Origin of the sequence: Paenibacillus sp. FSL W8-0919, from assembly GCF_038003785.1 — a bacterium.
In the GTDB taxonomy this organism is placed as follows: Bacteria; Bacillota; Bacilli; order Paenibacillales; family Paenibacillaceae; genus Paenibacillus_AQ; species Paenibacillus_AQ lactis.
The window spans coordinates 922,740-980,410 of record NZ_JBBOPV010000001.1 but is presented as its reverse complement, the minus strand read 5'-3'; the positions used below and the strand labels follow the sequence as shown (position 1 = coordinate 980,410).

Here is a 57,671-nt window from a genome sequence, read left to right as displayed (position 1 = left end):
GGTGTATAACTTCATTCCGTTCATGGTGCTGCCGATCTATGTAGCGCTGGAGCAGATGGACAAGCGCCTCCTGGATGCAGCCAGCGATCTCGGCGCGTCCAAATGGAAGGCATTTCGGCATATTACGCTACCGCAGAGCAAATCCGGCATCATGACCGGATCGGTGCTGGTCTATGTATCGACCTCGGGGATGTTCGTCGTCACGGACATCCTGGGCGGAGCCAAGTCCTCCATGATCAGCAACATCATCCAGTCGCAGTTCCTTGGAGCCCGCAACTGGCCGTTCGGCGCCGCGTTGTCGGTCATTTTCGTGGCTACGTCCCTGGTGCTCATTCTGCTGTTTAACCGGGCGATGCAGGCCCGCCATCAACGTGTAGGGGAGGGGAGATAAGTGAAGAAGAAGCGCCAGCCTTTGCTTTCGATTCACGCCTTCCTGATGATGGCGTTTATCTATGTGCCGATCCTGATTATCATCATTTATTCCTTCAACGATACGCGGTTGAGCGGGAACTGGGAAGGCTTCACCTTCGACTGGTATATCTCGCTCTTCGACAACCGAAACGTGATGGAAGCCTTGATGAACAGTCTGACCGTGGCGGTGGTGTCCACGATCATCTCGACAATGCTGGGAACGGCGGCGGCCCTCGGGCTCCGAAATTTGAGACGCAGAGGCCGCAGCGGCATGAACGGTCTCCTGTACTTACCGGTTATCATTCCGGATATTATCATGGGCCTGTCGCTGCTCGTGCTGTTCAGTCAATTAAATATTCCGCTCGGCAAGATGACGGTGATGATCGCCCACATCACCTTCAGCATATCCTATGTCTATGTAGTGGTGAGCGCCCGGTTGTCGGGAATGGGCAAGCAATTGGACGAGGCGGCCCAGGATCTGGGCGCTACGCCTTGGCAGGCCTTCCGGCATGTGACGCTGCCGCAGATCGCACCGGGTATTATCTCCGGGGCCTTGATCGCGTTTACGCTGTCGCTTGACGATTTCATGGTCAGCTTCTTCGTCGCCGGACCAAGCTCGACTACGCTGCCAATCTACATCTATGCCCAGGTGAAGCGCGGAATTTCGCCTGAGATTAATGCGTTATGTACGATACTGATTCTGGTGAGCATCACGCTCATCCTGCTGGCTCAATATATTCTTAACCGCGGCAGCGGGGATAAGAAACACAAAACGCTGCCGATCTAAAGCAAATGTTCCATTTCTTTTTGGGAAGGATCCGATATATCCATCATGGATACGAAAGAGAGGAGATAGGGAATTGAAAAGATCAAGATGGACCCGCCTGCTTGCTGCAGGGCTGGTCGCCGTATTGTCCGCAAGCCTTCTGGCTGCGTGCGGATCAAGCAAGGAGACACTTCACATTTACAGCTGGGCTGACAACTTCGATCCTGAGGTACTGGAGGATTTCGAGAAGAAGTTTAACGTAAAGGTCACGTATGACAACTACGCGAACAATGAAGATCTGCTGGCGAAGATTAAGGCCGGCGGCAGCGGCTACGACCTGATTCAGCCGTCCGATTACATGGTCAAGACCATGATTGAAGGAGACCTGCTGGAGCCGCTCGACATGAACAATATCCCGAACTTCGTCAATATTTCGGAGACGTTTAAGAACCCTTCTTTTGACCCGGGGAACAAGTACTCCATCGTCTACACGTCCGGTGTGACGGGGATTGCTTACAACAAGAAGTACGTGAAGGATGAGATCAACAGCTGGGAAGATTTGTGGAATCCGGAATACAAGGGCAAAGTGCTGCTTCTGGACGACAACCGTGAAATGATCGGCATGGCGCTGAAGAAGCAAGGGAAATCCAACAGCACGACGGATGAAGCCGAGATTAACGCTGCGGCCCTGGACCTTAAGACGCTGCTGCCGAACGTCCTTGCCTTCGACACGGATAACATCAAGCAGAAGATGATTCAAGAGGAAGGCTGGATTGCAACGGTATGGTCCGGTGACGCTGCATTCATCGCGGAAGAAAATCCGGATGTGGCGTATGTGGTGCCGGAGGAGGGCGCAACGATCTTCTCGGATAACTATGCAATTCCGAAGGGCGCGAAGAACAAGGAGCTGGCGGAGAAATTTATCAATTTCATGCTGGAGCCTGAAGTCAGCGCGAAGAACTACGAATATATCGGATACAGCAATCCGAATACGAAAGCGATGGAATTCCACAGCGAGGACTATCGCAGCAACACCATGATCAACTTGACCGACGAGGAGCTGGGCCGCACGGAATGGCTCGATAACGTCGGAGAGGCTCTCCAGATTTATGATCGCTTGTGGACCGAGCTGAAGAGCGGACGATAGAGAATTGGTGCTTTAGCACCTTTTTTATAAGCCTTGCCCATAGGGGCAGGGCTTTTTTTATTGGAATGGGGATCATGACGGAGGAGCAGCGGTCTATGAGATATGCCAAAGATTTTGAATGTTATAGAACCAGCTGAAGTGGTAAGACACTATAAAGAGATACGGTTCGCAGATCGATCAGGTGAAGGAAGCAGCCCGTTCATAAGTTTTGGTCAAATATGGGGAAATAAGACTATAAGACTATATTCCTCATGTAGTTCCTATAGCATGGAATCAAAATTGTCATTCACTTGTTACCAAACGGTGGTCCGGATTTTTTATAATGAATGAGGGTAATAAACAACTATGGCAACTTAAATTGGAAAAGGTGGAACTAATATGAATTCCAAATTTCGCGTATGCGCAACAATTATTGCAACTGGCGTCCTGCTCGGAAGTCTTGGCTTGAACGGACAGGTCATCGATGCAAGCCCCTCGAAGCCCTCTGTTTCCGCCAGCCACAACGTAGCGAAGAAGAATGAAGTGACATTGAAATGGAACGGCAAGACCCTATCCCAGAAGGGAGTCCTTCTGCACGGAGTTACTTATATCCCTGCAACCGTACTCCGGGATGCGGCGGGAATGCCCCTGAAATATGATTCGAAAAACCGTACGTATACCCTGAACGCCGGCTATCATCAACTAAGTGCCGTTGTGTATGATTCGAAGGAAATCGGCTTGTTGGTCAACGGCCTCTATGCCGGAGAGCCTGGGGGTCAAATCCTCAACGGACGGCTCTATCTGCCGTTCAAGACGGTCAGCGAATACTTAGGGATCCAGGGACAATGGAGTCCGTCCTCGAAGACGCTCAGCTTGACGAAGAAGCAGAGCGATCTAACGATCAAATCGGAAACGTTGAAGAAGACGATCCAGGGCGTGGAAGCTGCTGTGAGTTATCCGGTTGTCAGCGGCTTAAGCAATGGCGAGGCCCAAACTCAAATCAACAGCGTATTGAAAAAGCATGCGGAAAGCGTGATCGCCCGCGCAGAGGAAAGCATCAAGGAGCTTCCTCCGGGTGAAGACAGCTTCCCTTATGCCTTCGAAGGCAATTTTGTGGTCCACTACAACAAGGACGGCTTGCTGAGTGTTACGGCGCATGATTATTCCTATCTCGGCGGCGCGCACGGCATGACCTTCAAGAACAGCTTCACGTTCTCCCTGAAGGATGGAAAGCTGCTGAAGCTTGGCGATTTCATCGACCTGAAGGGCAAGAAGAAGAAGCTCGACAACCGCGTCTTGAGCGAGTTGAAGAAGGGCGGGGGCTACCTTGGCGGATTCGAAGGAGTTCCGGAAGATGCGGAATTCTATCTGAAGGATAACGCCGTGGTCCTGTACTTCCAGCTGTATGAATACACGGCTTATGCCTACGGCTTCCCTGAATTTGAATTGAAGCTGAAGGAATGGAAATAAGGATGGGAACCGCAGGTTCTGAACCATGGGATAACTGAAGCCTAGTGGACGCGGGGCACGTGATCGTTTGATACACTGTGATGTAAAGATGCAACAATGTGCCGGAATACAAAAAGAAATCCCTTGGATCGCAGCCTGAGGTTAACTTCAGGCCTAGCGGCCAAGGGATTTTTGTATGCGTAGGGCATGGCGGAGGGGTCTGCATCACAGTTGGGTATAGCTAATCAGACGGATATGGGCATTCACAAGCTCATGAACCAATTACGAATCCATCCTGAAGGGATCCGATGGAATCTCATGTTGCTTGTTGAGGATCCCTCCGTCTGAAGCGGGAATGTCCAATTCCGTAACCAATTATACCGGCTCCCCAACCAACGGCCGCATGGACAAGCGGATAAACCGTCTCCTCCGAGTGACCGGTGTAGTGGACGAGCCCGTAAAGGGGGACGGCGTAGAGAAGGACGAATGGAATGAGAACGACGTAGAGCTTCAGCAAGTAGCCGACGACCATGAAGAACACGCCGACGAGCCAATAAGCCGAGAACCAGCGGGGGTAGTAAATCTGATTGGTATACCCCATCACAAAACCGGAGAACAGAAGCAGAAGGACAAGAACAATGGAGGCAACTCCATGAATTGCATGCGGATCGGCGCCGGAAACGGCACGCTCCAGGTTCAAGATCAGAAACGGAAGATGGACGAGCACGAGCATGAAAACAAAGGATATTTTTGAGCCGATCATAAGGACCTCCCTGTATGTAGGAATCAACAATACAATGATACCAGAAATAACCATGGAGGGCTGGGTTGGTCACTATGTTCTATGCTGACATAAAAAAGGCATGCACCTTTACGTGTGCATGCCTTTTGCATGTATTGCTTCTTATAGTCCTTGCGAAGGCGTCTTCTCCAACACTTGGTCGACGAGACCGTATTCTTTGGCTTCTTCAGCCGTCATGAAGTAGTCGCGGTCGGTATCCTTCTCGATCCGCTCCAGCGGTTGGCCGGTGCGCTCGGCAAGAATACGGTTCAGCTTGTCGCGCATCTTCAGAATGCGGCGTGCCCGGATTTCGATATCCGTTGCTTGACCTTGTGCGCCGCCAAGCGGCTGGTGAATCATGATTTCGCTGTTCGGCAGCGCGTAGCGCTTGCCCTTAGCGCCTGCATTCAGCAGGAATGCACCCATGGAGGCGGCCATACCGACACAGATGGTCGAGACGTCCGGCTTGATGAATTGCATCGTATCGAATATTGCCATGCCCGCGGTGATCGAACCGCCAGGGCTATTGATGTAAAGGTGAATATCCTTCTCCGGATCCTCTGCCGACAAGAACAGCATTTGGGCAATGATGGAATTGGCGACCACGTCATTGACGTCGGAGCCGAGGAAGATTATGCGGTCTTTCAGCAATCTGGAATAGATGTCGTATGCCCGCTCGCCGCGGTTGCTTTGTTCAACGACCATAGGTATAAAACTCACGTGAAAAACCTCCTCATTAAGTGCATCACTAATAAATACTGTTACCGTATTACCCACATGATAAACAATTTTAATCAAAAAGTCAAAGATAGTCAAACTATTGGGTAAAAAAAAGAGCCGTCATGGGCACTTTCGGGTAATTCATATATGAGAAAATTTAAAGATGGCGCGCCCGCGAGGAATCGAACCTCGATCTCAGGCTCCGGAGGCCTACGTCATATCCATTGGACCACGGGCGCATATAAAAAATCAGCAACGAAGATGATTATACCCTATCTAATAGAAAAACACAAGAGCGGATAAAACATTGTTTTGATATATAGAGAGGTTTCGATTTGGCCATAATGTATAAGAATGATGGTTGCAGAGAAATATACGTTCGGACACTTGCAACCTGCATCATTATTGGTTAGAATAGGGGTGGGACTTAAAAGGTTATCCCGGGACATTTTACGTCCAACCGATAGAAGAGCCGAGACGAAAGTTTGCAGGAGTGGAATGCATGCGTAACCTATTAGAAATACAAGAGCAGCTTCTGCCCGATTTGATGTACACCTTTAAACGAAGGTACACGATCCTCCATCAGATCAAGCTGTCCGGGCTGGTCGGCCGACGAACGCTGGCGTCATCCTTATCGATGACGGAACGGGTTCTGCGGGCTGAAACCGATCTTCTGAAAGCGCAGGGACTGATCGAGATTGAGACGCTCGGTATGCGGATCAGCCATGCAGGACTGTGTCTGCTCGAAGAACTGGAGCCGCTCATGAAGGATTTGTTCGGGCTGGTCGAGCTTGAGGAGAAGATCAAGAAGGCCTACGGACTCCGCAAGGTTGTCGTCATTCCCGGTGACAGTGAATCCTCTCCGGAAGTGAAGCGCGAGCTCGGACGTGCCGGAGCAAGAACACTGCTAAGCTTCGTCGAGAACGGCGATACGATCGCCGTCACGGGTGGATCCACGCTCGCCGAAGTCGCGGAGCAGATGTCACCGCTTGCGGCAGGGCCTCTGAAAGGCACATGGTTTGTGCCCGCACGCGGCGGTCTCGGAGAGAGCATGGAAATTCAGGCTAACACGATTGCTTCCAAGATGGCGAAGCGCGTGGGTGCCGAATATCGTCTGCTGCACGTGCCTGATCTCCTTAGCGAGGATGCCTATCAATCCCTAGTGCAGGATCAGCACATCCAGGAGATTGTGGATGTCATCCGACGTTCCCGGATCATTATCCACGGGATCGGCGACGCGATGGAAATGGCCAGAAGACGCAAGCTGGACGAGGACTCGATCCGCAGCCTCCAGCAGGATGGGGCGATTGCCGAATCCTTCGGATACTACTTCAGCGAGGAAGGCGCGGTTGTCCACAAGATGCTGACTCTCGGGCTCCGGCTGGAGGACATCATGCAGACGGAGACGATCATTGGCATTGCCGGCGGCCGAAGCAAAGGCAAAGCGATTCATGCCGTGCTGAAATTCGGGCACGAGGATATCCTCGTTACGGATGAGGCGGCTGCGCTGGAGGTAGAGAAGGAGATCGATGCAGCGGCATCGTAACCTTACGGTCCAGCAAGCATACAGGTGCAAGGCCTCGTTATTCTTTATCCCGTTGTCTTGATCGGCTTAACGGCCGGTCTTGAATATATTAATTTTACAAATATGGAGGGAACTACTCATGGTTAAAGTAGGTATTAACGGTTTTGGACGTATTGGACGCAACGTGTTCCGTGCTGCGCTGAACAACAGCGAAGTAGAAATCGTTGCAATCAACGATTTGACGGACGTAAGCACGCTGGCTCACCTTTTGAAATATGACACGACTCACGGAAGACTGAATGCAACCGTTGAAGCTAAAGAAGGCGCACTGGTTGTAAACGGCCGTGAGATCAAAGTATTTGCTGAGCGCAACCCTGAAGCATTGCCTTGGGCTGAGTACGGCGTAGAAATCGTTGTTGAGTCCACGGGTATCTTTACAGCGAAAGAGAAAGCTTCCGCTCACCTCAAAGGCGGCGCTAAGAAAGTTATTATCTCCGCTCCAGCTACGGACGAGGATATCACTATCGTTATGGGCGTTAACGAAGAGAAATACGATGCTGCTAACCACACCATCATTTCCAACGCTTCTTGCACAACCAACTGCTTGGCTCCATTCGCTAAAGTTCTCGACGAGAAGTTCGGCATCGTGAAAGGTATGATGACTACCGTTCACTCCTACACGAACGACCAGCAAGTGCTTGACCTTCCGCACAAAGACCTGCGTCGTGCTCGTGCAGCTGCTGAGAACATCATTCCTTCCACAACAGGTGCTGCTAAAGCGGTTAGCCTGGTTCTGCCGCAATTGAAAGGCAAGCTGAACGGTATGGCAATGCGCGTACCTACGAAGAACGTTTCCGTAACGGACCTCGTTGTTGAGCTGTCCAAGAACGTTACGCAAGAAGAAGTTAACGCAGCGCTGAAAGCAGCTGCTGAGGGTCCATTGAAAGGCATCCTGAACTACTCCGACGAGCCGCTCGTATCGAGCGACTACAATGGCGATCCTGCTTCTTCCACGATCGACGCGCTCTCCACAATGGTTGTTGGCGACAACATGGTTAAAGTTGTTTCCTGGTATGACAACGAGTGGGGCTATTCCAACCGTGTCGTTGACCTCGCTGCTTACATCGCAAGCAAAGGTCTGTAATTGATCCAGCCAACCAATCGAAGAGGAGTTCCGTTTACGGGCCTCCTCTTTGGTTCATGGTTTTAACCTGTTTTCATGCCAGAGTACTGGGAAGTAGCGAGAGAAGCCGGCTCTGGCGGGCGATTAGAGAGAGAAACGAGAGCAGCGGCATGCTGCCCGGCGAGGGAGAACATTTTGTTAGGAGGAACGTGGAGATGAACAAGAAAAGTGTACGTGACGTAGAAGTAAGCGGCAAACGGGTGTTTGTCCGCGTCGATTTCAATGTACCGCTCGAAGATGGTAAAATTACAGACGACACTCGGATTCGCGAAACTTTGCCGACGATTCAATATTTGGTGGAGCGGGGCGCCAAGGTCATCCTGGCGAGCCATTTGGGCCGTCCGAAAGGCGAGGTTGTCGAATCGCTGCGTCTGAATCCTGCGAGCGAGCGTCTGTCCGAGCTGCTGGGCAAGCCGGTAGCAAAAGCGGACGAAGCTGTAGGGGAAGCGGTAAAAGCGCAGGTCGAAAAGCTGCAAAACGGCGACGTGCTGGTGCTTGAAAATGTTCGTTTTTATCCAGGTGAAGAGAAGAATGATCCGGAGCTGGCGAAGCAGTTCGCAGAGCTTGCCGATCTGTTCGTGAACGACGCGTTTGGCGCAGCACACCGTGCGCATGCATCTACTGAAGGTATTGCTCATCATCTTCCAGCCGTATCCGGCCTCTTGATGGAGAAGGAGCTGTCCGTTCTCGGCAAAGCCCTCTCGAATCCGGATCGTCCGTTCACGGCGATTATCGGCGGCTCGAAGGTTAAGGACAAAATCGATGTCATCGACAACCTGCTGAACATTGCCGACAACGTGATCATCGGCGGTGGATTGACGTATACCTTCCTCAAGGCGCAAGGGCATGAAATCGGCCAATCTCTGCTTGATAAAGAGAAGCTGGATGCCGCGCTCGGATTCATCGAGAAAGCGAAGCAGCTCGGCAAGAATTTCTACCTGCCTGAAGATATCGTCGTTACCGACGAATTCAGCGCAAATGCCAACACCAAGATTGTCAATATCGATGGTATTCCGGCTGATTGGGAAGGCATTGACATCGGACCGAAGACTCGTGCCAAATATGCTGAAGTCATTAAAAACTCCAAGCTGGTTGTATGGAACGGACCTATGGGCGTATTCGAAATCGAACCATTCAGCCATGGTACCCGTGCAGTGGCACAGGCATGTGCAGAAACGGAAGCCTACACGGTGATCGGCGGCGGGGATTCCGCAGCAGCTGCTGAGAAATTCGGACTCGCTGACAAGATGGACCATATTTCCACCGGCGGCGGTGCGTCTCTTGAGTTCATGGAAGGCAAAGCACTTCCTGGTGTTGTGGCACTGAACGATAAATAAAGATATAGATCAATGATTTTGGATAGCTAATGTGGAAGAAGCTTGAACCCCGGCTCACCGGGGGGAATAAAGGAGTGAACTGTGTGAGAACACCTATCATAGCTGGCAACTGGAAAATGTTTAAGACGGTTCCGGAAGCAAAGGCTTTTTTCGAAGAGATTAAAGGCAAAGCGGAAGTAGAAGGCGTGGAAAGCGTGATCTGCGCACCGTTTACGAATCTTCCGGCTTTGGTGGAAGCAGCCAAAGGAACGAACATCAAGATCGGCGCGCAAAACCTCCATTTTGAAGATAACGGCGCATTTACAGGTGAAATCAGCGGTCTGATGCTGAAGGACCTGGGCGTTGATTATGTCATTATCGGACATTCCGAGCGCCGCCAATACTTTGCAGAAACCGATGAGATCGTGAACAAGAAGGTTCATGCGGCATTCCGTCACGGCTTGCTGCCGATCGTATGCGTAGGCGAGAAGCTGGAAGAGCGTGAAGCCGGCCAGACGAAAGATGTGTGCAAGGTGCAGACCGAAGCCGCATTTGCAGGTCTCCCTGCAGACCAAGCGGTTCATGTTGTCATTGCTTACGAGCCAATCTGGGCTATCGGGACAGGCAAATCTTCCACGGCTGAGGATGCTAACGAAGTGATCGCCTATATCCGCGAGCTGGTGAAGGGCTTGTACGGTGAAAGTGTTGCAGCTCAAGTACGGATTCAGTACGGCGGCAGCGTGAAGCCTGAAAATGTAGCGGAGTATATGGGACAAAGCGACATCGACGGCGCGCTCGTCGGCGGTGCAAGTCTTCAGCCGGCTTCCTACATCGCACTCGTTGAGGGGGCGAAGTAAGATGACAGCTCCAAGACCAGTAGCCCTGATCATCATGGACGGTTTCGGGCTTCGCAACACCGAAGTAGGCAATGCAGTCGCTCAAGCGAACAAGCCGAATTATGACCGGTACTTGAAGCAGTATCCGAACACAACGCTTACCGCTTGCGGCGAAGCGGTCGGTTTGCCGGAAGGCCAGATGGGGAACTCTGAGGTAGGCCACCTGAACATCGGCGCAGGCCGGATCGTGTATCAGGACCTGACCCGGATCTCGAAGTCGATTCGTGAAGGCGAGTTCTTCGAGAACGATACGCTGGTCGAGGCGGTTCGCGCGGCAAAAAACAGCGGCAAGAAGCTTCATCTGTACGGGCTTGTGTCGGATGGCGGGGTACATAGCCACATCGAGCATATGTTTGCGATGCTGGACCTTGCCAAAAAGGAAGGCATGCAGGACGTTTACATCCATGGCTTCATGGACGGACGGGATGTAGCGCCTGACAGCGGCAAGCAGTTCGTGAAGGATCTCATTGCCAAGATCCAGGAAGTGGGCGTTGGACAGATTGCAACATTGTCCGGACGCTATTACGCGATGGACCGCGACAAGCGTTGGGATCGCGTGGAGAAGGCTTACCGCGCCATGGTATACGGAGAAGGACCAAAGTACACCGATCCGCTCAAAGCGATTACCGAATCGTATGAGAAATCCGTATATGACGAATTCGTCGAGCCTACGGTTATCGTTGATGACCAAGGCCAGCCGATAAGCCTTGTGGAAAGCGGCGATTCGGTCGTCTTCCTGAACTTCCGCCCTGACCGCGCGATTCAATTGTCCCAGGTGTTCACGAATAAGGATTTCCGCGGATTCGACCGCGGTCCGGGATTCCCGCAGAACCTGCATTTCGTGTGCTTGACCCTGTTCAGCGAGACGGTGGAGGGCTTCGTTGCCTACAAGCCGAAGGATCTGGACAACACGCTTGGCGAAGTGCTGGTGCAGCATAACAAGAAGCAGCTGCGCATTGCGGAAACCGAGAAATATCCGCATGTGACGTTCTTCTTCAGCGGCGGACGCGATGTGGAGCTTCCAGGCGAAACGCGCATCCTCATCAACTCGCCGAAGGTAGCAACCTATGACCTCAAGCCGGAAATGAGCGCTTACGAGGTCGCAGATGCGTGCGTGAAGGAAATCGAAGCCGAGAAGCATGATGCGATTATCCTGAACTTCGCGAACCCGGACATGGTTGGCCACTCGGGCATGCTCGAGCCAACCAAGAAGGCGGTTGAAGTGACGGATGAGTGCGTCGGCAAAGTGGTTGAGGCCGTTCTGGCTAAAGGCGGGGTCGCCATCATTACGGCTGACCACGGCAATGCGGACATGGTATTCGACGAGAATGGACGCCCATTCACGGCTCATACCACCAACCCGGTACCGTTCATCGTTACCGATGAGAACGTGACGCTGCGCGAAGGCGGCATTCTGGCCGATATTGCTCCGACGATCCTCGACCTGATGGATCTGCCGAAGCCGGCTGAAATGACCGGAACTTCCATGATTGCGGCGCGTAAATAAAGACGGACAAAATCTTTACCATAAACGATACCAAAGAAAAAGGAGACTATACCCATGACTATTATTTCTGACGTATATGCTCGCGAAGTCCTTGACTCCCGCGGCAACCCGACTGTAGAGGTTGAAGTATACCTGGAATCCGGCGCGATCGGACGCGCGATCGTTCCATCCGGCGCTTCCACTGGCGTTCACGAGGCGGTTGAGCTTCGCGACGACGACAAATCCCGTTACCTGGGCAAAGGCGTTCTGAAAGCTGTTGAGAACGTGAACGAAATCATCGCCCCTGAAGTAATCGGTATGGACGCGCTTGACCAGCTCGGTATCGACAAGCTGATGATCGCTTTGGACGGAACGCCTAACAAAGGCAAGCTCGGCGCAAACGCGATCCTGGCTGTATCCATGGCTGTAGCACGCGCTGCTGCTGACGCATTGGATCTCCCGCTGTACGTATACCTCGGCGGATTCAACGCCAAACAGCTTCCAGTACCAATGATGAACATCGTGAACGGCGGTGCACATGCCGACAACAACGTAGACGTTCAAGAGTTCATGGTACTGCCTGTGGGCGCACCTAGCTTCAAAGAAGCGCTTCGCATGGGCGCTGAAATCTTCCACAACCTGAAGTCCGTTCTGAAAGGCAAAGGCCTGAACACGGCAGTTGGCGACGAAGGCGGTTTTGCTCCAAACTTCACGTCCAACGAAGATGCACTGTCCTCCATCATCGAAGCGATCGAAAAAGCCGGCTACACGCCAGGCAAAGACGTATTCCTGGGTATGGACGTTGCTTCCACGGAATTCTTCAAGGACGGCAAATACGTTCTGGAAGGCGAAGGCAAATCCTTCACGCCTGCGGAATTCGTTGACCTGCTCGCTTCTTGGGTAGACAAATACCCAATCATCACCATCGAAGACGGATGCTCCGAGGACGATTGGGAAGGTTGGAAGCTGCTCACTGAGAAGCTGGGCAACAAAATTCAGCTGGTTGGTGACGACCTGTTCGTTACGAACACTGAGCGTCTGGAGAGAGGTATCAAGGAAGGCATCGGTAACTCCATCCTGATCAAGGTTAACCAAATCGGTACATTGACTGAAACATTCGATGCAATCGAAATGGCAAAACGCGCAGGCTACACCGCTGTTGTCTCCCACCGTTCCGGTGAGTCCGAGGACAGCACGATCGCTGACATCGCTGTTGCTACCAACGCAGGTCAGATCAAGACGGGTGCACCTTCCCGTACGGACCGCGTAGCGAAATACAACCAATTGCTTCGCATCGAAGACCAATTGGGCGAGCTTGCTCAATACAACGGCTTGAAGTCGTTCTATAACTTGAAGCAACAATAATTTAGGGTAAAGCCCGGCTCCTGCTGTTGCGGGGGCTGGGCTTTTTAATTTGCGCTTTTTTTGGAAGTGGGAGGAGGGCTTTGCTGCACCCGTTAGCGAGCCGTGGGGCGGTGCGTATATCGGCTTCGGTCGCTGTTAAAATTGGGAAGCTAGAATGGAATAGGTAGAGGATGCTTCCCGATTTTAAAGGCGAACGCGCTGCTCCTCCGCCGATATACGCACCTGTGGCAGGGGAAGAAGTGTGCAGCAAAGCCCTTGTGGGTGTCCCATGGAAGCGCAAAGGAAAAGCCCGGCTTGGCTGCAAAGGCAGGAGCCGGGCTTTTTATGGAGGAGGGGGGCTGTGGCTGCACTCCTTAGCGAGCCGTGGGGCGGTGCGTATATCGACTCCGGTCGCTGTTAAAATCGGGAAGCTAGAATGGAATAGGTAGAGGATGCTTCCCGATTTTAAAGGCGAACGCGTTGCTCCTCCGCCGATATACGCACCTGTGGCAGGGAAGGAAGCGTGCAGCCAGCCACGTGGGTGACCTGGAAGCGCAAAGGCAAAACCCGGCTTGGCTGCAAAGGCAGGAGCCGGGCTTTTTATGGAGGAGGGGGGCTGTGGCTGCACTCGTTAGCGAGCCGTGGAGCGGTGCGTATATCGGCTTCGGTCGCTGTTAAAATCGGGAAGCTGGAATGGAATAGGTAGAGGATGCTTCCCGATTTTAAAGGCGAGCGCGTTGCTCCTCCGCCGATATACGCACCTGTGGCAGGGGAGGATGCGTGCAGCCCAGCCACGTGGGTGTCCCATGGAAGCGCAAAAGCAAAGCCCGGGTCAGCTGCAAAGGCAGGAGCCGGGCTTTTTTGAGGTGAAGGGTGGGGCAGGCTGCACATTTGTTAGCGAGCCGTGGGGCGGTGCGTAAATCGTCTCCGGTCGCTGTTAAAATCGGGAAGCTAGAATGGAATAGTAGAGGATGCTTCCCGATTTTAAAGGCGAACGCGCTGCTCCTCCGCCGATATACGCACCTGTGGCAGGGGAAGAAGTGTGCAGCAAAGCCCTTGTGGGTGTCCCATGGAAGCGCAAAAGCAAAGCCCGGGTCAGCTGCAAAGGCAGGAGCCGGGCTTTTTATGGAGGAGGGGGGCTGTGGCTGCACTCCTTAGCGAGCCGTGGGGCGGTGCGTAAATCGGCTTCGGTCGCTGTTAAAATCGGGAAACTGGGAATGATCAAGTTGAGGGAAGTTTCCCGATTTTAAAGGCGAGCGCGTTGCTCCTCCGCCGATATTCGCACCTGTGGCAGGGAAGGAAGCGTGCAGCCAGCCACGTGGGTGACCTGGAAGCGCAAAGGCAAAACCCGGCTTGGCTGCAAAGGCAGGAGCCGGGCTTCTTGGGGTGAGGGCGTTGGCTGAAGGCTGTACATGGGGATGGTGCCGTGGGGCGGTGCGTATATCGTCTCAGGTCGTCATAAGTCTGACTTTTCAAGGTTGTTAATTTTTGTATGTAAGTTTTTTACTTCTGCCCTTAATTTTGTGATGTCCTCTTTAATTTCAGATCGGTTAACCGCAAGTTTTACGATTCGATATAGGACTAATAAAACAACAAAGATTATGACTAGATTGGCGATCAGGCCTCCAAAACCAAATGCCGAACCCATAACGACACCCCCTTATCATGGGATTTTATTAAACTATTTACAATTATACCATTACACGCGCTCTTCGTTCGACCGTATGGTGAAAACAATCGATTGCTTTGCACCAGGATCCTGCTGTTGCGGGGGCTGGGCTTTTTATTTTGCGCTTTTTTCGGGAGTGAAGGGAGGGGCTGTGGCTGCACACCTGTTAGCGTGCCGTGGGGCGGTGCGTATATCGGATAAGTGAGCAGATTTGAATTCCTCATTCCGCAAACTATGGTAAAATTGGGTATGCGGCATAGTGGAGGTGCATTCATATGGTCATGGGCCCGGAGCCATTGGATCAAGTACAACAGGAAGTTTCAGAAAGAAGGGTCAAGGAGAAGCTTGCAGGTCATCAGCAGCGGGGGTTGCTGAGCGATATGGCGATGACTTTATTAGCGGCTGGTGTATTGATCGTGATCGCCGTTATTTTTGGATTTATCATTCATATTGTCAGGTAGTGATTGGAGTTGCATTGAAATACTGATGGAAAAGAAATTGGGGTTTCATCCAATCGTAGGGGGAACGAAAACGTAATGAGTAAAGTTGTTTCTGGATGGTTGATCGTGTGCCTCTTCAGCCTGATCTCATTCGCATCAGGGGTTGATGCGGCTTCAACCAAGGTTAAGACAAGCGTACATTACTTCCTCGGCCAACAATATGTGCAAATTAGCGGGGAAAACAAAAAAGTGGTCAGTGATATCAATAGGATTCTTAAAGCAGACGCCCAGCTTTTAGCTTGGGCGAATATGGAATACAAAAAGAGCGGTGAACATACCTCTTTTCGTTCCAAAGCCAATACCAAATACAATAAAAACGGAAAGTTATCGATTGTTAATACCATCTACTTAAATTCTGAAGGCGGCCAAACCATCTCAGCCAGTACATTTAATTTTGATCTAAAGACAGGCGAGCGCTTGGAGCTTGATGATGTGATCAAGACTGAAAGTCAAAAGCTCAATCTGATTGAGGCTGTTACATCGCAGCTTGTAAAGAGGGAGTCCAAAGGGGATCCAATCTTCACGGATCATATTGAATTTTACCTTACTCAGTCCAATCACTCATTTTACTATTATGATCAGGGCATCGTCATCCGCTTCAATCCAGGTGAAGTTGGGCCTCGCTCCGAGGGATTTGTGGATGCTAAAGTAGACTATACAACAATTAACAAGAAAAGGAATGGCCCGCCATCGCCTGCTCCAACCATTCCAGGTTATACGTATGTCACAAAGTCCCATATCGAAAATGAATTTACCGGATTTGATTACGGGAATATTTATGAATTAGCAAACGGGCAAACGTGGAAGCAAGTGGGGTATGTATTTTATTATAATCCCTCTTGGCCGGAAGTGATCATTTATCAAAAAGGGTCCAAATATTACTTGAAAGCCGAGTATATAGATGAACTCGTAGAGGTTGAGCTTGTCGGAACAGATTAACTGGATCTCAATATTTTTTAAAAAGCGCTACTACCCACTTCAGCTAATAAAGAAGCCGCCGTCCCTCTCACCGAGGAAACGACGGCTTATTCCATTTACAGCACTTCAAGCGGAATGCGGTCCCGGATGGATTGCCCATGGCTGTTCCTCCACTCGACGACGACATAAACGCCGGAAGGCTGGAATTTGATCATATTCCGTTCGGCAGCCGTAATCGGGCTTTCCACCGAGCCTAGATCCTCCAGATTCTGGAGGAGATTGATCGCCCCGCCTACGGCTGTCTGGCTTCCACTAAGCACGGGAACGGCTTCATTCTCGCTGCCGAGCGTCTCATAAACGGTATAGCTCAGGTAGTCGGAGTGCCTGATTTCGTTAGAGTCCCCCAGATAGACCAGCTTGGCATTGCCGCGCCAAATGGAGTCCTTTGTTCGAATGACGGTATAGTCCTCCACCCGCCAGGCGGCTCCATTCCCTTCTAGTGTATATAATTCCGTATGATCCGCAGTCTTAGTATCTGCAGTTTCGGGATCAGGTATTGCTTTAGACCAGAGGATGCCTAAAGTGATGAGACTAGAGGCAACTAACACCACAAGCGCTCTGATCCATTGCTTCCGGGCCATGCTAAGCAGCTCCTTTCAAAATCACGTAAGCGGGACGGCCCATCATCGCTTCTTCCAGAACAGCTGCAGCGCCACCTTGGCGCACCACAAGGAAAAGACGAAGAACAGCAGTGCCCAGATAATCGCGGGAACCACAGTCATATTGGCCAGATTGCTTGCGTCTCCTGCTTGCGATGGCTGGCTCAGCGCCCGTATGGCCAAGGTCAACGGCCCCATGACGGACTCCTCCAGCACGAGAAAGGCCAGGAGCAGGTAATAGAAGTTGCGGATTTTCGGTCCCAGCATGTAGAAGATAAGATTGACGATGATGAAAATAATGAGCCACCACAGCCCGTACCCCTTGTGTACGAAGAAAATAATCATAATAACCGCCAGCGCGGTAATGGTCATTAAGCCTTCGCCCTGCCGTTTGCGGGCATATCCCAGGAACATGAGAATGGCGAATACGGAGGCCGATACATACCCTGCCAACGAGACAACGACAGGACTCCAGCCCCCCGAGGACAGCATGGAATACGTGACGCCGCTGTGATCCGGGTTCAGCTCAATGCTGAGCACTCGGCCGGACATGAGGAGGGTCATGAGTGCGTGTCCCAGTTCGTGAATCATCGTATCGAGGATGCGGAACCAGGAAGAGAAGGGGATCAGCCGGGTCAGAATGGCCGCCCCTACCAGAAATAATAGTGCCTTGATCCATTTATTCATCAGGAAGTCCTTTCCGGCTTCAGTCTTTGATCTGGAGCATCGTTCGCTTTCATCCCTTATAATATAGATGAGTTTCATATGAAAATCCATTAGACTAGCCACGCAAAATGGTATAATTGAAGTCATGACGGAGGTTCATGACCGATGAAAAATGAGAAGCCGGATTTCAATAATAACAAAAACAATCACATAGAGCACATAAGACATACCACACTGGTCAATGATCAGGGGATTCGTTTTGCTGAAATCGAGTTCGGCGGGGAGGAGCGGGACATGCCGCTTGCCACCCGGACCGGGGAGGGGCTGAATCCGGATCAAGAGCAGGATCGGCAAACGGAGGCACCTCAAGCACCGGTGGGGAGAAGCTCGTTGGTTGTAAAGCCGCAGGAGCCTCCCGATCTGAATTTGGACGACAGCTTCCGTTATGTGACCAAGGAGCAGCAATTTGCGCTGAAAGCACGGGAGCTGGCCTGGCATACGGAGGAGGCGGCTCCATTCGCTCCGTTCAAAACGTACTGGCCGACGTACGAGCAGATGAGGCCTGAACAGTTTCGCTGGTATTTTTACTGGCGGGAGGAGGTAAGGTCCGGCCGGTACCCTGATACGGATGTATCCTATTTGTTCCTGTACTTTTACGAGCTGATTCACGGCGTAGGCTGGAGCGACCCGCGGCAAGGGTACGATTTGATGCTGCAAGCATGGAACGCTTACCGAGAGCGTTATGCCAAGCTCGATATGTACTTGCGGGAATGGCTATATGATTTTATGATCGTGCATCACCTGGATATGCCGATTCCCGAGACGTATGATCGCCTGCCGCGGGCCATCTCGCCGGAATTGAAGGAGCGGGAGTACATGCGGCGTTTCTCCCTTCAGCCTGCCGAGCTGACCTGGGAGCTGTTGTGCGGCCTGCTGGATTATGACGCCGAGAAGAGCCGTTTCTATCAGGAATCCGGACGCAAGGACATGCAGCGGTATGCCCCGAAGGTTGTGGCGCTGGTCGACAGCTATCTGGCCAAAAAGACGGGGCAGCGCTTCATCGACCGCTTCCAACCCCGGCCAAGACAGGTCAAGCGATATCTGTTTCGCAGCGCGGTGTATGACCATGGTCTGCATGGGCGAACGGTTGTCCTGACAATCCTCTCCTTAAGCGAGTATGCCCCATTGCGGGCTTACATGACCGGGTTGATCCGGCTGACGGAGAACAAGCTGAGGGAGCTTAGGGGCTTCAAGGGACGGCTTCGCGGGACGGAGGCCATCGGACCGGATGTGGCGCAGCTGGTTGAACGTTATTTGACCAAAGAAATAGAGCAGCAGCTTGAAGCCGAGCGGAAGAAGAGCATCCCGGAGGTGCAGATCGATACAAGGAAGCTGCAGCGCCTGCAGCGGGAGTCGGACGAGGTCCGCGACATGCTGCTTGTCGAGGGGGCCGGATCGGAGGAGGCCTTGGATGAGAAGTCTTCATTAGTCCATGCAGATTCAGATCAGTCCCCGAAAGCCGTCTCATCTGGAAAGCGCAAACCGAAGAGTGTGGATGTCGTTCAGGCCGTGATGGATTTTGATGCGGGGCTCCCTAGCGAAGATTCTTCCGGAATGGAACCGCGGATCGAAGGGACGGCTAACGCAACGACCGTAAAAGCGGCTAAACCAACGACCGTCGAAGCGGCAAACGTACCGACTGGACAAACTACGGGGGGATCTTCTGCGGAAACCGCTGAGCAAATCTATAAACAGGCTGCTGAACAATCTATCGCGCTTACTACTGTAGAAACTACCCTGGATACTAACATAAAAACTATCGAAGAACCAATCGAAGAACCTTTCGAAGAAACTACCAAAGAAGCTACCAAAGAAGCTACCGAAAAAAACGCTGAAGTAACGCTTGGCGCTAAAGAAATCCCTCATATTGAACGGGGATCGGAGGCTGAAGCGAGTAAAGTAGAGGAAGCATCCCATTCACACGGACAGGCATGGCAATGGGATGTTGAGGATGACGATTGGCAGCAGCTTGCGGAGCGTCTGACGCCCGTGCATATGGAGATTCTGCACGTCTTGAAGGCGGGACCGAATTCGGCTGCGCTGCAGCCCATTGCAGAGCGCGCAGGCTCGATGCCTGCCCTGCTGCTGGATGAGATTAACGAGGCTGCAATGGATACCATTGGCGATCTGCTGATTGACGGAGAATCCATTGCGGAAGAATATGTCGACAAGATGGATGCTTTGAAGAGGATATAAAAGCAAGGGCGGTACAACCGGCCCCTAATGCTTTTGAAAGAAGGTGAATATCGATCATGAACGAGTTGAAAATCCCGAAGCGGCTCACCACTGCCCTTGTGAACTCCATGACGGCAGGCGTCGTGCCGCGCGTTGGGCTTGAATATATTGCCGTCGGGCGTAAACCGGAGGTGGAGTCGATCCTGCGGGATATGGACAATATCGCCGAAGGGGGGGCGGCTTTCCGCCTTATCACGGGACGTTACGGCAGCGGCAAGAGCTTCCTCCTCCAGATGATACGAAACTATGCCATGGACCGCGATTTCGTCGTGGCGGACGCGGATTTGTCGCCGGAGCGCCGGCTCGTAGGCACGAAGGGGCAGGGGCTGGCGACGTACCGGGAGCTCATGACCCATCTGTCAACGAAGACGCGGCCTGACGGCGGAGCGCTGGAGGCTATTCTGCAGAAGTGGATTGCGGCGATTCAGCAGCGGATCATGGTTGAGGCGGGCCTTCGGCCGGATGATCCCGCCCTGAACGAACGCGTGGAGCTGGACATTTTCGCGGTGACGAATGAGATGCAGAATCTGGTGCACGGGTTTGATTTTGCAAAGGTGCTGGCTGCTTATTGGAACGGCTATAAGCTTGGCGACGATGACCGGAAAGCGGCGGCGCTGCGATGGCTGCGCGGGGAAGTGCCGACCAAGACGGAAGCCCGCAAGGAGCTCGGCGTAGGGGTCATCATCGACGATGACAACTGGTACGACTATATGAAGCTGTGGTCCGAATTCACGGCTGCGATTGGATACAAGGGACTGCTGCTGTTCATTGACGAAGGGGTTAACCTGTACAAAATCACGAACAGCATCTCCCGTCAGAGCAACTACGAGAAGCTGCTCACCATGTTCAACGACACGATGCAGGGCAAAGCCCAGCACCTGGGGATCTACATGGGCGGCACGCCCCAGTTCGTCGAAGACGAGCGCCGGGGGCTGTTTAGCTATGACGCCCTCCGTTCCCGTCTGATCGATGGACGTTACGGCAGTAGCACGCTTCGGACGTATACGTCTCCCATTCTGAAGCTGGACATGCTCTCGTACGAAGAAATTCTCATCCTTCTGCAGAAATTGAGGGATATCCATGCGCTGCACTTCAAGTATGAGCCCCAGCTGAAGGACGAGCAGCTGGTGGCGTTTATGCAGGCTGCCGTGAACCGGCAGGGCGCGGAAGAACTGCTGACGACCCGGGAGGTTGTGCGGGATTTCATGGACCTGCTGCACACGCTGCATCAGCATCCGGAAGCCAGCTTCGAGCAGCTTATGGGCGAGCGTGCGGAGGCCCAGCCAATCGGCAAAGGAGCGGATGAGCCGGGGGACGACATGGATGATCTGCTGGCGGAGTTTGAGCTATGAGCGCAGCGAATCCTTTTTCCCGGTTGGCGCCATTCATTCAGGAATTTATCTACAAAAAAAGATGGGATACCCTTCGCGAGGCACAGGTTGAAGCCTGCCGCGTCCTGTTCGATACGCCGAACCATTTGCTGATTGCATCCGGTACGGCCTCGGGGAAGACGGAGGCGGCGTTCTTTCCGGCCCTGACGGAGCTGTATAACAGGCCATCAAGCTCCGTAGGCATTTTATATATCGGGCCGCTTAAGGCGCTGATCAACGACCAGTTCGAGCGCATCAGCGATCTGCTGAAGGAGGGCCAGGTTCCGGTATGGCACTGGCACGGCGACGTGTCCCAGGCAGAGAAGACGAAGCTGATGCGGAAGCCTTCCGGCGTGCTTCAGATTACCCCCGAGTCGCTTGAGGGGCTGCTGATGAACCGGCCGAATGCGATACCGGCCTTGTTTCAGGATCTCCGGTACGTCATTATCGACGAGGTCCATGCGTTCATGGGAGCTGATCGCGGCATTCAGGTGCTGAGCCAGCTCACCCGCATCGAGCGGATGGCTTCGTGCGAGCCTCGCCGGATCGGCCTGTCGGCTACGCTGAGCGATTATGAGACCGCGGCCGGGTGGCTGGGTGCGGGAACCCAGCATGCGGTCGAAGTCATTGCTCCGCAAGGCGGGCGGAAGCTGCGGCTGTCGGTGGAGCACTTCTCCTTTCCGGATGCGCGGGACGAGAAGCAGGCCGAGCAGCTGGAACTCGCGCGAAAAGCCTACTATGATTTCGTGTACGATCACACGCATATGAAAAAAGCGCTCGTCTTCACAAACAGCCGCTCGGACGCAGAGCTTACGACGCTGGAGCTGCGGCGAATCGCCGCGAAGCGGCAGCAGCCGGACGTCTTCCATGTCCATCATGGAAGCATCTCCGCTATGCTGCGCGAGGAAGCGGAGGCCGCGCTGCGGTCGGGGCCGGGGCCGGCGGTGGCCGCGGCAACCCTGACCCTGGAGCTCGGCATCGACCTCGGCGAGCTGGAGCGGGTCATCCAGCTCGGTGCGCCGTACAGCTGCTCCAGCTTCGTGCAGCGGCTCGGCCGTTCCGGCCGCAGGGGAGACCAGGCCTCCGAGATGATGTTTCTTTGCCCGGAGGACGAGGATGAAGAGGCGTTGCTGCCGGCGCGCATGCCCTGGATGCTGCTGCGGGCGATCGCCGTCATCGAGCTGTACATCCGGGAGAAATGGGTTGAGCCGCTCACCTTGCGGAAGAAGCCGGTGGGCGTGCTGTACCATCAGACGATGAGCACGCTGAAGAGCATGGGAGAAGCCGAGCCGCAGGATCTGGCGCGGGCTGTGCTTACGCTCCCGGCATTTCGCGGCATCGAGCCGGAGGAGTATAAGGAGTTCCTGCAGTATTTGCTGCAGACCGATCATATCCAGCGCACAGAGGAAGGCAGCCTCATCATCGGTCTTGGCGGGGAGAAGATCGTAAATAACTACCGCTTCTATGCGGTATTTAAGGACGATGAGGAGCATGTCGTCTACAACGGATCCGAGGAGATCGGATCGATTACGACCGTGCCGCCTCCGGGCTACTGCTTCTCGCTGGCCGGCAAGCTGTGGAAGGTAGAGGAAGTGGACACCAAGCACAAAGCATTGTACGTGAAGGCTGCCAAAGGCAAGGTCGATACGCTATGGCTGGGCGCCGGCGGCGATGTCCATACCCGGGTCGTACAGAAGATGCGGGAAGTGCTGGCGGACAGCACCATCTACCCGTATCTCGCGCCCGGTGCCGTGAACCGCCTGGAGCGGGCGCGCCGGCTTGCCCGGGAGAGCGGGCTTCTGAAGCAGGTCGTTATCCCGGCGGGCGGGGATTCGCTGTTTATACTGCCTTGGGCGGGCAGCAAGCAGTTCCGCACGCTCGAGCGGCTGCTTAAGCATAATCTGTCCGAGCCGCTCTCCTTGCGCTCGATCGTGCCGATGGAGCCCTATTACATGATCGTTGCCGGCAAGGCGGATGCCGGGACGCTGCTGGAGGAGATCCGCCGCGAGCTGGCGGAATGCAGCGACGCCAGTTCGCTGCTGGACCCGGACGAGGCGCCTTACCTCGGCAAATACGACGAGTTTGTGCCGCCTAAGCTCGTCCGCACGGCGTTTGCCGCCGACGGGCTGGATGTGCAGGGCCTGGCTGAGTTGTTGCGGTCGTGATAAGCGCCTTGCGGGGGTTTTAGCCAGCGTTCATAAGCGCAAACATAGTCGCGAAGTAAACATGCAATCGAAAACAGCCATGGAAGAACGGGACATGCCCGACTCCATGGCTGATTTTTTATTCTTCACTTTTTGATAGCACATAGGATTTCAGGTCATTAAAACGTTTCTCGTTTTCTCGGATCCACTTCGTTTCATCGCTGAATCGGCCGGGACTCGTCGCAGGATTTCAGCTTAGGATCTATAACTAGAGAGATAAATTATTCCAGCTTTGTCGATCTGTGTTACAATATTCTTAGGTAGAAAATACAATACTTTGAATTTCTGTGAACTAGAGGTGAAAACAGCTGTGAAAAATAGAAACAAAACAGGTATTGTAGTGGCCCTAATTTATTGTTTTGTCCTTTATGCGATTTTAATTGATGCACCCCCTGGTGAGGCTCCGGTTAATCCGCCATGGGCACCCGCCATGATTCCGCTTGGAGCTGTTATTATTACATCTCTTTTTGATTACGTGATCAAGTTCGATTTCTTCGAAAAAAAGAAAAAGTGAATGGATAAAATGCCAAAATTAAAAATTGCGAAGACTTTTAATGGCTGGAGTTCTGCTCTACATTTCTGCTCTACATTTAATTGAATTCCAGCCTTTGACTGAAAACCTGCAGACTTCTCTTCGAATTAAAATGATCCCTTCGTTTATTTTCTTAATTTAAAGAGTCGTCTGAATCGGCTTAATCATCGCTTGTGAATCTAGGTTATCCCCAAAAATGAGCCTTGGTGATGTCATTCACCAAAGGCTTCTGTTCCTTTTGGAACCGTACTGCCCTCCCTCAAAAGGTTCTTCCATCACTCGCACGCAGATGGGATCACCCGATCCACTTCCGTCGTCTTCCATCGGCTTCCATCGGCCCCGAGGATTGGTGCTAATGACAAGCCTCGCATAAAAATCCGCCTACCCGAAAAAATAAGCATTGTGCTCAACGCCATCGTATGGTAACTTATGTACATAAAAACGTTTTTATTGCAAAGGAAGATCAGTGAATGGGCAAGGTAACCATCAAAGATGTCGCAAGAGAGGCCGGCGTATCGATTTCGACGGTATCGAACGCGCTCAATGACGTGGACGTGCTGAATCCCGAGACCAAGTCGCATGTGTTGAAGGTGGCGGAACGGCTCAACTACGTGCCGAACCTGAACGGCAAGCTGCTGAAATCGGGCAAGACGAAGATGCTTGGCTTCTTCACCACCAGCGTATCGGGGCCCTATTTCTATACGCTCGTGGAATCCATGTCCCGCGAGTGCGACCGTCTCGGCTACGGGCTGAACGTGTTCGTGACGAAGGACAAGCAGGTCATTATGAGCAACATTTTGGGCGGGCGCGTAGACGGCGTCATCATTTTCGAAGAGCTGAGAATTGATGATAAAGACATTGCCGTCATGGAGAAGGACAAGATCAAGGCGGTATTCCTCGATCGAGTCGTTCAGAACGAGACGATGGGGAGCATTATTTTCGATTCATATGAAGCTGGATATGAGGCGACGAAATACTTGATCAGTCTCGGACACCGCAATATTGCTTACATATCGGGCGTGGACACCATGTTCGACAGCGTCCAGCGGAAGGAAGGCTATCTCGCGGCCTTACGCGAAGTGCAGTTTCCGATCGATGAGGACTTGATCCTCCAGGGTTATTTCGAGGAGGAAGGCTCCTATAACGCCGTAAAATCGTTCATCCACATGCATCCAGGCAAGGTGCCGGACGCGTTCCTGGCAGGGAACGACCTCAGCGCCATCGGCTGCATCCGGGCACTGAAATCGCTCGGCTACGAGGTTCCGAAGGATATCAGCGTCGTCGGCTTTGACGATATCGATATCGCACAGTATTTTACGCCGCCGTTATCGACGGTGCGCAACCAGATTGCGCGTCAAGGCATCCTGGTCGTTGACCATCTGGTGCGTATGATCCAGAAGAAGGAGCAGGGCAAGGTGCAGAAGCTGGCGGGAGAACTGATCGTCCGCGGCTCCAGTCAAGTGAAGGTCCGATCGGAATGAGCCGGAGCCAGTAGACTAGGCAGAAGGCATCATTTCGGATCTGTTTTTTTAAATTCATCCAAGCATAGGGGGTTTTTATTACCAAAAATAAAAACGTTTTTATTGAATGATGAATGATTGCGTTCTTATGGATGGGTAACAAGGTGTAGTGCAATCGAGGGGTCTGGAAACAACCATGTTATTAAAGGAGGAGGCGAACGAGGTGGCAAAGACAGCCGAGGCTCCGTCCGCGACGCCCGCAGGAACGGGAGCCGTGCTTCCATCCGGCAAAAAGCCGATGGGGCGGAGAGTGAAGGAGTTTGTCGTGGATTTCGGACGGCAATGGGAGCTGCAGTCCATGATTCTTCCGGGCGTCGTGTTCATGTTTATTTTCTGCTACATTCCGATTTACGGTCTGACGATCGCATTCAAGAGCTACACGGTCATCGACACGATCGATTCCGCGCCGTGGGTCGGCTTGGACAATTTCAAAATCATCATGTCGGACAAGTACTTCTGGGATTCCGTCGTAAACACGCTGGGCATCAGCTTTCTGAAATTAGCGATCGGGTTCGTCATTCCGATTATTCTTGCCATCATGATTTACGAGGTCAGCTTCGGGCGGTTCAAGAAATTTGTGCAGACGGTGTCGTACCTGCCGCACTTCCTGTCCTGGATCGTGCTCGGCGGGATGCTCATTACCTGGTTCTCGACGACGGGCTTGTTCAACCAGCTGCTGCTCAGCCTGGGTCTGATCTCGCAGCCGCAGAACATTATGCTGGATCCGAACAAGTATTGGTGGATCGCCACCTTGTCCGACATCTGGAAGGAAGCGGGCTGGGGGACGATTCTGTATCTGGCGATTATGGCCAAGATCGATCCGACCTATTACGAAGCCGCGAAAATCGATGGCGCCAGCCGTCTCAGACAAATCTGGAATATTACCATTCCGAACATGAAAATGATCATCAGCTTGAATTTGATCCTAACTGTAAGCGGTTTATTGGGCTCGAACCTGGATCAGACGCTGGTGCTTATGAACTCGCAAAACCGGGAAAAGGCGGAGGTTATCAACTCTTACGTATACCGGATGGGGATGACGCAGGGTGACTTCTCCTACGCAACGGCCGTGGGCCTTGGCGTCTCGATCGTTTCGGTCATTCTGCTCGTGACCGCCAACAAAGTCACCAGCAAATTAAACGACAACCAGTCGGTTCTGTAACGGTTATTTAGCCCAAAATGCCCGCTGCATCCAAGGCGCCGAATCGGACGCTAAGGGTTAAGTGCGGGCGGTAGAAGTGTAACGGGAGGGAGGCTTTACCTTGAATTCGAAAGCAGCGAAAGGGGACTGGGATAGCCGGATCTTCGATGCCGTCAATATCGCATTGCTGGTAGTGTTTACGCTTATTATCGTGGTTCCGCTTTGGAATGTTCTGGTCTCTTCCTTCAGCTCGGGCAGAGCTCTGGCGGAGGGCGGGTTTATTTTCTGGCCGACCGAATTTTCCCTTGAAAATTACCAGGCCGTATTCCGGGATGACGGCATCTGGCAGGCCTTCTTCATCTCGGTCGCCAAAACCTTGATCGGGGTCATCACCCACGTGTTTTTCTGTGCGATGGTGGGCTACGGCCTCAGCAAGCGGTACGTGCGCGGCCGCAAATTTTATGTCACGATGGGCGTCATCACGATGTTTTTCTCGGGCGGGATGATTCCGACGTACCTGCTCATCAAGGACCTGGGCATGCTGAACAGCTTCTGGGTGTATATTATTCCGGCGCTGCTCAGCTTCTACGATGTCATTATTCTGATGAATTTCTTCCGCAACGTGCCGGATTCGCTGGAGGAGTCCGCGAAGATTGACGGCGGCGGGGATTGGCGGATCTTCCTGAGCATCTTCATTCCGCTGTCCATGCCGGCAATGGCGACCATTGCGCTGTTCAACGGCGTCGGACAATGGAACGACTTTATGACGACCAAGCTCTATATCACGGATCAGTCGCTGTACCCATTGCAAATGATGCTCTACGAAATTATTGTGCAGTCGCAGACGCAATCGATGCAGAACGCCGGCTCGGTCGTGATCGAGACGACAACGAAGGGCGTTCAGCTTGCCACGATCGTTGTTACTACGCTGCCGATTGTTGCGATCTATCCAATACTTCAAAGGTACTTTATTTCCGGAATGATGCTGGGAGCGGTGAAAGAATAAGAAAGCAGCAGTAGGTTCGGGTCTGAAAGAAAGCGCTTTTATTAAAAGGGAGGGTTACTGGATGTTGAAGATGGATAAATCAAAGGGCAAAACAAGATTCGCATGGGCTTCGCTCATGCTGGCGATTATGCTGGTGGTTGCCGGCTGCGGCTCGGGCGGCGACTCCGGCTCCAAGAAGGAAAACTGGATCTCAATCGAGGACCGGTACACCCCGGATCCGGAAACGCCGGCGTGGAAGCTCGATAAGAAGGAAGAGGCGACGGAGCTGACCTGGTATGTGAACGCTGATTGGTGGAACACCGATTTCGGCAAGGACGTCGTCACGAAGAAAATCAAGGAAGACCTTAATATCAACATCAAGTTCATCACGGGGGACGATACGAAGCTGAATACGTTCTTTGCCGGCGGCGATATGCCGGATTTGATCACGACCTTCGACTCCAACTCGCCGGTAGTGCAGAAGGCTGCGACTTGGGCATTGCCGCTCAATGATCTGGCCGAGAAGTACGACCCTCACTTCAACAAGGTGGCAGCGCAGGATACGCTGAACTGGTTCCAGCTGAAGGACGGCAAAACCTACGGCTATCCGAACTACTCCAACACCCAGGCGGATTATGACAGCGGTAACATTCCGGCGAAGACGGCGTTCATCATCCGCAAGGACGTGTATGAGGCGCTGGGCAAGCCGAGCATGGGAACGCCGGATGAGTTCCGCGCGGTATTGGCTGACATCAAGCAAAAATTCCCGCAGCTGATTCCATTCGGATTCAACTCGATCGGCGAGGGAACCGGGTCGCTGGGCGACGTGCTGCAGGACTTCATCGGCGTGCCGTTGGAGGACGAGAACGGCGGGTTCTACAACCGCAATCTGGACGAGGACTACCTGACGTGGGTGAAGACGCTGAACACCGTTTATCGTGACGGCGCAATCAGCGACGACAGCTTTGCGGACGACGGGACGGCTTTTGAAGAGAAGGTGAAAGCGGGCAAATACGCGACGATTCTGCTCGACGGAACCCCGCAGCAGGGCGGCAATCTCCAAAGCTTCGCCAGCGCTAACCCGGGCAAGGAATACATCGCGATTGACGGGCCGCAAAGCACGGCGGGACATGCTCCGACCTTGAACCAATCCGGCATCACCGGCTGGATGATCAGCTTCATTACGAAGAGCAACGCCGATCCGGCCAAATCGATTCAGCTGTTCACGTACCTGCTGAGCGAAGAGGGCCAAATGCTGATGAACTACGGAATCGAAGGCGAAACCTATCAGGTCAACGCCGACGGCACCGTAGCATTCCTACCGGCCGTGAAGGAGCTGCAATTGAACAATCCGGACACCTTCAAGAAGGATTATCGTATGGGTGAATTCATGTTCTTCGGCCATGACCGCCATAAGGCGCTAAGCCAGGACGCCTTCCCGGATGCGATCAAGCAGATGCAGGAATGGGGCCGGGGCAAGCTGGTGCCGCACTTTATTCTGGAGAATATCAATCCGGATCAAGGGACCCCGGAGGCTCGCGCATTGAGCGCCATTAATACGAAGTGGAACACGACGCTCGTCAGCATGATCCGTGCCAAGGACGATGGGCAATTCGAGAGCATTTTGAATGAATACAAATCGTTCCTTGAGGCCAACAGCTGGGACAAAATCGTGGACATCCGCAACGAGAAGATGAAAGCGAATAAGGAGAAGCTTGGTCTTTAAATAGACGAAGGTCCATGCAGGGGCTGCGGAGATTTTTCCAAGAAGGGGAGAGCTTCAGCAGACAAGCCCCTGGCATGGGCCGATCCGATGGATAGGAAACTTAGCGAACCTGGAGGGAAACAGCATGCTAAACATCACCATTTATGAGTCGAGAGGGGAAGACGAGCTATTCGTCCCGAAATCGAAGGAACAGCTATCTCCGGTACCACCGGACGAGGAGCATAGCACGATTACCATTAACGATGAGCTTACCTATCAGGAGATGGACGGATTCGGGGCATCGTTTACGGATTCGGCCGCGTATTTGATCCATCAAGTGCTGGAGCCGGAGCAGCGTTCGGTGCTGATGAGGAGGCTGTTCGATGCGGAGGAAGGAATCGGCTTGTCGGTGCTTCGCAATCCGATGGGCGCTTCCGACTATGCCCGCGATTTCTACAGCTATGACGATATGCCGGACGGTGAAACGGATGAGGAGCTTAAGCGGTTCTCGATCGCGCATGATGAGGAGGACATCATCCCCTTGGTGCAGGAGGCGCTGCGGCTGAATCCGGATGTTAAGCTGATGGGCTCGCCTTGGAGTCCTCCCGGCTGGATGAAGACGAGCGGCTCGATGATCGGCGGGGAATTGAAGCCGGCATATTACGGGGTGTATGCAGATTATTTCGTGCGGTACATCCAGGCTTATGCGAAGCATGGCCTGCCGATTTATGCCGTAACCCCGCAGAACGAGGCATTGTATTCGCCCGTGCACTATCCGGGCATGATCATGCTGCCGGAAGCGCAGAGCGATTTTATTAAAAACCATCTCAAGCCGAAATTCGTGCAGCACGGCATCAACACGAAAATACTGTGTTATGACCACAACTGGGACAAGCCGGAGTATCCAAAGGCAGTGCTCGAGCAGGCGAATGACGAGGTGGATGGCGTCGCGTGGCATTGGTATGGAGGGCGGCCATCGGCGCAGACCGAGGTGTTTGAAGCTTTTCCTGGCAAAGAGGTCCATTTCACGGAGGGATCGGGCGGGGAGTGGATTCCGCCGTTCGAACCGGCTTTCTCTAATGTGATGCGGACGGGCATCGATATTCTCCGGAATTACAGCAAGTCGTTCGTGCTATGGAATATGGCGCTCGATGAGAAGAACGGGCCTACGGTACCGGGATTCGGCAAGAGCACCTGCCGCGGTATCGTCAAGATCGATCAAGGAAGCAAGGAGCTGACCTATACGCTGGATTACTACGCGCTCGCCCACTTCAGCAAATGCATTCGTCCCAAAGCGGTCCGAATCGCGTCCGAATCCAGCCATGCGCCGGTATCCAACGTTGCATTCAAAAATACGGACGGCTCGGTGGCCGCCGTGATGTTCAACGACGGGGAGCAGGCTGCCAATGTATCGCTTGCGCTGAAGGGTATAGAGGCGTTAAGCTTCCGCATGGAAGCCAAGAGTGCCGTAACGGTACGGATTGAAGCATAACTGAATATGATAGAGGCACCCCCTGGCATGGAAGACGGTCGGGGGGGGGTGTTCGCTGTTCATTTTGTGCCGATGGGAAATCTTCTTACCGCTAGCGCATCCTGATCGGATCCCGTTTAATAGTCCGGCTCCCGGCAAGGCCCTTGCCCTGTGATCCCATAAAAAGTTGGTTATTTGAACGGGAACGTTTAGAATAATGAGCATAGGGTTAACCAAAGAACTTATAGGTGGAACATGATGAAGATAAAAACATTGTTTATCGCTCCTTACCCGGCCATGACCCCGCTCATCGACGAATGCCGGCAAGAGGATCCCGATCTGGATATTCATATCGAGGTGGCGAACCTCCAGGAGGCGATTCCGCTTGCGCAGGCAGGAGAGTCTCAGGGCTATGACGTGATCATCAGCCGGGGCGGCACGGCCAAGCTGATCGAGCCCGAGGTGGCGATTCCGGTCATTGACGTTCATGTTTCGGGCTATGACATGCTGCGGGTGCTGACGCTGGCGAATGATTTTCCCGGAAAAAAAGCGATTGTCGGTTTCTCCAACATTACCCTTGGGGCCAAGGCCATTACCGATGTGCTGGATATCGAGATCGAGGTGTGCACGGTCGAGAAGGCAGGGGAGGTCGACTCGATTCTGGAGGAACTCAAAGACAAGGGCTATGAGCTGATTATGGGGGATGTCGTAACGATAGAGGCTGCCGCCAAGCACCGTCTGGAGGGCATTCTTATCCAGTCCGGGCGGGAAGCGATTTTTGAAGCGTTCCAAAGGGCGAAGTCGGTTCATCGCCTTTATCGGCGAAAGGAGTGGGAGATTTCCTTCCTCCAATCCCTGCTTGCCGAGACGGCCAACAACCTCATCGTGCTGGATCGCCAAGGCGAAGTGGTCTATCAAAACTGGATCGACTATGATTCCTGCCCTGTTCCGGTCGATGAATTAAGCGCAGGCATTCGGGAGAATCCGGATCAAACCCGTGTTCTGACGGTTCAGGAGCGCGGGCAGCGCAAGCTGAAGCAGAAGCGGATATTGAAATACATCCAGGGGAAGCCGTACTATCTGTTCGATTTCTCCGAAATGAAGGAGAGTACCGGACAAGTGGCCTTCCCTGTCGAGGCCGTATCCCAGCTGCCGATGATCATTGCCCGCAGCGAATCGATGGCCGGATGCCTCGCAGCAATGGAGCATCATCTCGAGAGCGACTCCTTCATCCTGATTGGGGAAACGGGTACCGGCAAGCAGCTGCTGTCACGCTACATTCACTTCAAGAAACACGACCGCAAGGGGCTGTACGCGGCATTGACGGCGAAGCAGGCCTTGACCGAGATCGAAGGCGAAGGCTTCGACGACGATATCAAAACGGTCTATATTAACGGAATCGACATGCTTAGTCCGAACGAGATTTCGAACCTTCAAGCTCTGGTGAGGGCTGAACGCAGCAGGGGGCGAACGGTGATACTGGCCTTCGAGAAGGAGGATCCGGTCTATCAATCGCTCCTGTTCGATGAGCAGTCCGTTCGCGTGAATGTGCCGGCACTGCGGGAGCGCAAGGAAGATATTAAGGCGCTGGCAACCTACTATATCGCTGCCTATCACGGAACGCTGGGCACATCGCCGGTCAAGCTGAAGGACGAAGCCGCGATGATGCTGGAAGGGTACAGCTGGCCGGGCAATGTGGCCGAATTAAGGACCTTGCTGAAGGATGCGGTGACGGAGGAAAAAGGCTATGTGATCGGGAGGGCGCAAATTTCCCGGCATCTTGGCAGGAAGCAGATACAGCATTCTGTAAACGCCCGTTTGCCGGCGGATTTTCTTCAAGGAACTTTGGATGAGATTGAAAAGCGGATTATTCATGCCGTCATGAAAGAAGAACATGATAATCAAACGCGCGTTGCGGAACGGCTGGGGATCAACCGCTCGACGCTGTGGCGAAAGCTGAAACAATAGTTTCAGCTTTTTTTGTTATGCTGATATATCTGCGTTTCATTATGCGTGAGGGGTATCGGTTCAGGAGGAACGGTCAGAATAAGGGAAGGCACGGAGTCAGGCTTTGAACCGGTAGTGTCTCATTTAGTTTGGCATCTTGGAGAAGGAAATATAGCTCTTTAGATAGAATGTTTAAAATTGCAACAATTTTTGAACAATGTGTTGCAAATTTTAGAGTAAGCATTTACAATAATCCCTGCAAGCGATTTCAATTATGAATCACTGTTTAATATTGAAACAATTATTGAAGGGGTGCTACAATAATGAAGATCAAAGCAGCTTTAGATCGAATTCCCGGAGGCATGATGGTAGTTCCGCTGCTTATTGCAGCAGTTATCAATACCTTCGCTCCGGATTTGCTTCGCATCGGTAATTTTACTGAGGCCTTGTTCGTAAACGGTTCAAGCACATTGATCGCGCTGTTCCTGCTCTGTACGGGGGCGCAGATCAACGTCAAATCGTTCGGCGTATCGGTCGGTAAAGGCGCGACGCTGCTCGTAACCAAGTGGATAGTAGGGGCGGCATTCGGCTTGATCGCTTATGCGTTTGCCGGCGAGAATGGATTGTGGCTCGGCCTGGCGCCGATTGCGGTCATCGCGGCGATGACCAATAGTAACGGGGGCTTGTTCGTGGCGTTGGTCGGCCAGTATGGCAGCAAAGAGGACCGCGCCGCCTATTCTTTGCTGGCATTGAATGACGGTCCGTTCCTGACCATGGTGGCCTTGTCGATCTTCGGTGCGATGGGATTCGTCGACGGCATGTTCTCGTTCGTCTCGTTCATCTCGGTGCTGCTGCCGATTCTCGTCGGTATGGTGCTGGGCAACCTGGACGAAGACATGCGCAAGTTTCTGGATAAAGGAAGCTCTATGCTGATTCCGTTCTTTGCATTCTCGCTCGGTATGGGCATCGATTTCGGCGCGATCGTGGAAGGCGGACTGTCCGGCATCATTCTTGGACTCTTGACGGTGTTTGTTACAGGTACTGCAGGTTACTTTGTATTTAAAGCGATGAAATGGAATCCGATTGTCGGAGCGGCTGAAGGCTCGACTGCAGGCAACGCGGTGGCGACGCCTGCTGCCATTGCTGCCGCCAATGCATCCTTCGCGGCCTTTACCGATATTGCAACCGTGCAGGTGGCGGCCTCTGTAGTAACGACGGCCATCCTGCTTCCGATCTATGTCGGCTTCCTGGTCAAACGGATGGAGAAGAAGGGATATTCATTTGAGCGGGAAGCGGAAACCGAAGTTTAAAGGTGTGATAAATGTGATCAATCAAATGGGAATTATCGCTGACGATCTGACGGGGGCGAACGATTCAGGCGTACAATTGGCGAAGAAAGGCCTCTCCTCGACCGTTATACTCGACTATCGTCAGAGCGGTGACGCTGCGCCTGCCGATGTGCTGATCGTGGATACAGACAGCCGGGCGAAGCAAGGTGCCGAAGCTTATGAAGCGGCATATGGAGCGGCCCATTATTTGAAACGGCATGGTTACGGGCATATTTATAAAAAGGTGGACTCGACGCTTCGGGGCAACATGGCGGAGGAGCTGAGGGCGGTGGAGCAGGTGTTCCGCCCGGATCTGATGTTGATTGCTCCGGCTTTTCCCAAGATGAACCGGGTAACCGTCGGCGGGCATCACTATGTGAACGGCTCGCTCATCACGGATACGGAATTTGCCAAGGACCCTAAGACGCCTGTTACGGAAAGCTTTATTCCTGGGCTTCTCCAGGCAGGGGCCGGCCGTGAGGTAGGGCTGATCGATGCGAGCCTGCTGCGGGGGCCCGCGGATGAGCTTGCGGCATATGTGAACCAAGCGATATCGCATGGGCAGACCTGGCTGGTCTGCGACAGTGAGTCCGAGCAGGATCTTCGGACCATCGCCGCCTTCTTCTCGAGCTGGGATCGATCGATCGTCTGGGCCGGTTCGGCCGGGCTGATCGAATACCTGCCAGAGGCTTTGGCTTTGAAGCCGTCAGGTAGCGGGGAGGAGGCTGAGGCGCTGGCGGGCAAAACGCTGGTTGTCTCCGGCAGCTTGTCCAGAACCACGCGGCAGCAGCTGACAAAGGTCGGCGAGATGGCGGAGGCCTGCATGCTGGAAGTGGATCCGGTCGACTTGGTCCGAGGCGATACAGATGCCGATCGTTACGTTCGAGCATTGGAAAAGAGCTCGGACAAGCCTTATGCTGTATTGTATGTGGACGGTTCCGAGCATAATCGCATCGCTGCGAAAGCAGCGGGAGATCAGCTTGGGCTGTCCTTGACGGAAGTAAGCGAAGCGATCTCTCGGGGACTCGGGCATATTACACGGGAGATTTTGCAGGCATTTGAGGATATTGAGGGGCTGGTGCTGACGGGCGGAGATACGGCGAAGGCGGTCTGCCAGGAGCTGGGGATCGGCGAAATGCAGCTCCATTCGGAGGCGGAGCCCGGACTGCCGTTCGGTAAGCTCCAAGGCAAGGGTCGCAGTTATTGGGCGATTACGAAAGCCGGAGGCTTTGGCCGTGACGAGTCGCTCGTTGATGCGTTGCAGTATATGACCACAAAGAAAAGGGTGAGAGTATGAGTGAGCGCAAACCGATAATCGGCATCACGATGGGCGATGCCGCTGGCGTCGGACCGGAGATTATTCTGAAGAGCCTCAAGCAAGGGGAGATGTATGAGATCAGCAGACCGTTCGTCATCGGGGACCGTAAGATCCTGGAGCGCGCGAAGACGTTCGTAAACAGCGATTTGGCCATCGAGAGCATTGCTGCGGACGAGCTGGAGCAGGCCGATTACCGTCTGGGCACGGTATACGTGCTGGATCTGGACTTGCTGCCGGGCGATCTGCCGGTCGGTCAAGTGTCGGCCGAGGCTGGACATGCCGCGTTTAAATATTTGGAAAGAGCCATTGAGCTGGCGAAGGAAAATCGCATTCAAGCAATTTGCACGGCTCCGCTGAATAAGGAGGCTCTTCACAAGGGCGGGCACAAATATCCGGGTCATACGGAGATTTTGGCAGACTTGACGGGAACGCAGGACTTCTCCATGATGCTGTCCGCGCCGAACCTGAAGGTCATCCATGTGACGACCCATGTCGGACTGATCGATGCCGTGAAGATGATCACGCCGGAGCGGGTATATCATGTGATCAAGCTGGCGCATGAGACGCTGCGGAAGGCGGGGATCGATGCGCCGAAGATTGCCGTGTGCGGGATTAACCCTCATGCCGGGGAGAACGGCCTCTTCGGGTACGGGGAAGAAGAGGAGAAAGTCATTCCGGCTGTTGAGAAAGCTCAGGCGGAAGGCATTGAGGTTGTGGGACCGCTCCCGGCGGATACGCTCTTCTTCCGGACGGTTCGCGGCGACTTCGATATCGTCGTGGCCATGTATCACGATCAGGGACACGGACCAGTCAAAGTGCTGGGCCTGGATGCGGGCGTCAACATTACGGTCGGGCTGCCGATCATCCGCACAAGTGTTGACCACGGCACGGCATTCGATATTGCCGGAACGGGCATCGCGGATGAGAAGAGCTTGATGGAAGCGATCCGCCAAGGGGCCGAGCTGGCGCCGAAGGCTTAACCGATCAGACTGTGAGTATCAACCAATATGCAGTCCTTTCTTGCCGGATAGCAGAAGGGGCTGTTTTTTTCATGAAGAGAGCGATGGCTGACCATTGGATGGGCAGGACTGCTTGAATCGTATTTCGATCCCGATGGATCTAGGCTTTATGCAGCTGTAAATCATATGGAGAAGCGACACTCGCTTTACAAAAATCTTTGGCGCTTATGTGAGATTAGATGCTAAGCGGCTTTGCATTTTTTCTTACGTAACAGGTCGCCCCTTGACTTCGGGAGTTATGATCAGGTATGATTTCCAATAACTTGAATATGCCAATGACAAGCGATGATGAGAAGAGTACCTAGGTAAGGTCCTTGACCAGAGAGCCCCGGCAGGTGAGAAGGGGTAAGGAATGAGCCTAAGGGAATATGGCCTCTGAGCTGCGCACCGAAGCTGATCCAAGCCGTAGGCTGCGCCGGAACCTGCACCCGTTACTGTGCTAGGGTATACGTGCATGGAATGCGCCGTACCCGAAGAGGTGAATGCTGTGAGGCATTCGTGAAATTGGGTGGTACCACGTGAGCACAAGCTCTCGTCCCTTTGGGATGAGGGCTTTTTTTGTTTGTGAAAAAAAGGAGGGATTATATGATGACCAACATTTTTATCGGGGGCGCGTGGCCTTACGCGAATGGATCGCTCCATTTGGGGAGGCTGGCGAGTCTGCTCCCTGGCGATGTATTGGCTCGTTATTTTCGGGCTAAAGGCGAGCGGGTGCTGTATGTATCCGGCAGCGATTGCCACGGAACGCCGGTGGAGGTTCAGGCCACTGCCGAGGGGATTGCTCCGCGGGATATTGCGGACCGGTACCATCAAGAATTTTCGGAATGCTTCCGGCGGCTTGGGTTTACCTACGATCTGTACACCCGTACAGACCAACCCTTCCATCACCGTATTGTACAGGAGCTGTTTTTAAAGCTTCAGGAGAACGGGCATTTATACCGGAAAACGATCCGGCAAGCGTATTGCGAGACCGACCACCGGTTTTTGCCGGACCGTTATGTGGAAGGGGACTGCCCGATATGCGGAAGCCGGGCTCGCGGCGACCAATGTGACGTATGCTCCGCTATTTTGGACCCTTCGGACCTGACGAACGTAGCCTGCAAAATTTGCGGCAACCCTCCGGTAGAACGCCCCACGGAGCATTTTTATGTACCGTTGTCCAAGTTTCAGGAAGATCTCGCGCAATACGTGAAGGAAGCTGAGGGCTGGCGGGAGAATGCGGTGCTGCAGAGCCGGCGATATCTGGAGGAGGGCTTGCGGGACCGGGCGGCTACAAGGGATTTGGACTGGGGGATCGACGTCCCGGTTCCGGGGCTTGAAGGGAAGAAAATCTATGTCTGGATCGAGGCGGTTAGCGGATATTTATCGGCAAGCAGGCAATGGGCCGCGGAAACGGGCGGAGATTGGGAGTCCTTTTGGCAGGAAGATGGCGACATTACCGCCTACTACGTTCACGGTAAGGATAATATTCCGTTCCATACGTTGATTTGGCCGGCGATTCTTAAAGGGGTAGGCGGACTGCATCTGCCGGATCGGATCTTGTCCTGCGAATATATGACCTTGGAAGGGAGAAAATTTTCGACAAGCCGAAACTGGGCGATCTGGGTGCCGGACCTTCTTAGCCGCTATCAGCCGGATTCGATCCGCTACTTCCTGATCGCCAACGGACCTGAGCATCGGGATACGGATTTCTCTTGGCTCGATTTTATTAACAGGCATAATGGTGAGCTGCTCGGGGCTTTCGGGAATTTGGTGAATCGGACGCTGGTTTTTATCGAAAAATCGTTTGGCGGCAAGATTCCTGAAGGGAATTTAGAAGAGGATTGGCGGAGGATCATCGAGCAATCGTATGTCGATACCGGAACGCTCATCGAACAAGGTCGTTTGAAGGAAGCCTTAGCCTCCGTCTTTCGGATCGTGCGCCAGGCTAACAAATTTTATGATGAGCGGAAGCCATGGCTTCAAATCAAGAATGACCCGGAGGCTTGCGGTCACACACTGCATACCTGTGTGCAAATCATCGCTAACCTTGCGAATCTTCTGCAGCCTTTTATTCCGTTCGCCTGTGATCGGATACGGGACTTTCTTGCGTTGGATGAGCCGGGCTGGTCTCGGTGCCATGTACCCGTAAATCGGACGGTATGCCAGTTGGCGAAGCTGTTTGAGCGCATTGATCCGAGCCGGATCGAGGAGGAGATGAGCCGCTTGGGTGGGGCTGATCTGCAATGACCCTTTTTAGGGATAAGGGGTCTTGGTTGCTGTATGATGTTGATCGGGTCGGCTGCGTCCAAAAGCCGGAAATCCGGGCCAAGAACATCCGGTAGTTTACCGAAATGTTGAAGAAGGAGAGAGCTACCCAAGCGGGTCGGTCGATGACTGCCCGCAAGAGTCAGCGCCCGGAAAGAAGGATTCCCGGGGACGGACAATATCCGTTATAATAGCGTTAACGAAAGAGGCAAGCGAGCATAATATAAGCAAGTTTATCAAGCGAAGAGGAGGCCGCTGAATGAATCAAGCCCGACCGCCCTGCTAATCCCTCGCCGTACTTCGTGCACGAGGTCCCCCCTCTGTATCCGGATTTGAAATAAGACAGTCCGATAAGAGAGGGAGCCGATAATGAACCATTCGATAAATATAAATGTGTGGAAGCTGCTGGCGATCCGCTTCTTCTACAGTCTCATTCCCGCGTACGTCATCGAACGATTGTACTGGGAAGATCGAGGCATGACGATTCCGATGGTCGTGTATGCGGAGATTATTTATGCCGTTACAATCGTGCTGCTGGAAGTGCCTAGCGGCATGATGGCCGACCGCTGGGGGCGGAAGACCATGATGCTGGTCTCCGCGCTCATGGGCTGCGCGGAGTTTCTGCTGCTCCTGTTCGCCGAGGCATTTTGGCATTTTGCGCTCGTTGTCGTTGTGGCGGCAATTGGCGGCGCGGCCAGCAGCGGGGCCGAGCAGGCGCTGCTGTATGAGTCGCTGCGAGAACGAGGGCGGGAGCGCTCCTTCGAGAAGTGGCTCGGCCGCTTGAACGCGGTGGATATAGCATCAACGGTGCTGGCGGCGCTGTGCGGCAGTCTGCTGGCAAGCCGTCTGCCTTACGAATTCAACTACGCGCTGTCGCTAATCAGCATGCTGGTCTGCCTCGGCTTGACCTTGACGCTGACGGAAGCGGGGTCGTCCGGGGACGGGGAGGAAAGTCCGATTCCAATCCGCGTGTACCTTACCGCATCATGGAGACTGTTCAGGGAGAACCGGGGGCTGCTATTGGTAATGCTGTCCGGCATGGTCACAGGGGCAGCCGTCAATTTCATCGATGAGTTCTGGCAGACATATTTAGAGCGTGTGGAGATTCCCGTGCTGTATTTCGGCCTGTTCTCCGCAGGCATCTTTCTGCTCAGGCTTCCGGGAAACTTACTGGCATTCGCGCTGAAGGAGCGGTTCAGCTACAGGCTGCTCTTAACCCTGGTTACCGGCGTGCTGGCAGCCTGCTTCTTCTGGCTTGCCGCCATGCGGGATAGCCGCTCGATAGCGGCATTGTTTGTCATATCCCTGTTCGCCGGGCTCGTCGAGCCATTGGCCGCAGGATATCTCCAACACCGGGCAGACTCCCGGATGCGGGCGACGACGGGGTCATTCCAGTCGTTGGGGGAGAAGGCGGTACTAATTGCAATCGGCTTAGGCTTCGGATACTTCTCGTCGAAATTCGATGTGTTCGGCGGATATGGCTTCATTGCCGTCATCTGCGCCTTGTATGCGTTGTATTTTCTAACCGCTTCGCGAAAAGCCGTTTAAACAATGCCTTGGTGCTGCAAGCTTTCCCTTAACATCGACAGCCTCAGATTGATTCAGGTGCTATTAGACCGCGCAGATTCCTGGATATATTTCCGTGTACGGGTGGTGGCGAGCACCTGCCCCAGCGCCGATGGCGATCCGAGCGACAACCTGTACAATCTTCAGACATTCTATGTTTTTAACAAAGACCTCGCAAGATCATCTTGCGGGTTTTTTGTTTTGGGGTGAGAAATTCATCCACCGTTTACGTCTATAGAGTACAGACCATGCATGGGCTCTGAAAGTTAGGAGGAATAACATGACTCAACCGCCGCAGGATGCGGAACTGATAGAACGGATTATCAACGGGGACAAGCAGCTGTTCGCTGTGTTGGTTGACCGGTATAAGAACAAAATATACGGAATTTTTTACGGAATGGGCGCCAGCCATCAGGATGCGCAGGACTTGGCCCAGGAGACCTTTATTCGGATATACCGCAACTTGCCAAGCCATCGCCAAGGCAGCAGCTTTTTCTCATGGATGTATACCATCGCTGTGAATTTGATGAGAGACCACCAGCGGAAAAAGAAGTCCGTTCTGACGTCAGATACGCCTGAAGCCGTATCGCCTGACGAAAAAACGCCCGAGCAGCAATTGCTGCACCAGGAGATGAAACGGGAAATCCACCAACAATTAGATGAGCTCCCTGAGCAATATCGTCTTGTCCTCCTGCTGAAATATACCAATGAGTTAAGCTATGAGGAAATAGCGGACATTGCCAATATGAGCACCTCTCAAGTGAAAAATGCCTTATACCGCGGCAAGAAAATGCTAAAAGCAAGAATCGAGCGCAAAGGAGGGATCCTGCTTGAAGCTAAAATCAAATGAGGAAGATCCAATGTGGGAGCATATGTTGTTCAGCCAGGGCACCGATACCGATTTCACACAAAAGGTCATGCAAAGCTTAGAAGAGGTCGAGATGGATTACAACAAACAGGGAAGTCATCAACGTTGGAAACGAGCCAAGCAGAGAAGACGGATGATCACCGCTGCCGCAGCACTCTCGCTGATTGTGATGGGCAGTTCCCTGCTGGCCTGGAAGCAGCCTGACCTGATACGCCAGGTCTCGAGCATCTTCAGTCCGCAACCGCAGACTATAGAAGAAAGTTTGCCTCCGGAATTAAAAGCTTGGACAGAAATGAGCGACTTGAGCTGGCTTGAAGATTATAAAAAATCCAAGCCGCTTGGCCTGGTGCAAACGCCTAAGATCAAGGTAGAAGACAAAGGCTACAGCTTTGAAATTGTGAATGTCATGGTGGACAGCTCCCGAATTGTCATTTCCGCCAAACAGACTGGACCTGATGGCAAAGAGCTGCAGAGTCCCTTGGAAGACGGCGGCCTGCAGGTGACCGATCTTGAAGGCAATGTGATCGCTTCGCTCGCAAGAGGAATTAATATGATGGACGGTCTGGAGGAATATGTGTTTATTTTTGATCAAACCGTACCTGACCGGATTCTCGTAACGGGAAATCCCGAATACATCAGAGAGTCAGTGGACAATCAGGAGACGGGGCGTTTTGAGCGCAAGCAAGTCGAGGTCGATTGGGACTTCCGATTTCAGATTGATATGAAAAAAGCCAAGCAATTCGAACACCGGGATATACTGGATGCGAAGTATACAACACCGGAGGGGCTTGTGGTCAGTATGGAACAGATGATCCGTACCCCGAACGGCATTCGTTTGGATATGGGCTTTAAGCTAAAGGATATGCTTGCCAGCAAGGCAACTGCCGACTGGGGAGACGATCTCCACATTTGGTACCATCTTGAAACGGATCAACCGCAGAAGATATTGCGCTTTGGGGATGGGATCGGAAGACACTCTGTCAAAATCCAGGGGCTGCCCACTGTCAATGAGGACAACGGCACATTACCTTGGTCTGAAACATGGTATACAGGCACTGTTCCGCCCGAGACCAAGAATATACGATTCGTATTGGACGGATACAGCCTGCCTGTTAAGGACGAAGCTGCTGTTCACATCCATATGGAAAAGCTGGAACAAACCCCCGTTGTCTTCAAACATGAGGGAGACCAAATTACGATCACGGGCTCGAGTATGGAGAAGGATGCGGTGAAATCCAACGGCAACGTTCTGCGGCTTCATGCCAAAGGCCGTTATACAAATAACGTCACTAGAGACCAATGGATCGCTTTGGACAGCAATGGTGAAGAATATCCGGTTGAAATTGAGGGATCCGGCAGCGCGAACGAGGACGGAACAGCAGAGTGGATAATGGATTTTGTCGTAGCAGGAGTGGACCCTAACTTATCTGAATTGACCTTAAAGCGTACGGTGGTAGACAAAAGATTCACCGACGTGAATTGGGCCGTCGATCTCCCTTCCTACACAAGCTTGCCGTGGGAAAGTCTTGCGGAAAATAAATAAACTGCACCCCATCAAGTAGACAATTCAAAAATAAAATTATCAATTAAGCGGCCTTGGTCCTGGAATTCCATCGGATAAGGCTGTTTAATTTTGCTTGCTTTACTGCACGGGGCTTAAGATCAGCATTAATAAAAATCTCCCCCTACGGCATCCAGGCTTTTGTTATTTCACCTGTCTGCCGTAAGGGGAGCATATCAAAAGGGGGTCCCTGCTATTTTAAAATTTACCCGAGCAAAGGAGGCTTCAGACAGCGCAGGCTTTCTTCATCCGTTCATCCGTTTACTCATGTATCCAATCGGAAAGCGCCGAGACGAATGCTTCAGGCTCCTCCAGCATCGGATTATGGCCGCTGGCTTCAAAAACAACCTTGCGTACATGGCCATACCGTTCATCTACGGGATCCCACAGCGATACCGGACCGACTAGGTAGTCATACCGTCCGAGTCCGAGGAATACGGGGGTGCGCAGCTCCGCCAGCAGCGGAATCAGATTTTGCTCAGCGAAGGTCCTGCCCCATAAATCATCGATGACGGGCATATTGGTGTAGACTCCGTCCCACATTGGCGAGGCGTCAAAGGTATAATCATGAAAGCTGTGCGCGCCCATGCGGATACACATATGCACAAACCGTCTCTCGGGCTCCTTCGCGAGATCTCCCTCAAGCAGGGCGATGTCCTGCTCGAATTGCCGTTTACGCTCCGGACTGGCGGTATCCTGGAAGAAGGCCAGGCTCTGCTGCTGCCGCTGCGGGCTGTTGGTCGGTGCGGTGTTCAGCAGTATAAGCTTGCTGACAGCCTCTGGATAACGGCGGGCGTAAGCCGCCGCCATGAAGGCATGCCCGGAATGGCCCATTAGCACAAGATCCTTCAAGCCAAGTGCTTGCCTCGCGGTCTCGATATCCTCCACGATGCGGTCCAGCGTATAATCTTCCGGCTGAAGAGGCCGCGGCGGCTTCACAAACCCCCTGTGGTCAAGGGCAATCAATTGGAATGCTGTATAAAAATGCTCCGAAAACAAGCGTGGATAATACACACTGCTTCCTACGGCAAGAATGGGTTGACCTTGCCCGCGGACTGCATAGTTCAATGCAAATCCACCGCTCATGATCGTGCCGTTTCTGTTCATGTTCATCGTCCTCTTTTCGTTTATATTCGTTAAGCATCAACTCCTTTCACGAAATATCCCATCACATTCTCCATCGAACGCTCCAGCATTTCATGCTCACCTCGATTACATCATGGTTGTTTGATGCCAGTATACCGGAAACTCGGAAATGGTGGGTATAGGTTTTTAATTGATTGTAATAAGACCATAGGCTAAAGCTTATCGAACATCGTCCGCTCTGCTTCTTCTGTGAATGGTACGTGGTCAGGTGCATGCTTGGATGGCTGTCGACCCAACTTACATTGTGGACCATTTCAGCCGGGATTGGCTGAAACGCATGCATGTTTTCGGACTCTACCGCTTCCGGAACAGGGCCGTCCACAGGAAAGACTCCCCAAACAGCGGGCCGGGCTGCTCCATGCTCCGCATTCGCCGGAACTCGACTGACTCGAAGGATTTGAAAATATCCCGCAGCTTCTCCTCCGTGTACCCGAGGCCTCCTTTCAGGCTTCGCTCCCGGTATACGTCCCAATCCGACATCTCTGCCCCCATGCCGCCTGCGGCAAAACAGACAAGGCCGAAGAAGCCGCCGGGCTTTAAGCAGGTGTTCAGCATTTGCAGGTAGCTGATTCTCCGGTGCGGAGCAATATGATGAAAGCAGCCGCAGTCGTACACGAAATCGTAGGCGTTCGGGGAGAGTTTTAGCTCGAACAGATTACGGCAGTGGAACTGCACCTCGGCATTCAGGGCATCGGCACTTCGCCTTGTTTGACTTTAGCCATTTTTTATATAGGTCAGGCCGCAGGACCATCGTACAATGAAGGCAAAAGGGGGAAGCGAAGCTTGAATATACGAATCATACGAAACTTCCGGCAGGACGACATGCCTTTGCTCGGAGCGTTATACGAGGCCGTGCGCCAAGGGGACGGACTGTTCTGGTGGGTGGGCGATGAAGACAACTGGACGAACGTCTTCTGCGCATTTGAAGAGGGGAAGATGGTTGCCAAAGGACAGGTGGCTGTCATCAATGTGCTTCCGGAGGATTGCACGGAAAACTGCAAGCACCATATTTACGTAAATTTGAAAACCATCCCCGAACGGGAGCGGGATGCTGAGCTGCTGGAGGAATTGTACCAACGTCTCTACGCCCGGGCGCTCGAGCTGAACGAGACGCTGCCCGGTCATCACGGCACTTATTTGTGTGTCGGTAATTTTGCCCATGAGGAGAGGAATACGGCTTTTTTCACAGAGGAAAAAGGATTTAGGCCGCTGGAGAACCTGTACTCCATGGTCCGCTCCTTGAACGAGCCGATCCCTTCATTTGCGATTGATGAGAACTTTAGCTGTCAGTTATGGGACATGCAGACCGAGCGGGAGGAAGCGAGGTATCTGAAGCTGGAGGCCGAGGTATGGCCGGATGCACCGCTTGGCTTGAACCGGCTCCGGGAATACAAGGCGAAAAAGAATTGGACGGCGATCATCGTCGCTGAGGGAGAGCAGATTGCAGCCAGTGTCATGGCATGGCGGGAGGAGGAAGGTGAGGGCGTCATTGAGGACGTGTTCGTCCGCGAGCCTTGGCGCCGGCAAGGGCTTGCAAAATACTTGTTAAGCCGGGCGATGGATTATTTGCGGGAACACGGCTCGGAAACGGCGGAGCTGGTAGTGAAAGCGGCGAATGCCTCGGCCTTGTCGCTCTATCAATCGGTCGGATTCGCCCAAGCCGGGGAAGAGCAGCGATTCTATCTGCCGATCCCGTGAGGAGGAGCATGACAAAAAGGAGAAACGCTGCCGTTTCGGCTGCGATTCTCCTTAATTTTATGATTTCCGTCGAAAAACGGCCGCGATGCTAAGAACGAAGCCGAAGTCGATGATCATGAGGAACACTCCGAGCAGCACAATGCTGTCGGCCCCCATTTGCGTAATATGGTACAGCAGGAGTAGTTCGATCCCGAACAATGTGCTCTGGCTGCCGAGTAATAACAGATGCAGCGATTTTCGCCTGAAGACTGTCAGCGCATATACGGCCCCCACGATAAGCGAGAAATCGCGGCGTCAATTAAAGTGATCAATCTACTTCCTCCCTGTTAGAAAGGCGTTAAGCCGGAGCAGGGCTGTCTCCATCTTTCACATTCGGGTTAACAGCAAGAATATCCTCCGTAACCTTCCACAGCTTCGGCAAGTATTGCAAGGCTAATTCCGCTCTGCTGAACAGGTCATCCCTGCCGGTGATGCCGAGGTCGGCAAGGAGCGAATCAAAGGCCGGCCGGTACTCCTGCTGCAACTCCGGGGTTGCATCAGCTGCCAGGATGGCATGGCAGCGGGCGTACGTGGCGACCATCCAGAAGACGGCCTCCCGGTGGTTCCCCCGGGCGATCAGCTCCCGGCTGCCGTCGATGGCAATCGGCCTGGCCTCCGGCGTAATATCGCTGCTGAAGAAGAAGGGCGTCTTGGCAACAGCGCTGGCTGCATCAAAGGTGCGGGCAAGACCCTCAAGATGCCCCAAAGCTTGATTTTGAGTCATCAGCTGACAGCCCAGCAGCTCCAGCAGCTCGCTGTACACCTCATCATAACCATATGCTCTCAGCACATCGCGGGCCGCCAAATACCTGAGCCGAACAGTTGGATTACGAAGGTCGGCAACCAGCAGCAAATGCGTCGTAATCCCGGTGGGAAACAGCCAGGAAGTTACCTGCTGGTGCCAAGGTGCGTCCTTCTGGATGGAGCGAAGACCTGTTATGATGCGCTCCCGGATACTTTCGCAGCGGCGCATGACCCAGGCCCGGTCAGCGAATTGACGGGCAACGGCAGCCTGCAGCTTGCGAAGCTGTCCGGATGGATCGGCAATCAGTGTGTCCACGCGAAAGCTGCCGGCCAAATGATGAGAGGATAGCACCCGCTCGGGCGAAGCAAGGTCCTGCCACGACAAATAAGTGACCTCAATCAAGGCGTCCTGGTAACGAAACTTTCCAGGCTTCATCGGAGGCTCTGCGCGATCGGTAACGACCACAACGTCGATATCGGAGGATGGCGCGATCTCGGCGTCGTCCGCCTTTCCTACGGTGGAGCCGCTGAAGTAGGCACCCATAAAGCCGGGCTCGCTGCCTGCATGCTGCAGCACCCAATCCGCTGCGGCCGCCCGAGCTGATCCAACGTTCATAACCCGATTTCCTCCCCTATCTGCATAGTGTTGTATTCACTTAGAAAAAACATCCTGATCTTCTTACCATTATATTGACTTCCATTTAGTAGTACAACTACAGTACCATTGATCGATCAATCACTTATTTTGCTCCAGCACCGATTCTGCTCCATGCCCCTGCCGTACTAAAAAAGGACATTTCCTCCGGATGGATCCCTCAAGATCCCGAAGTAGAAATGTCCCTTTGCTATGATTACATCTCAGCGATAACAAGCTCAGTCCCCGTCTTCTTGAATTTCGGAATAAAGCCTCGATTCACGTTGGAGTCGGTCACGATATAATCGATTTTGTCGAGCGAAGCAATCGACACGGTCACGTCCTTGCCGAATTTGGTGCTGTCGGCCATCACGTAGACCTCCTTGGACAGCTCGATCATCTTTTTGCGGGTAATGGCTTCCTCCAGATTGTAATCGGAGATGCCCCGCTCGATCGTAATGCCGCTGCAGCATATGAAGGCTTTCTGCACATTTAGCTCGTGAAAATTAAAGATATACTCATACGCAACGACCGACTGCTCCTCGCGCCGTATTTTTCCTCCGATCATGATCAGCTCCACGTCGCTGTCCATCAGCTCCATCGCAACCGGAAGCGAATTCGTTACGACAGTGAGCTTCTTCCGGAGTTTCACGTACTTGGCGATCTGGTAGGTCGTCGAGCCGCTGTCGATATAGATACAGTCGCCTTCTGCGACAAATTCGCTGCATTTGCGGGCGATCCGGTCCTTCTCCTCCAGATGGCTGACCATGCGCTCATCCATGGAGGATTCGCCGAACCGGGACTCCGCAAGCTTCACGCCGCCGTATATTTTCTCGATCCGCCCTTGGTCGGTCAGAATATTCAGGTCCCGGCGCAGCGTATCTACAGAAATCTTCAGCTCATCGGTCAGCTCCGTGATCTTCATGACTTTTCGAATTGTCAGCAGTTCAATGATTTTCTGTTGCCTCTCCAGCGGAAACATGCCCCTCACCCATCCCATCAGCATTAGCCGAAGCCTCGTTTTTTCATGTCCAGTTTACCGATTTTCCCCTGCTTATTCAATAGAGTATCCCACATTATTCATAAGTTAGGCATTCTTTAAGGATGAATATGACCATAACATGGTATAGATTTAGGAATAATTTATGCATAATTTACGTGAATTTAACAGTTCGCATGATTCCTGTTTACATAGGATTTTTATACTGGGGGTGTGTTTAAGGGAGGTGACCGGTTTGCTGAAACTCCAGCATGTAAGCAAACATTTCGACAATAAAGCGGTTTTGGACGATATCAGCGTGGAGATCGGCACGGGAGAGATCGTCTCCCTGCTCGGTCCGAGCGGAAGCGGGAAGACGACGCTGCTGAATATGATCCTCGGTCTGACGAAAGTCGACCACGGCAAAATTTTATTCCACGAACAGGACCTGAGCCGCGTGCCGATGAAGAAGCGGGGATTCAACATTGTTTTTCAGGACTACGCCTTGTTTCCGAATCTGAATGCCTACGAGAATATCGTTTATGGCTTGCGCAATAAGAAAGGGGCTGCCAGCGCGCAGGAGGTTCAATTTTCTTGAGCTCCAGCCGCATTTGAAGAAGCGGATCAGCGAGCTGTCCGGCGGGCAGAAGCAGAGGGTGGCACTCGCTAGGACGCTTGTGACGAAGCCGAGGATTCTTTTGCTGGATGAGCCGCTCAGCGCCTTGGATGGCGTCATTAAGGAGTCGATCAAGCAGCGGATCAAATCGATTGCGAGGGAATTCAAGCTGACAACTATTATTGTCACGCATGACCCGGAGGAGGCGCTTACGCTGTCGGACAAAATCCTCATCATCCATCAGGGGAAGGTGGCGCAGTTCGGAACGCCTCAGGAGATTGTCCATCAGCCGGAGAACGAGTTCGTGCGGGAGTTCATTATCAAGCAGCTGCACATCAAGCGCCAAAACATTTACAACCTGTTCGGTGAGCAGTATGCCTAACGCCAAGCCGGAAATGCGGGTGATCTTTACCGTCATCCTGCTGCTATTCGCCTTGTTCCTGTTCTTGCCGCTCTTGATTCTGCTCGTGCGTTCGCTGGAATCCGACCAGGGCTTTACCCTCGGCCATTATGCTGCGGTAATATCGAGTCCCGAAATGGCGGCGTCGATCGGGAACAGCCTGAAGGTATCGGCCATGACGGCTGCCATCACAACGGTGCTGGGCTTCATCCTTGCGTATTCCATTCATTGCACGAAAATCTACCGCCCGCTCAAAGGCGCGCTAAAAACCGCCATCATCGTCCCGATGCTGCTGCCAACGATCACATACGGGTTCGCCATTATGTATTCGTTCGGCAATCAGGGTCTGATCACCCGGATTACCGGGCGCAGCTGGTTTGAGATATACGGCTTTAACGGCCTGTTGATCGGCTATGTCATTTACACGCTGCCGCCGGTGTTTCTGCTGATCCATAACGCTTTTCAATACATGGACAAAAAATTCATCATCGTCTCAAAGCTCATGGGCGACGGCACGCTCAGAAGCTTCCTGAATACGATCCTGCGGCCTTTGGCCGGCGCGCTAGGCGGCGCGTTCGTGCTGTCCTTTATCTTAAGCTTTACCGATTTCGGCATCCCCGCCTCGGTCGGGGGCACCTACCCGGTGGTGGCTACGCAGCTCTACCAGGTCATGCTTGGATCGATCCCCGATTTCAATCAGGGCGCGGTCATCGCGGTGCTGATGCTGGTCCCGGCGGTATTCGGCATCTGGCTGCTGCGCGTTCTGGAGAGGTTGAACTTTCATTATGACAAGCTGTCCGATACCGAGCTGCCGCAGCACCGGACTCGTGATATTTTGTTCGGCGTCGGTTCATCGGCCATTGTGCTGGGGATGCTGTCCGTATTTGCGGTGATGTTCATAGCGCCTTGGCTCGGCAGCTACCCATATGACTTGACGTTCACCCTCAAGCATGTGAGGGACGTGCTGCAATCCGGAGATTTGACCGGAGTGTATCGCAACTCGCTCTGGGTTGCGCTATTGACGGCGGTGTTCGGAACGTTGACGGCTTACTTATCCGCGCTGCTGAATACGCGCACTTCGCTGAAAGCCCGGTCCGGCACGGATGTGATCTCGATGATCACCAACACGGTGCCCGGCATGGTGCTCGGGATCTCCTATCTGCTGCTGTTTAACGGCAGCACGTTGAAGGGGACGTTCACGATTATCGTCCTGTGCAACATCGTTCATTTCTTCACGACGCCATACTTGATGGCCAAGAATTCACTGTCGAAAATGAACCCGGCTTGGGAGACAACCGCGGAGCTGCTCGGAGACAGCTGGATCAAGACGGTGTGGCGGGTCATTGTGCCGAACTCTGTGTCGACGGTCATCGAGATGCTTAGTTACTTCTTCATCAACGCCATGGTGACGGTCAGCGGGATTATTTTTCTCGTCTCGGCTCAAACGTCGCTCGTTGCCAGCAAAATCAAGGAGCTGCAGCACTTCGCCAAATTCAATGAAATTTTCGTGCTGTCGATGCTGATCTTCTTTACGAATTTGATCATGAAGCTGGTATGCGATGCATTGCAGAGGAGAACGGCGCAGCGCTGAAGTTGCCACTGTTGAGTCCGCTTCGCTGCCGGATCGTATTTCAAAATATAAAAAGTATACAAGGAGTGGAGTTAATCATGATGAAGACGCTTAAGGGAATGCTGCTGTCATTGTTTGCAATCAGCATGGTGTTTGCGCTGGCCGGCTGCGGCAGCGGCACGTCGGGGGAAGCGAAGAAGGTTGTAATCTACACCAACGGGGATGAAGAAGCTGTTGCGGCGATGGAAGCCTCTCTCAAAAACGCCGGATACGACGGGCAGTATATCATGCAATCGATGGGGACATCGGAGCTCGGGGGCAAGCTGATGGCGGAGGGAAGCGATATCGAGGCCGATTTGGTCACCATGAGCTCGTATTTTATCGAAAGCTCGCAGACAAAGCATTCGATGTTCAAGGACCTGACCTTCGAAACGGGCGCCATCGACTCATATCCCGCATACTACACGCCGATTCTCGCCAACACCGGAGCGATCTTCGTGAACACCGAGGTGCTGAAGGAGAAGGGACTGCCCATGCCGACTTCCATTACGGAGCTGACCAAACCGGAATATAAGGGACTGGTATCGATTCCGAATATTATGGATTCCTCCACCGGTTGGCTGCTTGTTCAAGCGATTATCAACCAGTATGGACAAGAAGCGGGACAGCGGGTGCTCCGTGATCTGATCGCGAATGTCGGTCCGCATCTGGAGAGCTCCGGCTCGGGACCGATCAAGAAGGTTCAGGCAGGGGAAGCCGCAGCAGGCTTCGGTCTTCGTCATCAAGCGGTAGCGGCCAAGGCATCCGGTGCTCCGATCGATTATATCGATCCGATGGAAGGCAATTTCTCGCTGACGGAATCGATTGCCGTGGTGAATAAGGAGAACGGGAATACGGACCTTGCGATGAAAATGGCGGAGACCATCATCAAGGATGCGCGAAAAGATTTGATCGTGAACTATCCGGTTGCGCTCTATAAGGGCGAAACGGTCGATGAGGCGAACAAACCTGCGCATGCGATGACCTTTGAGAAGCCGCTGACCGTCGAGCTGCTGGAGGAGCATCAGCAATTTTTTAACGGATCGAAATAATGGAACTTTACTTCATAGGAGTGATGGGAAATCATGAACAGCTATAAGCTATTGACATCGGGACCGCTGACCACGACTCAAACGGTAAAAGAGGAGATGCTCTTCGACCGCTGTACTTGGGACGATGAATATAAATCGATTACGCAAAAAATCAGATCACAGCTTCTGGACCTGACCGGAGCGGAAGCCTCCCAATATACGGCCGTGCTGATGCAGGGCAGCGGCACGTTTGCGGTCGAATCGGTCATGACCTCCGCCATTTCCGATAAGGATAAAGTGCTGATCGTGTCCAACGGCGCATACGGTGAACGAATTATCCAAATGGCCGAGTACATTGGACTCCAGTACGCCGCTTACAGAACCGGTTATGATGTGCACCCGAAGGAGGAGGAGCTTCGCACTATCCTGAATGAGGATCAGCGCATCACCCATATCGCGATGGTGCATTGCGAGACGACAACCGGGATTCTTAATCCGCTGGACATGATCTCGGGGCTGTCCCGGGAATACGGAAAAACCCTGATCATCGATGCGATGAGCAGCTTTGGCGGCATCGAGATCGACGTGGCAGGGCTTGGCATCGACTATTTGATCAGCAGTGCGAACAAGTGCATCCAGGGCGTTCCGGGCTTCGGGTTTGTCATTGCGAACATCGAGCGGCTGGCGGCTTGCCAAGGCATTGCGCGCAGCTTGTCCCTGGATCTGTATGATCAGTGGAGGGGAATGGACAAGGACGGCAAATGGCGTTATACGTCGCCCACCCATGTCGTAGCCGCTTTTTCCAAGGCGCTGGATGAACTCATGGAGGAAGGCGGAGTATCTGCAAGATTCGAGCGCTACCGGAACAATAACCGGCTGCTGCGAGAGCGAATGGCGAGAATCGGAATCCGCGCTTATATCGCCAAGCCTGTTCAATCTCCCATTATTACTACATTTGTTTTTCCAAGCGACCGGTTCAGCTTCGAGCAATTTTACGCGTACATCAAGGACAGGGGCTATGTCATCTACCCGGGCAAGCTGACGGAGGTGGACACGTTCCGCATCGGGAACATCGGAGAGATCTATGAGCAGGATATCGTGCGGTTATGCGAAATTATCGAAGAATATATGGGAGTGATGGCACAATGAACAAGATCGAAGGCGTAATTCTCGACTGGGCCGGGACGGCTGTGGACTTCGGCTGCTTCGCACCGGTGAATGTGTTCGTGGATATATTCCGGAATGCAGGCATCGATGTAACGATGGAGGAAGCCAGAGCGCCGATGGGCATGCTGAAAATCGATCACATCCGCGCAATGCTGTCTATGCCGCGTGTGTCGGGACTGTGGGAGGAGAAGTACGGAAGGGCCTTCAATGAAGAAGATGTGGAGCGGCTGTACGGCGAATTCGAGCCTGCGCTCATGGCATCGTTGTCCACATACACAGACCCTATTCCTGGAGTTATCGAGACGGTGAAAGAGCTTCGCGGCCGGGGGCTGAGGATTGGCTCTACAACCGGCTATACGGCCGGGATGATGGAGGTGGTCGTATCGTATGCCGAGCGCAAGGGGTATCGCCCCGATGTGTTCTTTACGCCGGATGATACGCATTCATGTGGACGCCCCTATCCGTATATGATCTACCGGAACATGGAGCATCTGAAGCTGTCGGCTGCCTGGAAGGTCGTGAAGGTCGGGGATACCGCGTCTGATATTAAAGAAGGCGTAAATGCCGGGGTGTGGTCGGTAGGCGTTGCTGTGGGCAGCTCGGAAATGGGACTGTCCCCTGAGGAATTCGAATCCTTGTCCGAATCGGAGCGGGCGGAAGCCATCATGAGCACACGGCAGACGTTTATTCGGCACGGGGCGGATTTTACGATCGATACGATGCGCGATCTTCCGGCATTGATCGAGCGGATCGACGGTTTGCTGAGCGAGGGGAAAAGACCGGGTCATCATTATGAATAGCATGATACGAGAAGAAACCGCGCCTTGGGCGCGGCTTCTTGCTGCTTGGTTAAACTAGGATTTTTAGCGTACCATGGCCGCTCTTTTATTCTCCTCACGGACATACGCCCCGATAAACTCCGTCACTTCCCCGTCATAGCCTTCGGGATCGAACTGACGAGCCAGGCCATGGCCGGCACCGGGAACGACAAACAGTCGTTTTTCCGCAGGCCCGTTCTCGTACAGCCTGTAGACCATTTCTGTCGGGACAAACAAATCGCCGCCGCCGTGGATGAACAGAATGGGGGTTTTGGATTTCTTCACCTGCTCCAAAGCCGAAGCCTCTTTGAACGAATAGCCTGCGCGCAGCTTAGTGAGCAGACTTGTGGATGGAAGGATCGGGAACGAGGGGAGCTTATACATGCGCTTCAGCTGATACGCCAGCTCATCCGCCACCGAGGTATACCCGCAATCCGCTACGATGGCCTTCACCTGGGGAGGCAGCTTCTCGCCGCTGGCCATCATGACGGTTGCGGCGCCCATGGATACGCCGTGCAGGACGAGCTGCGCTTCTTCTCCCGTATGTTCAACGATCATATGAATCCACTTCACCACATCCTTGCGCTCCGGCCATCCGAAGCCGATATAATCACCTTCGCTCAAGCCATGGCCCCGGGCATCAGGCAGAAGGACATTAAAGCCTAAATCCTCATAGTACATTTGAGCGAAGCTGCTCATTTGCTCGGAGCGTCCGGCATAGCCGTGCGCAAGGAGAACCGTTTGGTTAGTGGCCTTTTTTGCCGGCAAATAATAGGCATGAAGCTTCAGGCCATCGTCCGCGATAAGACTCCAATTCTCGAAGCTTTGCGCGCTCCACCAGTCTTTGCTGTCCGCAAAAGGGTTCTCGACATCCGCATTGGCTGCCAGGTCCGGATTCTCTGCTAGAAATTCCTTATCTGCGCGGGCGATGGCGACGTGATAAAAATAAAAGCTGACTGCGACCATCACGATTATAAAAAGCACTAGTGCCGTAATTGCTGCTAACATGACGACAATCCTTTGTTCAATATGGTTGATAATCTCTCTATGGTCATTGTGGTGTACGTCGTGCTGAGCTGCCGTACATCGAACGAGCGGTGATTCTGGGAAGAGAGTATGTTGTTCCTATCATAGCTTATAACCGTATCCCTTTAAAAGAACAACTTACCAAAGTAACAAGCTGCCCCCCAAGTACAAAAACTTGAGGGGCAGCTGTTTTTTTAGCCTATGCTTTTTTGCACCGTACGCATAGAGAGCAATGCGCACGGTGTACAAATAGCTGCCTGTGAGAAATTCATGCTTGGAGCGATTATCAAAAAGGAAGCTTGTCCAACTTATACTCGATGCCCATCTCCGCATACCATTCGTTTAGTCCGGTCCACAAATGCTCGCAGCGCTCATATATAAGCTCCGAATCATGAAGCTGTCCCCGTGTCACCAATTCGATAAGCTCATCATAGCCCGATGGGCGAGATGGCATTTGAAGCGATTCCTCATAGGTTCTGGCTCGGGTAGTATAGAAGGTTTTGTTGGCGAGCCCGATCAGCTTGGCGCTCTGCCACGCCAGATCCTTGGCACCGAGGGGCAGGTAGCCGTTATTGCCTGCCTGTTTATTGTTGCGGATTTTGCCCATCGTTTCGTAAGGCTCCCAAATCATAAAATCTCTCATCACGGCCCGAATCGCTTCATCTGAAATTTGCATCGGCCGTGTGCGAATCTCATCGAGCAGCCGGTCCGGATCATAGATTGCTTGCAAATGAGCATATGCGCCTGCCTTAATGGCCCAGGAATCGTCAACGGTCGCAGCGGAGCGCATGGCTTCGCGTTTTTGCTTCATTCCGATTTCGATTTTGAATGGAGGATATATAAATTCATGCCCGGGAAGAGAGAAGCCATCCTTCGTAATCACCCGAAGCTCGATATCGGAGTAGGGCCCGTCGATCCCTTGGGCAAGCGAGCCGTACAGGCCGATCGCCAGAATGGCATCGCCATGAAGCTGAAGCAGCCGATCCTTGATTTGGGCAACCAATTTCATTTTTTCCTCTCTTGTCGTGGGAGCAGGGTAAGGCAGCATACGTATGATCCTCCTTATATGGCTTTTTTCAAATTGAATACGTACATAAAAAGAGTATAGCTTAAACAGGGGAGGGCCGAAAACGAATGGAGAAGGGATGATAGAGAAGAGGCAAGTACACGGGCACCTGCACGGATCGGAAAATGACTAATATCCATGCATTCCATCATATGGTAATATAGGTTTGCGGAGATGACGCTTGGATGGCCGGAATCCGCACCAAGATCATAGCTGAGGTGAGATGAGATGAGAAGAGACGAGAAGAGGCAAGGGAAGACGAAGCTGGAATTGAACCGGGTGGTGTTTATCGGTCGTACCTATGAGGAGTACATGCGGATGTTTGATCTGCAGGCAGGGGAGCTGGCAGGCAAGAAAATATTAGATTGCCCCGCCGGAGCGTGCTCTTTTACGGCGCATGCCGCAGCGGCCGGATTGGATGTCACCGCAAGCGACATCGCTTACGATCATCGGATCGAGGATCTGGAGCGGAAGGGCTTGGAGGATACCGCGCACGCAATGGAATCCATGGAGCAGACGAAGCGAAACTTTATATGGGACTTTTACGGGGATGTTGCGGGCGTCAGCCGTCATCGCCATCAAGCCCTCCAGGACTGTGTTTCGGATATGAGAGCACATCCGGAGCGGTATGTGGCTGCAGTGCTGCCGGAGCTGCCATTTTGCGAAGAACAGTTCGATCTGGTGTTATCCGCTCATTTTCTGTTTATGTACAGCGACCGTTTGGACTATGACTTTCACCTGAACACGATTCGAGAGCTGCTTCGGGTTGCTTCGGAGGAAGTACGTATTTTTCCGCTAACCGATTTGTCGGGGAACCGATATGAGCATCTGGAGCGACTGATTCAAGATCTGGAAGCTGAAGGTCTCGAAGTGACCGAGAAACAGGTGTCCTATGAATTTATGATCAATGGCAACTCCATGCTGCAGATTCGAAAAACAAGATGAAGAAACTAGGGGGCCGATCAACATTCGGCTCCCTTTCTTTGTGGTGATCTTATAAGCGTGGGAGTAAGATTTTCGTATAACTGTGAGGTGAATGGTTCTTGAAAGTGATCAAATGGATGACTGCTGCTGTACTTCTTTGCTGCACCTTTGTTTTAGGATCGTGTTCTCCACAGCAGGCGGAGAATCCTCTACCTGAAGATCAAGAAGAACAGCCTGGACAGCTGCCCCAAGCCAAAATTACAAATGTATCTACAACCCTAGAGGAACGGGACAACTGGTTCGTCGTCCCGGAAAACACGGAAACCGTGACATTTAAGGTGGAAGCGGAGCATACGAATACGGTTCTGTTCTGGATTGCTCCTACAGGTACCGAGACAGGGAAGGAACGTAAAATAATAGGTTATGATGCCGATGGTTCCGATGGCTGGTCATTGGAATGGAAGGTAGGAAATCAAGCACTGCATGATCATATATCGATTGAAGCATTGGGCGTTGATGGCCGCACAATGGATAGTTATACGCTAAATATACATTCTGATTGAGGGAGCTGCCGGAAGTTCCTGGGGATATATATTTGTTAAAAATTGGATTAATACAAATACGCAACATTTAATAGTGGATTTCGTTCTCGACTACGTAAATATCTTTTACAAATACTAAGGGGGAATCACGTGAAAAAAGCTATTTATATCATTGCCTCTTTGGCAATCGTCTCATCGATCGGATTTGGAATGATACAAACTGGTGGAGATACCAGTCAGGTTGCAGGCACAAAACAACTGAAGGAAGGCACCTATCAAATAGCTACGACCCACGCTAAAATACCTTTCTTTGAAGAGTTTAGCACTTTAGAGAACTACTCGGAAATAATCGTAATTGGACATGCAGTAGGGCAACAAGGCACCTATCAAGTTAAAACAGATACTGGAGCGATAATTGACAAGCTTGATAAAACGCCTTTTCAGATTGACAAAGTTTTTAAGGGTAACATCTTTAAACAATCTACAATCACCGTAATGGAGGATGGGCGTATTGAAGATGGTGTATACCACAACCTGGAAGGATACGTCAAAATGAACGATTCCAATCAATATTTACTGTTTTTGCGCAAAACCGGTGATAACACATATGCTGTTAATGGATCTTACCAGGGCAAATTTAATGTTGATAAACCGGGTAAAGTTTCGAACTTCACGAGTAATTCAATTTCTCCACAACAATTAGGAGATGTTGAATACCTTGGTGAAAATACGGAGCATTA

Annotated in this window: 49 protein-coding genes, 1 tRNA gene and 2 pseudogenes (2 of these 52 cut by a window edge); 39 read left to right on the top strand and 13 right to left on the bottom strand. The window is 52.8% G+C overall.

What is annotated here, in order from left to right:
* From NST44_RS04105 to NST44_RS04090, 4 genes are all read left to right on the top strand, one after another.
* Window positions 1-391, top strand: partial view of an ABC transporter permease gene (locus NST44_RS04105; RefSeq protein ID WP_213613387.1) — the final stretch only. It extends 458 nt beyond the left edge of the window; 391 of the gene's 849 nt are visible here — the last part of the coding sequence; its start codon lies off the left edge, out of view; it ends in the stop codon at window positions 389-391.
* Window positions 392-1,198 carry an ABC transporter permease gene (locus tag NST44_RS04100; RefSeq protein ID WP_280516272.1) on the top strand — a complete coding sequence of 269 codons (807 nt, stop codon included), beginning with the start codon at window positions 392-394 and terminating at the stop codon, window positions 1,196-1,198. It abuts the gene before it with no gap.
* Window positions 1,199-1,271: 73 nt separating this feature from the next.
* Entirely contained in the window at window positions 1,272-2,324 is a 1,053-nt protein-coding gene (locus tag NST44_RS04095) for an ABC transporter substrate-binding protein (RefSeq protein WP_007133010.1), read from the top strand.
* Window positions 2,325-2,702: 378 nt separating this feature from the next.
* Window positions 2,703-3,773, top strand: coding sequence for a PdaC/SigV domain-containing protein (locus tag NST44_RS04090; RefSeq protein ID WP_210094348.1), 1,071 nt, complete (start codon window positions 2,703-2,705; stop codon window positions 3,771-3,773).
* Between the two features lie 295 nt (window positions 3,774-4,068).
* Here the strand turns inward: NST44_RS04090 and NST44_RS04085 are convergent, their stop codons facing one another.
* The 3 genes from NST44_RS04085 to NST44_RS04075 all read right to left on the bottom strand — a co-directional run bounded on the left by NST44_RS04085 (window position 4,069) and on the right by NST44_RS04075 (window position 5,492).
* Window positions 4,069-4,515 carry a hypothetical protein gene (locus NST44_RS04085; protein WP_028406080.1) on the bottom strand — a complete coding sequence of 149 codons (447 nt, stop codon included), beginning with the start codon at window positions 4,513-4,515 and terminating at the stop codon, window positions 4,069-4,071.
* Between the two features lie 141 nt (window positions 4,516-4,656).
* The gene (gene clpP, locus NST44_RS04080) at window positions 4,657-5,253 is read right to left on the bottom strand and encodes an ATP-dependent Clp endopeptidase proteolytic subunit ClpP (RefSeq protein ID WP_007133013.1); all 597 of its coding nucleotides are present in this window, start codon (window positions 5,251-5,253) and stop codon (window positions 4,657-4,659) included.
* A gap of 164 nt (window positions 5,254-5,417) precedes the next feature.
* Window positions 5,418-5,492: transfer RNA gene (locus NST44_RS04075), tRNA-Arg, on the bottom strand.
* Window positions 5,493-5,755: 263 nt separating this feature from the next.
* On the opposite strand from NST44_RS04075, the gene NST44_RS04070 reads away from it, so the two are divergent.
* The 7 genes from NST44_RS04070 (at window position 5,756) to NST44_RS04040 (ending at window position 13,709) form a co-directional block, all read left to right on the top strand.
* Window positions 5,756-6,799, top strand: coding sequence for a sugar-binding transcriptional regulator (locus NST44_RS04070; protein WP_213613385.1), 1,044 nt, complete (start codon window positions 5,756-5,758; stop codon window positions 6,797-6,799).
* A gap of 118 nt (window positions 6,800-6,917) precedes the next feature.
* Complete coding sequence (gene gap / locus NST44_RS04065; protein ID WP_007133015.1) at window positions 6,918-7,922, top strand: type I glyceraldehyde-3-phosphate dehydrogenase; 1,005 nt, start codon at window positions 6,918-6,920, stop codon at window positions 7,920-7,922.
* A 194-nt stretch (window positions 7,923-8,116) separates the two neighbouring features.
* Complete coding sequence (locus tag NST44_RS04060; RefSeq protein WP_007133016.1) at window positions 8,117-9,298, top strand: phosphoglycerate kinase; 1,182 nt, start codon at window positions 8,117-8,119, stop codon at window positions 9,296-9,298.
* Between the two features lie 83 nt (window positions 9,299-9,381).
* Window positions 9,382-10,134 (top strand): triose-phosphate isomerase, encoded by a 753-nt coding sequence (tpiA, locus tag NST44_RS04055; protein WP_028406079.1) that lies wholly within the window; start codon window positions 9,382-9,384, stop codon window positions 10,132-10,134.
* A 1-nt stretch (window position 10,135) separates the two neighbouring features.
* Window positions 10,136-11,680 carry a 2,3-bisphosphoglycerate-independent phosphoglycerate mutase gene (gpmI, locus tag NST44_RS04050; RefSeq protein WP_028406078.1) on the top strand — a complete coding sequence of 515 codons (1,545 nt, stop codon included), beginning with the start codon at window positions 10,136-10,138 and terminating at the stop codon, window positions 11,678-11,680.
* A 54-nt stretch (window positions 11,681-11,734) separates the two neighbouring features.
* On the top strand, window positions 11,735-13,024 hold the full coding sequence (gene eno, locus NST44_RS04045) for a phosphopyruvate hydratase (RefSeq protein WP_007133019.1): 1,290 nt from the start codon (window positions 11,735-11,737) through the stop codon (window positions 13,022-13,024).
* Window positions 13,025-13,526: 502 nt separating this feature from the next.
* A complete protein-coding gene (locus NST44_RS04040) occupies window positions 13,527-13,709 on the top strand; it encodes a hypothetical protein (protein WP_213613381.1) in 183 nt (60 codons plus the stop codon).
* Window positions 13,710-14,459: 750 nt separating this feature from the next.
* Here NST44_RS04040 and NST44_RS04035 read toward each other — a convergent pair.
* Window positions 14,460-14,651 carry a hypothetical protein gene (locus NST44_RS04035; RefSeq protein ID WP_028406730.1) on the bottom strand — a complete coding sequence of 64 codons (192 nt, stop codon included), beginning with the start codon at window positions 14,649-14,651 and terminating at the stop codon, window positions 14,460-14,462.
* A gap of 296 nt (window positions 14,652-14,947) precedes the next feature.
* Between NST44_RS04035 and NST44_RS04030 the strand changes: the two genes are divergently transcribed.
* Together NST44_RS04030 and NST44_RS04025 are read left to right on the top strand one after the other, a co-directional pair.
* Window positions 14,948-15,133 (top strand): hypothetical protein, encoded by a 186-nt coding sequence (locus tag NST44_RS04030; RefSeq protein WP_213613379.1) that lies wholly within the window; start codon window positions 14,948-14,950, stop codon window positions 15,131-15,133.
* A 75-nt stretch (window positions 15,134-15,208) separates the two neighbouring features.
* Window positions 15,209-16,111: an RsiV family protein gene (locus tag NST44_RS04025; RefSeq protein ID WP_007132956.1), complete on the top strand. Its 903-nt coding sequence runs from the start codon at window positions 15,209-15,211 to the stop codon at window positions 16,109-16,111.
* A gap of 95 nt (window positions 16,112-16,206) precedes the next feature.
* Here NST44_RS04025 and NST44_RS04020 read toward each other — a convergent pair whose 3' ends face one another.
* Window positions 16,207-16,731 carry a hypothetical protein gene (locus tag NST44_RS04020; protein ID WP_028406733.1) on the bottom strand — a complete coding sequence of 175 codons (525 nt, stop codon included), beginning with the start codon at window positions 16,729-16,731 and terminating at the stop codon, window positions 16,207-16,209.
* 42 nt (window positions 16,732-16,773) lie between these two features.
* Entirely contained in the window at window positions 16,774-17,436 is a 663-nt protein-coding gene (locus tag NST44_RS04015; RefSeq protein ID WP_028406734.1) for a M50 family metallopeptidase, read from the bottom strand.
* Between the two features lie 144 nt (window positions 17,437-17,580).
* On the opposite strand from NST44_RS04015, the gene NST44_RS04010 reads away from it, so the two are divergent.
* The 17 genes from NST44_RS04010 (at window position 17,581) to NST44_RS03930 (ending at window position 42,474) form a co-directional block, all read left to right on the top strand.
* On the top strand, window positions 17,581-19,671 hold the full coding sequence (locus tag NST44_RS04010; protein ID WP_213613375.1) for a TerB N-terminal domain-containing protein: 2,091 nt from the start codon (window positions 17,581-17,583) through the stop codon (window positions 19,669-19,671).
* A 56-nt stretch (window positions 19,672-19,727) separates the two neighbouring features.
* Complete coding sequence (locus NST44_RS04005; RefSeq protein WP_213613373.1) at window positions 19,728-21,062, top strand: ATP-binding protein; 1,335 nt, start codon at window positions 19,728-19,730, stop codon at window positions 21,060-21,062.
* Window positions 21,059-23,245 (top strand): DEAD/DEAH box helicase, encoded by a 2,187-nt coding sequence (locus NST44_RS04000; protein WP_210094341.1) that lies wholly within the window; start codon window positions 21,059-21,061, stop codon window positions 23,243-23,245. Before NST44_RS04005 ends, NST44_RS04000 begins: the two co-directional genes overlap by 4 nt.
* A gap of 349 nt (window positions 23,246-23,594) precedes the next feature.
* Window positions 23,595-23,798, top strand: coding sequence for a hypothetical protein (locus NST44_RS03995; RefSeq protein ID WP_028406738.1), 204 nt, complete (start codon window positions 23,595-23,597; stop codon window positions 23,796-23,798).
* Between the two features lie 488 nt (window positions 23,799-24,286).
* A complete protein-coding gene (locus tag NST44_RS03990; RefSeq protein ID WP_007132950.1) occupies window positions 24,287-25,297 on the top strand; it encodes a LacI family DNA-binding transcriptional regulator in 1,011 nt (336 codons plus the stop codon).
* 202 nt (window positions 25,298-25,499) lie between these two features.
* Window positions 25,500-26,498: an ABC transporter permease gene (locus tag NST44_RS03985; protein WP_007132949.1), complete on the top strand. Its 999-nt coding sequence runs from the start codon at window positions 25,500-25,502 to the stop codon at window positions 26,496-26,498.
* A 100-nt stretch (window positions 26,499-26,598) separates the two neighbouring features.
* Window positions 26,599-27,483 carry a carbohydrate ABC transporter permease gene (locus tag NST44_RS03980; RefSeq protein ID WP_210094340.1) on the top strand — a complete coding sequence of 295 codons (885 nt, stop codon included), beginning with the start codon at window positions 26,599-26,601 and terminating at the stop codon, window positions 27,481-27,483.
* A 61-nt stretch (window positions 27,484-27,544) separates the two neighbouring features.
* Complete coding sequence (locus NST44_RS03975; protein ID WP_186332972.1) at window positions 27,545-29,188, top strand: sugar ABC transporter substrate-binding protein; 1,644 nt, start codon at window positions 27,545-27,547, stop codon at window positions 29,186-29,188.
* A gap of 124 nt (window positions 29,189-29,312) precedes the next feature.
* Window positions 29,313-30,659: a glycoside hydrolase family 30 protein gene (locus NST44_RS03970; RefSeq protein ID WP_340897900.1), complete on the top strand. Its 1,347-nt coding sequence runs from the start codon at window positions 29,313-29,315 to the stop codon at window positions 30,657-30,659.
* A 237-nt stretch (window positions 30,660-30,896) separates the two neighbouring features.
* Complete coding sequence (locus NST44_RS03965; RefSeq protein WP_340897899.1) at window positions 30,897-32,606, top strand: sigma-54-dependent transcriptional regulator; 1,710 nt, start codon at window positions 30,897-30,899, stop codon at window positions 32,604-32,606.
* Between the two features lie 302 nt (window positions 32,607-32,908).
* Window positions 32,909-33,895 carry a 2-keto-3-deoxygluconate permease gene (locus NST44_RS03960; RefSeq protein WP_213613363.1) on the top strand — a complete coding sequence of 329 codons (987 nt, stop codon included), beginning with the start codon at window positions 32,909-32,911 and terminating at the stop codon, window positions 33,893-33,895.
* A 13-nt stretch (window positions 33,896-33,908) separates the two neighbouring features.
* The gene (locus NST44_RS03955; protein WP_085978429.1) at window positions 33,909-35,210 is read left to right on the top strand and encodes a four-carbon acid sugar kinase family protein; all 1,302 of its coding nucleotides are present in this window, start codon (window positions 33,909-33,911) and stop codon (window positions 35,208-35,210) included.
* Window positions 35,207-36,211, top strand: coding sequence for a 4-hydroxythreonine-4-phosphate dehydrogenase PdxA (gene pdxA, locus NST44_RS03950; protein WP_210094337.1), 1,005 nt, complete (start codon window positions 35,207-35,209; stop codon window positions 36,209-36,211). The genes NST44_RS03955 and pdxA overlap by 4 nt, the downstream gene beginning before the upstream one ends.
* Window positions 36,212-36,838: 627 nt before the next feature.
* The gene (gene metG, locus NST44_RS03945) at window positions 36,839-38,479 is read left to right on the top strand and encodes a methionine--tRNA ligase (protein WP_040740348.1); all 1,641 of its coding nucleotides are present in this window, start codon (window positions 36,839-36,841) and stop codon (window positions 38,477-38,479) included.
* A gap of 387 nt (window positions 38,480-38,866) precedes the next feature.
* A complete protein-coding gene (locus NST44_RS03940; RefSeq protein WP_210094336.1) occupies window positions 38,867-40,045 on the top strand; it encodes an MFS transporter in 1,179 nt (392 codons plus the stop codon).
* A gap of 298 nt (window positions 40,046-40,343) precedes the next feature.
* Entirely contained in the window at window positions 40,344-40,913 is a 570-nt protein-coding gene (locus NST44_RS03935; RefSeq protein WP_213613361.1) for an RNA polymerase sigma factor, read from the top strand.
* Window positions 40,894-42,474 (top strand): DUF4179 domain-containing protein, encoded by a 1,581-nt coding sequence (locus NST44_RS03930; protein WP_213613359.1) that lies wholly within the window; start codon window positions 40,894-40,896, stop codon window positions 42,472-42,474. The genes NST44_RS03935 and NST44_RS03930 overlap by 20 nt, the downstream gene beginning before the upstream one ends.
* A 279-nt stretch (window positions 42,475-42,753) precedes the next feature.
* Here NST44_RS03930 and NST44_RS03925 read toward each other — a convergent pair whose 3' ends face one another.
* Together NST44_RS03925 and NST44_RS03920 are read right to left on the bottom strand one after the other, a co-directional pair.
* Complete coding sequence (locus NST44_RS03925; protein WP_213613457.1) at window positions 42,754-43,599, bottom strand: alpha/beta fold hydrolase; 846 nt, start codon at window positions 43,597-43,599, stop codon at window positions 42,754-42,756.
* A gap of 333 nt (window positions 43,600-43,932) precedes the next feature.
* Window positions 43,933-44,334, bottom strand: a pseudogene (locus NST44_RS03920) (class I SAM-dependent methyltransferase); the annotation flags it as partial.
* A gap of 87 nt (window positions 44,335-44,421) precedes the next feature.
* On the opposite strand from NST44_RS03920, the gene NST44_RS03915 reads away from it, so the two are divergent.
* A complete protein-coding gene (locus NST44_RS03915) occupies window positions 44,422-45,336 on the top strand; it encodes a GNAT family N-acetyltransferase (RefSeq protein ID WP_244869065.1) in 915 nt (304 codons plus the stop codon).
* A gap of 57 nt (window positions 45,337-45,393) precedes the next feature.
* Here NST44_RS03915 and NST44_RS03910 read toward each other — a convergent pair whose 3' ends face one another.
* From NST44_RS03910 to NST44_RS03900, 3 genes are all read right to left on the bottom strand, one after another.
* Window positions 45,394-45,609 carry a hypothetical protein gene (locus NST44_RS03910; protein ID WP_213613357.1) on the bottom strand — a complete coding sequence of 72 codons (216 nt, stop codon included), beginning with the start codon at window positions 45,607-45,609 and terminating at the stop codon, window positions 45,394-45,396.
* A 64-nt stretch (window positions 45,610-45,673) separates the two neighbouring features.
* Window positions 45,674-46,735, bottom strand: a complete 1,062-nt coding sequence (locus NST44_RS03905) for a hypothetical protein (RefSeq protein WP_028406755.1) — start codon at window positions 46,733-46,735, stop codon at window positions 45,674-45,676.
* A gap of 235 nt (window positions 46,736-46,970) precedes the next feature.
* Window positions 46,971-47,759 carry a DeoR/GlpR family DNA-binding transcription regulator gene (locus NST44_RS03900; RefSeq protein WP_232239414.1) on the bottom strand — a complete coding sequence of 263 codons (789 nt, stop codon included), beginning with the start codon at window positions 47,757-47,759 and terminating at the stop codon, window positions 46,971-46,973.
* A 229-nt stretch (window positions 47,760-47,988) separates the two neighbouring features.
* Between NST44_RS03900 and NST44_RS03895 the strand changes: the two are divergent.
* The 5 genes and pseudogenes from NST44_RS03895 (at window position 47,989) to phnX (ending at window position 53,355) form a co-directional block, all read left to right on the top strand.
* Window positions 47,989-48,730 (top strand): annotated as a pseudogene (locus NST44_RS03895) (ABC transporter ATP-binding protein).
* Window positions 48,723-50,339 carry an ABC transporter permease subunit gene (locus tag NST44_RS03890; protein ID WP_028404225.1) on the top strand — a complete coding sequence of 539 codons (1,617 nt, stop codon included), beginning with the start codon at window positions 48,723-48,725 and terminating at the stop codon, window positions 50,337-50,339. Before NST44_RS03895 ends, NST44_RS03890 begins: the two are co-directional and overlap by 8 nt.
* Before the next feature lie 77 nt (window positions 50,340-50,416).
* Window positions 50,417-51,409 (top strand): extracellular solute-binding protein, encoded by a 993-nt coding sequence (locus NST44_RS03885; RefSeq protein WP_028404224.1) that lies wholly within the window; start codon window positions 50,417-50,419, stop codon window positions 51,407-51,409.
* A gap of 33 nt (window positions 51,410-51,442) precedes the next feature.
* Window positions 51,443-52,537 (top strand): 2-aminoethylphosphonate--pyruvate transaminase, encoded by a 1,095-nt coding sequence (gene phnW, locus NST44_RS03880; protein ID WP_340897890.1) that lies wholly within the window; start codon window positions 51,443-51,445, stop codon window positions 52,535-52,537.
* On the top strand, window positions 52,534-53,355 hold the full coding sequence (gene phnX, locus NST44_RS03875) for a phosphonoacetaldehyde hydrolase (protein ID WP_210094332.1): 822 nt from the start codon (window positions 52,534-52,536) through the stop codon (window positions 53,353-53,355). Before phnW ends, phnX begins: the two co-directional genes overlap by 4 nt.
* Window positions 53,356-53,418: 63 nt before the next feature.
* Here phnX and NST44_RS03870 read toward each other — a convergent pair whose 3' ends face one another.
* Window positions 53,419-54,381, bottom strand: a complete 963-nt coding sequence (locus NST44_RS03870) for an alpha/beta hydrolase (RefSeq protein ID WP_007132925.1) — start codon at window positions 54,379-54,381, stop codon at window positions 53,419-53,421.
* A gap of 304 nt (window positions 54,382-54,685) precedes the next feature.
* A complete protein-coding gene (locus tag NST44_RS03865) occupies window positions 54,686-55,408 on the bottom strand; it encodes a kanamycin nucleotidyltransferase C-terminal domain-containing protein (protein ID WP_244152802.1) in 723 nt (240 codons plus the stop codon).
* A gap of 285 nt (window positions 55,409-55,693) precedes the next feature.
* Between NST44_RS03865 and NST44_RS03860 the strand changes: the two genes are divergently transcribed.
* The 3 genes from NST44_RS03860 to NST44_RS03850 all read left to right on the top strand — a co-directional run.
* Window positions 55,694-56,410, top strand: a complete 717-nt coding sequence (locus tag NST44_RS03860; protein WP_213613351.1) for an SAM-dependent methyltransferase — start codon at window positions 55,694-55,696, stop codon at window positions 56,408-56,410.
* A 104-nt stretch (window positions 56,411-56,514) separates the two neighbouring features.
* The gene (locus NST44_RS03855) at window positions 56,515-56,952 is read left to right on the top strand and encodes a hypothetical protein (protein WP_373872013.1); all 438 of its coding nucleotides are present in this window, start codon (window positions 56,515-56,517) and stop codon (window positions 56,950-56,952) included.
* Between the two features lie 129 nt (window positions 56,953-57,081).
* Window positions 57,082-57,671 carry the 5' portion of a hypothetical protein gene (locus NST44_RS03850; protein ID WP_007132921.1) on the top strand. The gene runs 55 nt beyond the window's last position, so the window shows 590 of its 645 coding nt (coding positions 1-590); the start codon lies at window positions 57,082-57,084; its stop codon lies beyond the right edge, outside the window.

Coding starts and splice junctions, on each gene's coding strand:
- eno (WP_007133019.1), top strand. CDS start 11,735: ATGACTATTATTTCTGACGTATATGCTCGCGAAGTCCTTGACTCCCGC.
- NST44_RS03970 (WP_340897900.1), top strand. CDS start 29,313: ATGCTAAACATCACCATTTATGAGTCGAGAGGGGAAGACGAGCTATTC.
- NST44_RS03975 (WP_186332972.1), top strand. CDS start 27,545: ATGTTGAAGATGGATAAATCAAAGGGCAAAACAAGATTCGCATGGGCT.
- NST44_RS04090 (WP_210094348.1), top strand. CDS start 2,703: ATGAATTCCAAATTTCGCGTATGCGCAACAATTATTGCAACTGGCGTC.
- NST44_RS03860 (WP_213613351.1), top strand. CDS start 55,694: ATGAGAAGAGACGAGAAGAGGCAAGGGAAGACGAAGCTGGAATTGAAC.
- NST44_RS03965 (WP_340897899.1), top strand. CDS start 30,897: ATGAAGATAAAAACATTGTTTATCGCTCCTTACCCGGCCATGACCCCG.
- NST44_RS03890 (WP_028404225.1), top strand. CDS start 48,723: ATGCCTAACGCCAAGCCGGAAATGCGGGTGATCTTTACCGTCATCCTG.
- NST44_RS04060 (WP_007133016.1), top strand. CDS start 8,117: ATGAACAAGAAAAGTGTACGTGACGTAGAAGTAAGCGGCAAACGGGTG.
- NST44_RS03935 (WP_213613361.1), top strand. CDS start 40,344: ATGACTCAACCGCCGCAGGATGCGGAACTGATAGAACGGATTATCAAC.
- phnX (WP_210094332.1), top strand. CDS start 52,534: ATGAACAAGATCGAAGGCGTAATTCTCGACTGGGCCGGGACGGCTGTG.
- gap (WP_007133015.1), top strand. CDS start 6,918: ATGGTTAAAGTAGGTATTAACGGTTTTGGACGTATTGGACGCAACGTG.
- phnW (WP_340897890.1), top strand. CDS start 51,443: ATGAACAGCTATAAGCTATTGACATCGGGACCGCTGACCACGACTCAA.
- gpmI (WP_028406078.1), top strand. CDS start 10,136: ATGACAGCTCCAAGACCAGTAGCCCTGATCATCATGGACGGTTTCGGG.
- metG (WP_040740348.1), top strand. CDS start 36,839: ATGACCAACATTTTTATCGGGGGCGCGTGGCCTTACGCGAATGGATCG.
- NST44_RS03905 (WP_028406755.1), bottom strand. CDS start 46,735: ATGAACGTTGGATCAGCTCGGGCGGCCGCAGCGGATTGGGTGCTGCAG.
- NST44_RS04020 (WP_028406733.1), bottom strand. CDS start 16,731: ATGGCCCGGAAGCAATGGATCAGAGCGCTTGTGGTGTTAGTTGCCTCT.
- NST44_RS04085 (WP_028406080.1), bottom strand. CDS start 4,515: ATGATCGGCTCAAAAATATCCTTTGTTTTCATGCTCGTGCTCGTCCAT.
- NST44_RS04015 (WP_028406734.1), bottom strand. CDS start 17,436: ATGAATAAATGGATCAAGGCACTATTATTTCTGGTAGGGGCGGCCATT.
- NST44_RS03900 (WP_232239414.1), bottom strand. CDS start 47,759: ATGCTGATGGGATGGGTGAGGGGCATGTTTCCGCTGGAGAGGCAACAG.
- NST44_RS04030 (WP_213613379.1), top strand. CDS start 14,948: ATGGTCATGGGCCCGGAGCCATTGGATCAAGTACAACAGGAAGTTTCA.
- NST44_RS03940 (WP_210094336.1), top strand. CDS start 38,867: ATGAACCATTCGATAAATATAAATGTGTGGAAGCTGCTGGCGATCCGC.
- NST44_RS03865 (WP_244152802.1), bottom strand. CDS start 55,408: ATGAAATTGGTTGCCCAAATCAAGGATCGGCTGCTTCAGCTTCATGGC.
- NST44_RS03960 (WP_213613363.1), top strand. CDS start 32,909: ATGAAGATCAAAGCAGCTTTAGATCGAATTCCCGGAGGCATGATGGTA.
- NST44_RS04025 (WP_007132956.1), top strand. CDS start 15,209: ATGAGTAAAGTTGTTTCTGGATGGTTGATCGTGTGCCTCTTCAGCCTG.
- NST44_RS04070 (WP_213613385.1), top strand. CDS start 5,756: ATGCGTAACCTATTAGAAATACAAGAGCAGCTTCTGCCCGATTTGATG.
- NST44_RS03990 (WP_007132950.1), top strand. CDS start 24,287: ATGGGCAAGGTAACCATCAAAGATGTCGCAAGAGAGGCCGGCGTATCG.
- NST44_RS04035 (WP_028406730.1), bottom strand. CDS start 14,651: ATGGGTTCGGCATTTGGTTTTGGAGGCCTGATCGCCAATCTAGTCATA.
- NST44_RS03885 (WP_028404224.1), top strand. CDS start 50,417: ATGATGAAGACGCTTAAGGGAATGCTGCTGTCATTGTTTGCAATCAGC.
- NST44_RS04005 (WP_213613373.1), top strand. CDS start 19,728: ATGAACGAGTTGAAAATCCCGAAGCGGCTCACCACTGCCCTTGTGAAC.
- NST44_RS03925 (WP_213613457.1), bottom strand. CDS start 43,599: ATGAACAGAAACGGCACGATCATGAGCGGTGGATTTGCATTGAACTAT.
- NST44_RS03870 (WP_007132925.1), bottom strand. CDS start 54,381: ATGTTAGCAGCAATTACGGCACTAGTGCTTTTTATAATCGTGATGGTC.
- NST44_RS04010 (WP_213613375.1), top strand. CDS start 17,581: ATGAAAAATGAGAAGCCGGATTTCAATAATAACAAAAACAATCACATA.
- pdxA (WP_210094337.1), top strand. CDS start 35,207: ATGAGTGAGCGCAAACCGATAATCGGCATCACGATGGGCGATGCCGCT.
- NST44_RS04000 (WP_210094341.1), top strand. CDS start 21,059: ATGAGCGCAGCGAATCCTTTTTCCCGGTTGGCGCCATTCATTCAGGAA.